The 57,671-nt window shown below is 34.4% G+C and carries 46 protein-coding genes and 1 pseudogene (2 of these 47 running past the window's edge); 28 read left to right on the plus strand and 19 right to left on the minus strand.

Annotation, left to right across the window (positions count from 1 at the left end):
- Positions 1-162, minus strand: partial view of a DUF3408 domain-containing protein gene (locus M2306_RS03630; protein WP_259188015.1) — the 5' portion only. 273 nt of this gene lie to the left of the window's left edge; the window shows 162 of its 435 coding nt (coding positions 1-162); its start codon is at positions 160-162; the stop codon falls past the left edge of the window.
- 777 nt (positions 163-939) lie between these two features.
- Here M2306_RS03630 and M2306_RS03635 point away from each other — a divergent pair.
- From M2306_RS03635 to M2306_RS03665, 7 genes are all read left to right on the plus strand, one after another.
- Positions 940-1,881, plus strand: a complete 942-nt coding sequence (locus M2306_RS03635; protein ID WP_259188016.1) for a DUF4238 domain-containing protein — start codon at positions 940-942, stop codon at positions 1,879-1,881.
- A gap of 91 nt (positions 1,882-1,972) precedes the next feature.
- Entirely contained in the window at positions 1,973-2,791 is an 819-nt protein-coding gene (locus M2306_RS03640) for a hypothetical protein (protein WP_259188017.1), read from the plus strand.
- 26 nt (positions 2,792-2,817) lie between these two features.
- Positions 2,818-3,414 carry a TIR domain-containing protein gene (locus M2306_RS03645; protein WP_498882759.1) on the plus strand — a complete coding sequence of 199 codons (597 nt, stop codon included), beginning with the start codon at positions 2,818-2,820 and terminating at the stop codon, positions 3,412-3,414.
- A 436-nt stretch (positions 3,415-3,850) separates the two neighbouring features.
- Positions 3,851-4,045: a hypothetical protein gene (locus M2306_RS03650; protein ID WP_498882760.1), complete on the plus strand. Its 195-nt coding sequence runs from the start codon at positions 3,851-3,853 to the stop codon at positions 4,043-4,045.
- A 35-nt stretch (positions 4,046-4,080) separates the two neighbouring features.
- Positions 4,081-5,001 carry an AbiTii domain-containing protein gene (locus M2306_RS03655; RefSeq protein ID WP_259188020.1) on the plus strand — a complete coding sequence of 307 codons (921 nt, stop codon included), beginning with the start codon at positions 4,081-4,083 and terminating at the stop codon, positions 4,999-5,001.
- 313 nt (positions 5,002-5,314) lie between these two features.
- On the plus strand, positions 5,315-6,559 hold the full coding sequence (locus M2306_RS03660; protein WP_498882761.1) for a hypothetical protein: 1,245 nt from the start codon (positions 5,315-5,317) through the stop codon (positions 6,557-6,559).
- Positions 6,560-7,000: 441 nt separating this feature from the next.
- Positions 7,001-7,732 (plus strand): DUF4328 domain-containing protein, encoded by a 732-nt coding sequence (locus M2306_RS03665; protein ID WP_259188024.1) that lies wholly within the window; start codon positions 7,001-7,003, stop codon positions 7,730-7,732.
- 44 nt (positions 7,733-7,776) lie between these two features.
- Here M2306_RS03665 and M2306_RS03670 read toward each other — a convergent pair whose 3' ends face one another.
- The 3 genes and pseudogenes from M2306_RS03670 to M2306_RS03680 all read right to left on the minus strand — a co-directional run bounded on the left by M2306_RS03670 (position 7,777) and on the right by M2306_RS03680 (position 9,140).
- Positions 7,777-8,358 carry an FAD-dependent monooxygenase gene (locus tag M2306_RS03670; RefSeq protein ID WP_498882762.1) on the minus strand — a complete coding sequence of 194 codons (582 nt, stop codon included), beginning with the start codon at positions 8,356-8,358 and terminating at the stop codon, positions 7,777-7,779.
- A 286-nt stretch (positions 8,359-8,644) separates the two neighbouring features.
- Positions 8,645-8,875 (minus strand): annotated as a pseudogene (locus M2306_RS03675) (winged helix-turn-helix transcriptional regulator); the annotation flags it as partial.
- Positions 8,790-9,140, minus strand: coding sequence for a hypothetical protein (locus M2306_RS03680; protein WP_259188201.1), 351 nt, complete (start codon positions 9,138-9,140; stop codon positions 8,790-8,792). The gene M2306_RS03680 and the pseudogene M2306_RS03675, both read right to left, overlap by 86 nt.
- Positions 9,141-9,478: 338 nt before the next feature.
- Here M2306_RS03680 and M2306_RS03685 point away from each other — a divergent pair, with 338 nt between their 5' ends.
- Entirely contained in the window at positions 9,479-10,231 is a 753-nt protein-coding gene (locus M2306_RS03685; RefSeq protein ID WP_259188026.1) for an SIMPL domain-containing protein, read from the plus strand.
- Between the two features lie 165 nt (positions 10,232-10,396).
- Here M2306_RS03685 and M2306_RS03690 read toward each other — a convergent pair whose 3' ends face one another.
- Positions 10,397-11,413: a PTS sugar transporter subunit IIC gene (locus M2306_RS03690; protein ID WP_259188028.1), complete on the minus strand. Its 1,017-nt coding sequence runs from the start codon at positions 11,411-11,413 to the stop codon at positions 10,397-10,399.
- A 146-nt stretch (positions 11,414-11,559) separates the two neighbouring features.
- On the opposite strand from M2306_RS03690, the gene M2306_RS03695 reads away from it, so the two are divergent.
- Positions 11,560-12,906: a hypothetical protein gene (locus M2306_RS03695; protein ID WP_259188029.1), complete on the plus strand. Its 1,347-nt coding sequence runs from the start codon at positions 11,560-11,562 to the stop codon at positions 12,904-12,906.
- Positions 12,903-14,702 (plus strand): WG repeat-containing protein, encoded by a 1,800-nt coding sequence (locus M2306_RS03700; protein WP_115090613.1) that lies wholly within the window; start codon positions 12,903-12,905, stop codon positions 14,700-14,702. Before M2306_RS03695 ends, M2306_RS03700 begins: the two co-directional genes overlap by 4 nt.
- A 404-nt stretch (positions 14,703-15,106) precedes the next feature.
- Here M2306_RS03700 and M2306_RS03705 read toward each other — a convergent pair whose 3' ends face one another.
- Entirely contained in the window at positions 15,107-16,270 is a 1,164-nt protein-coding gene (locus M2306_RS03705) for an MFS transporter (protein ID WP_259188032.1), read from the minus strand.
- Positions 16,271-16,413: 143 nt separating this feature from the next.
- Here M2306_RS03705 and M2306_RS03710 point away from each other — a divergent pair, with 143 nt between their 5' ends.
- Positions 16,414-17,283, plus strand: a complete 870-nt coding sequence (locus M2306_RS03710; RefSeq protein ID WP_259188033.1) for a helix-turn-helix domain-containing protein — start codon at positions 16,414-16,416, stop codon at positions 17,281-17,283.
- Positions 17,284-17,565: 282 nt separating this feature from the next.
- Positions 17,566-18,159: an FMN-dependent NADH-azoreductase gene (locus M2306_RS03715; RefSeq protein WP_115090610.1), complete on the plus strand. Its 594-nt coding sequence runs from the start codon at positions 17,566-17,568 to the stop codon at positions 18,157-18,159.
- A 52-nt stretch (positions 18,160-18,211) separates the two neighbouring features.
- Here M2306_RS03715 and M2306_RS03720 read toward each other — a convergent pair whose 3' ends face one another.
- From M2306_RS03720 to srmL, 3 genes are all read right to left on the minus strand, one after another.
- A complete protein-coding gene (locus M2306_RS03720; protein ID WP_259188035.1) occupies positions 18,212-19,462 on the minus strand; it encodes an RNA polymerase sigma factor in 1,251 nt (416 codons plus the stop codon).
- 1 nt (position 19,463) lies between these two features.
- Positions 19,464-19,805, minus strand: a complete 342-nt coding sequence (locus M2306_RS03725) for a YciI family protein (protein WP_002985394.1) — start codon at positions 19,803-19,805, stop codon at positions 19,464-19,466.
- A gap of 195 nt (positions 19,806-20,000) precedes the next feature.
- Positions 20,001-21,035 (minus strand): PheS-related mystery ligase SrmL, encoded by a 1,035-nt coding sequence (gene srmL / locus M2306_RS03730; RefSeq protein ID WP_259188038.1) that lies wholly within the window; start codon positions 21,033-21,035, stop codon positions 20,001-20,003.
- 181 nt (positions 21,036-21,216) lie between these two features.
- Here srmL and M2306_RS03735 point away from each other — a divergent pair, with 181 nt between their 5' ends.
- From M2306_RS03735 to M2306_RS03770, 8 genes are all read left to right on the plus strand, one after another.
- Positions 21,217-22,095, plus strand: a complete 879-nt coding sequence (locus tag M2306_RS03735; protein ID WP_259188039.1) for an AraC family transcriptional regulator — start codon at positions 21,217-21,219, stop codon at positions 22,093-22,095.
- A gap of 236 nt (positions 22,096-22,331) precedes the next feature.
- A complete protein-coding gene (locus M2306_RS03740) occupies positions 22,332-22,772 on the plus strand; it encodes a lipocalin family protein (RefSeq protein WP_259188040.1) in 441 nt (146 codons plus the stop codon).
- A 418-nt stretch (positions 22,773-23,190) separates the two neighbouring features.
- Positions 23,191-24,144, plus strand: a complete 954-nt coding sequence (locus M2306_RS03745) for a hypothetical protein (protein WP_259188041.1) — start codon at positions 23,191-23,193, stop codon at positions 24,142-24,144.
- A gap of 519 nt (positions 24,145-24,663) precedes the next feature.
- On the plus strand, positions 24,664-25,614 hold the full coding sequence (locus M2306_RS03750) for a hypothetical protein (RefSeq protein WP_259188042.1): 951 nt from the start codon (positions 24,664-24,666) through the stop codon (positions 25,612-25,614).
- An 839-nt stretch (positions 25,615-26,453) separates the two neighbouring features.
- Positions 26,454-27,725 (plus strand): phage tail-like protein, encoded by a 1,272-nt coding sequence (locus M2306_RS03755; RefSeq protein ID WP_259188043.1) that lies wholly within the window; start codon positions 26,454-26,456, stop codon positions 27,723-27,725.
- Between the two features lie 126 nt (positions 27,726-27,851).
- Entirely contained in the window at positions 27,852-29,165 is a 1,314-nt protein-coding gene (locus tag M2306_RS03760; RefSeq protein ID WP_259188045.1) for a T9SS type B sorting domain-containing protein, read from the plus strand.
- A gap of 11 nt (positions 29,166-29,176) precedes the next feature.
- Positions 29,177-30,109, plus strand: coding sequence for a PorP/SprF family type IX secretion system membrane protein (locus M2306_RS03765; RefSeq protein ID WP_115090601.1), 933 nt, complete (start codon positions 29,177-29,179; stop codon positions 30,107-30,109).
- Positions 30,110-30,120: 11 nt separating this feature from the next.
- Positions 30,121-32,082 (plus strand): OmpA family protein, encoded by a 1,962-nt coding sequence (locus M2306_RS03770; RefSeq protein ID WP_259188046.1) that lies wholly within the window; start codon positions 30,121-30,123, stop codon positions 32,080-32,082.
- A 70-nt stretch (positions 32,083-32,152) separates the two neighbouring features.
- Here the strand turns inward: M2306_RS03770 and M2306_RS03775 are convergent, their stop codons facing one another.
- From M2306_RS03775 to M2306_RS03805, 7 genes are all read right to left on the minus strand, one after another.
- Complete coding sequence (locus tag M2306_RS03775) at positions 32,153-32,587, minus strand: hypothetical protein (RefSeq protein WP_259188047.1); 435 nt, start codon at positions 32,585-32,587, stop codon at positions 32,153-32,155.
- 680 nt (positions 32,588-33,267) lie between these two features.
- Complete coding sequence (locus tag M2306_RS03780; RefSeq protein WP_498882763.1) at positions 33,268-33,894, minus strand: helix-turn-helix domain-containing protein; 627 nt, start codon at positions 33,892-33,894, stop codon at positions 33,268-33,270.
- Positions 33,884-34,417, minus strand: a complete 534-nt coding sequence (locus M2306_RS03785) for a hypothetical protein (protein ID WP_498882764.1) — start codon at positions 34,415-34,417, stop codon at positions 33,884-33,886. The genes M2306_RS03780 and M2306_RS03785 overlap by 11 nt, the downstream gene beginning before the upstream one ends.
- A gap of 118 nt (positions 34,418-34,535) precedes the next feature.
- Complete coding sequence (locus M2306_RS03790) at positions 34,536-35,165, minus strand: helix-turn-helix domain-containing protein (RefSeq protein WP_115090597.1); 630 nt, start codon at positions 35,163-35,165, stop codon at positions 34,536-34,538.
- Between the two features lie 670 nt (positions 35,166-35,835).
- Entirely contained in the window at positions 35,836-36,945 is a 1,110-nt protein-coding gene (locus M2306_RS03795; RefSeq protein ID WP_259188049.1) for a hypothetical protein, read from the minus strand.
- 5 nt (positions 36,946-36,950) lie between these two features.
- Positions 36,951-37,409: a helix-turn-helix domain-containing protein gene (locus M2306_RS03800; RefSeq protein ID WP_498882765.1), complete on the minus strand. Its 459-nt coding sequence runs from the start codon at positions 37,407-37,409 to the stop codon at positions 36,951-36,953.
- Positions 37,393-37,941 carry a hypothetical protein gene (locus tag M2306_RS03805; RefSeq protein WP_498882766.1) on the minus strand — a complete coding sequence of 183 codons (549 nt, stop codon included), beginning with the start codon at positions 37,939-37,941 and terminating at the stop codon, positions 37,393-37,395. Before M2306_RS03805 ends, M2306_RS03800 begins: the two co-directional genes overlap by 17 nt.
- A gap of 904 nt (positions 37,942-38,845) precedes the next feature.
- Here M2306_RS03805 and M2306_RS03810 point away from each other — a divergent pair.
- The 3 genes from M2306_RS03810 to M2306_RS03820 all read left to right on the plus strand — a co-directional run bounded on the left by M2306_RS03810 (position 38,846) and on the right by M2306_RS03820 (position 49,098).
- Positions 38,846-40,522 carry a phage tail-like protein gene (locus tag M2306_RS03810; protein WP_259188051.1) on the plus strand — a complete coding sequence of 559 codons (1,677 nt, stop codon included), beginning with the start codon at positions 38,846-38,848 and terminating at the stop codon, positions 40,520-40,522.
- 40 nt (positions 40,523-40,562) lie between these two features.
- Positions 40,563-46,532 (plus strand): Ig-like domain-containing protein, encoded by a 5,970-nt coding sequence (locus M2306_RS03815; RefSeq protein WP_259188052.1) that lies wholly within the window; start codon positions 40,563-40,565, stop codon positions 46,530-46,532.
- A gap of 259 nt (positions 46,533-46,791) precedes the next feature.
- Positions 46,792-49,098: a phage tail-like protein gene (locus M2306_RS03820; protein ID WP_259188053.1), complete on the plus strand. Its 2,307-nt coding sequence runs from the start codon at positions 46,792-46,794 to the stop codon at positions 49,096-49,098.
- 165 nt (positions 49,099-49,263) lie between these two features.
- Here the strand turns inward: M2306_RS03820 and M2306_RS03825 are convergent, their stop codons facing one another.
- From M2306_RS03825 to M2306_RS03835, 3 genes are all read right to left on the minus strand, one after another.
- Complete coding sequence (locus M2306_RS03825; protein ID WP_115090592.1) at positions 49,264-49,674, minus strand: VOC family protein; 411 nt, start codon at positions 49,672-49,674, stop codon at positions 49,264-49,266.
- A gap of 58 nt (positions 49,675-49,732) precedes the next feature.
- Entirely contained in the window at positions 49,733-50,356 is a 624-nt protein-coding gene (locus M2306_RS03830; protein ID WP_498882767.1) for a Crp/Fnr family transcriptional regulator, read from the minus strand.
- A 553-nt stretch (positions 50,357-50,909) separates the two neighbouring features.
- On the minus strand, positions 50,910-51,365 hold the full coding sequence (locus tag M2306_RS03835) for an META domain-containing protein (RefSeq protein ID WP_259188055.1): 456 nt from the start codon (positions 51,363-51,365) through the stop codon (positions 50,910-50,912).
- Positions 51,366-51,693: 328 nt separating this feature from the next.
- Between M2306_RS03835 and M2306_RS03840 the strand changes: the two genes are divergently transcribed.
- The 5 genes from M2306_RS03840 to M2306_RS03860 form a co-directional block, all read left to right on the plus strand.
- Positions 51,694-52,566, plus strand: a complete 873-nt coding sequence (locus tag M2306_RS03840; protein WP_259188057.1) for an AraC family transcriptional regulator — start codon at positions 51,694-51,696, stop codon at positions 52,564-52,566.
- Positions 52,567-52,891: 325 nt separating this feature from the next.
- On the plus strand, positions 52,892-53,866 hold the full coding sequence (locus M2306_RS03845) for a FecR family protein (RefSeq protein WP_259188059.1): 975 nt from the start codon (positions 52,892-52,894) through the stop codon (positions 53,864-53,866).
- Entirely contained in the window at positions 53,832-54,419 is a 588-nt protein-coding gene (locus M2306_RS03850; protein ID WP_498882768.1) for a sigma-70 family RNA polymerase sigma factor, read from the plus strand. Before M2306_RS03845 ends, M2306_RS03850 begins: the two co-directional genes overlap by 35 nt.
- Positions 54,420-54,437: 18 nt before the next feature.
- Complete coding sequence (locus M2306_RS03855) at positions 54,438-57,590, plus strand: TonB-dependent receptor domain-containing protein (protein WP_259188065.1); 3,153 nt, start codon at positions 54,438-54,440, stop codon at positions 57,588-57,590.
- Positions 57,591-57,600: 10 nt separating this feature from the next.
- Positions 57,601-57,671 carry the 5' portion of a tetratricopeptide repeat protein gene (locus tag M2306_RS03860; RefSeq protein WP_259188067.1) on the plus strand. Its footprint extends 1,348 nt past the window's final position, so the window shows 71 of its 1,419 coding nt (coding positions 1-71); it begins with the start codon at positions 57,601-57,603; its stop codon lies off the right edge, out of view.

Below are 57,671 nucleotides of genomic sequence, written 5' to 3' on the forward strand. Positions count from 1 at the left end.
TGTTTTTTCTTGGATTAGAGGTTCTTCTCTTTCTTCTACGATAGGCTTAGCTTGTTCTACAGACTTAACTTCTATATCACCACTCATGATATTCATTAAATAATCTTCATCGACTAACTCATTTTGACTGTCTTTTTTTGATGGTTGGTTTACTGTTCCCATATTGTACTTTTTTAAAGGTTTACATTTTACATTATGGATAGTTGTAAGTTTTAGCTTGTTGGAAACATTATACTAATACGTTTTTACACCAAGATTATCTTAAAACAGTTTTAAAGCGCTATTTCAAAGACAATTGCAAAACTTACTTAACTATCTTACAGCAAAGAAAGTATATATACAGTTTGAAAACTTTAAATGGAATTTTAAGGTTGCACTTGGCACTTTAGTGTCAAATAGTGAATGATTTATTAATATAAAATCACTATAGATTTTACTTTGTAAAATTGGTGGATTTAGTAATCGAAAGATCACAGCAAGTTATGTTTTGAGGCACTCGAAATTACATTCGTACCATCAAAACTACTTGCTCTTGCAGAGGGCTGGAAAACTACTCCGAAGTCGTTGTTTTTTTAGATAGACTCAGTATATTAAGGGGTTTACGGATTTCCGTAATAATATTAAAGAGAAAATCACTACGTTTGAATTAATTCAGTGACATATAATCGTGATATAATTTAACTAAAGAAAGATAACTCAATGAAAGGAAGAGTGAGTTTTTTAACTGAAACCTAAAAAAAGCTTACATTACTTATCACTATTGTTTTTCAATAAGACTATTAAGTATACTTTTTAATATCTCTTACATTAATAATTCTAACAAGATTAAAATGAAGATTGTTGTTCAAAACGATTATACTACAATACTATATCTTCCTTAAATCAAAATACATAGAATGATAAAACTTTTAAATGATTAAATCATTAATAAGATAAAAAATGAAAACAAATATTAATCAACACTACTTACCACAATATTATTTGAGAAATTTCGCTATTGATAAGAGTATTGAAATTTATGATTTAAAATTAAAAAAAAAATATACAAATTCGATTAGTAATGTTGCCTATAAAAAAAACTTCTATAATGTAGATGTTAGTTTTTTTAATGAAATAATTGAAAATGAAGTATTTCAGGATAATGATTTTATAGACAAAATAATTAATGAATATAACGAAAGTATATTAGCTTCTTTTTTTGATAGTTTTAATCCTACCAGAGATCGCATTATCAACAAAGATGAAAGCGACACAATAAGTATTATAGATTTTCATAGTCTAGTGGATTTTATTTTAGTTCAAACATATAGAAATCCAAAATTCTCACTATTTTTTAAAGATATAGATGACTATATTAAGTCTGAAATTGAGGTTGATGGAACAAAAGAATATGACAAAATTACCAGAGGAATTGTAATTTTATTACTTTTTAATAATCTGCATTATCCCAAAAAGACTAAATTTAAGTCTGATGTTTTGGTTGGATTTAAATCGATTTTGGAAGAGATTCAATTGCTGAAAACTTTAATTACTAATTCTTATAAAATAATATATTGGAATAAAACGTCAATTGACTTTATAACTAACGACTGTGGAATGTCATTTATAAGGTTAGAGGATAATGATATTTTCTCTACCATTTATGTCCCAATTAATACAAAGATAGCTGTATTATTAGTGAATAAAGAGACTTCTTTTTTTAAAAATAAAAGAATTAAAGATAATGGAACAATTTTACACTTAGAAGAACAAGATAAAATACATGTTGAAACCTATAATTTAACAATTGCAGAAAATGCAAATCGATTTGTTTTCTCACAGGATGGGATTTTTCTCAATGATATAGAAAAAATAGAGTACAAACCTTGGTGGAATATATAATTGTTAGAGTATATTTAAGTGTTCTTTAGAGAATAACCCAATTTAAAAACAACTATCATTAATTATCTATTTTGAAATTTCGATAAATATTATGAACAAGCGCTCTATTAAAGCAGACACTATTAAAATGTTATTATTAAGATCAGGAAATAAATGTTCTTTTCCTCATTGTACTCATCCTATTTTTAATGATGACAATTTGTTAGTAGCTCAGTTATGTCATATTGAAGGAGTATCTCCTAAAGGGCAGAGATATAATGCGCAAAATACAATTGTTGAAAACAATTCTTATGATAATTTATTATTTATGTGCTATAGGCATCATAAAGAAACTGATGATACTCAGAAGTATACTGTTGAAAAATTAAAAAAAATAAAAAAGGATCATGAAAGTAAATATTTTGAAAAAGCATTGGTTTTATTACCGACTATGATTCAACAAGTAGAAGATGAGATGAATAGATACTGGAAAAATTTAGAGGAATTAAAAAACATTGATAGTACTGGTTTAATGATGAATATTAATAAGTCCTTTAGTTTTTTAGAAATAGTAGAAGACATCAATTTACAACTACAGTATTTAGAAGTCGCTCAAAATGATTTGTCTAATAGTAGTAATAACCTTTATACAGATACACTTACCTTATTTAAAAAGCTTAATATTAATTATAATAAACTTGAAACGCTTCCTTATTATGATAATCCTTTGGTTAATAGAGATTGGGAGCTTTTGAATATTGGAATTCCTAATTCAATTAATTCAATTCAATTATGGTTAAAGCAATTAGAATTAAAGTATTTAGAAGAAGTTTTAAAGAATAATATCAATGATAATAGTATAAGATGTTTACTTGATAAAAAGAAATTAGAATTAGAAAAATTATATCAAGAAATAATGTATCATGATTAATAATAAAGCATATTTTAAAAAATTAAATGAATTATACAATATTCTATTCTTGGCAATCTGATTTATCAAACAATCACAATCGATCTTTTATTCTTAGTGCTTTGGAAAAAGCTAGTAAGATATTTTCTCAAGATAAAAAATTTAATGTTGATACAGTTATTGACAGAGATACTTATGGCCTTGTAGGAAGTCCTTCAATCGTTGAATCAATAACAGGAAAAATAGCCAAATCAGATATTTTTGTTTGTGATATCTCAATAATTAATAAAGAACAAGATGGTAGAAAAACTCCTAACCCGAATGTATTATATGAATTAGGTTACGCTTCAGCTATACTAGGTTGGGAAAGAATTATTATGATTCAAAATACTGCGTATGGTAATATCGAAGATTTGCCATTTGATCTTAGAGGTAGAAGAATTTTACAATACTCTTTAGACGAGACTATAGAAAGTAAAAAAGAAGAAAAAGATAAACTGAAAAATAATCTATTTAATACTTTTAAAACAGCATTAAAACATTATAGTTCAGAATATATCGCAAAAGAGAAAAATATTTGGTGGGGAGAATGGGAAAACGAATCAAAGGCAAAAATGAAAAATGGTACTTTAAAAAATTTTTAGAGTTGCTTCTGATTCCTTTTTCTTTAATATAGATATTTATGATGGAGCAAGAACAGGTGATATTTTTAGAAAAGCTAAAATTTTAACACCAAATTCCGCTTATGCAAAAATTAATAGTTTTGATGATCAATGTTGTGAATTAATTTTTAAGCGTAGACTTGAAGGTGAATCATGGTATATAGAGATCGAAGAAAGTAATGCTTGCAAAGAATTTCACGGATTTGGTACTACTTTTTCAGGAAATTATAAACATCAGAGTGAGCTTGTTGTAGATTTAAATTTCATTGACGAAATTGATTTAAATGAAATAACCAGATTAACTGGAAAATATTTAGATACTTTTTTAAATAACTTTCAACAATTTGGAGAATCACAAAATTTTGATGATGATGACTTTTATGTTATTAGTGGTGGTGTTAAGGGATTTTATACAATAATGGAATCAATTTTAATAACTGATCAGAAGGGAAATATTTGGTGTGCTTTTATAGATGTAGATATTGATGCTATAAGATATTTTTCTAATAATAGTAAGGAAACCAAAACTATGGCGAAGTGGATTGAAAATCTAGGCAATAAAAATATAGTGAAAAATAAAGATAATAATCAATATGATGAGTGTAGTTATTAATTAAAAGCAATTTATTATATAAAATATTAATTGGAATGGAGTTAGTTAGCCAGATTATAAATAATTTAATAGATGACACGTCATCATTACAAAATGCACTATTAAAAACTAAGGTATTAGCAAAAAGAATAGGAAACGATAGCTTATTGGAATGGACAAATTCAGAGTTAGCAGGATATAAAAATGAGACTCTTCTTCCTGATTATAGAAGAAATATATGGAATGAGTTAAAAGGAACTATGATCAATGGAAATTATAAATATACTGATATTGCAATTCCAACAGTAGGGCTGAGTAAAAAATTCAATTATAGTTTAACTCATACAAATTTTACAGATAGTATTTCATCACTTGAAAATTTGATAAAAGAAAAAGGGACTCTAGGATCTCCATTAAACGCAGAAACGACTTCATTAATTGAAGCTAATTGGCGAAATATGGGAAACCCTTATTTAAGCCTTATATCATGTCGAAAAATAATATCTAAAGCAAGTATTGTTGAAATAATTACAAATGTTAGAAGTAAGCTCCTTGATTTTATGCTATTAATAGAAAAAGAATTTGATACTTTTACGGAAATAAAAGAGCTTATATCTAAGAATAAAGAAATTACAAGTATAATGAATCAAACAATAATTAATAATTCAGGTAATGGGAACTCTATTAACACTGGAGACAATAATGATATTGTTGTAAATAATAATATCTTGAAATCCAATATAAAGTACTTAACAAAAGTATTAGAAGAAAACAATGTATCAAGTGAAGATATTAGAGAGATTGAAGATGCAATATTAAATGATAATCATGATTATGATAATAAAACATTTGGTGACAAAACAAAAAAATGGCTTACAAAAATGTTAGGAAAATCAGTTGATGGTTCATGGAATATTGCAATTGGAACAGCAGGAAATCTATTAGCAGATCTTCTAAATAAATTTATAGGTTTCTAATATTACTAAATTTTTTTATATCAATAATATGTCTTTATTTCTCGAGCAACTTTATGCTGGCTTAGCTACATTTATTATATCAATATTTCTTCCAAAGCATTTTACTACTTTTATTAGAGAATTACTTAAATTCATATTTAAATCTATAATAAAGTATTGGTATATATTGTTTTTTATAATTGTATTTACTTTATTACTAAATTACAAGTTACTTGATATATCTATCATAACTATTCTCATTAGTATAATTATACTTGATGCTATAATAGTTTCAAGTATAAATTTATATATTCAATTTAATCAAAAATATAATTTGTATAATGTAGCTTTTTATGGTTGTTTTAGTGTTAAGAAAAATGAATACCTAACAATTGACATAGATTCTGAGAATTTAACAGAGCGATTTGAAAGAAAAATTGAAGAAATTCATAAAAACCATTATAGTTACAGGAATAAAGTTTTAGAAAATAATATTATTAAAATACCTAAATTTATTTGTATTATTTTAGGACTGCAAAAGCTTAATGCATTTATTCAAAAAAGAATTATATTACAAAAGCATATAGCATCTATTCATTTTATTAGAAATATTAATAATCAAGAATTAAATGTCATTATCAATTTTGATAGAAACAATATTACTAATACATCTATTATTGATAACGCGGAAAATTTACTTTCAAGCCTATCTTCTGATTCAAATATTAATAATTTCAAAATCATTGATATAAGTGCCTTAATTTACTTTCTCATTTTTGGTCAATTATTTAACGACATGATGATTGAACAGAAAAAATTTAAAGAAGTTCATTATATATTAGATGATTCAGAAAAAATAATTTCTAACTTAATTTCTTTATCTAACGAAATTCCAAAGAAAGATTTAGTTATTGAATTTTGTAATTATTGGATGGGGTACATTGAGAGATATAGAGCAGTTCTTTTAATGGAGCAGGAATCCTATAGTGGTGCAATCCAGCATATAATTAAATCTATTAATTATAATCCATACTTTCCATATTCTGATTATGCCACATTGAAACAAGATTTTACTAAAAAGTATGGAATAGAATTAGTACCAAACTATAATAATTTAAATAACGAGATAAATTATGAAGTTGATCTAGACTTTAATTCTGTGAAAAATGATTTAGAACAACAGATTAATTTCATTGAAGTTTCATTTCATTATTCTGTTATTAAAGAAATTTTACAAAAAAACAACACCCAAGAAATTATAGATGAGTTAGATAGCTCGTTTTATAAATTAGATCAAACCAATCCTTTTGTGTTATTAATAATTTCAGAAATTAAAAAACATATGGAAAAAGGATCACAAAAATATAATGAGATATATATTGATAGAATTGATGAAACAGTTACTCTATTGAAGAAAGTTCTAGAAATAGATAATGATTTTCCTTTAATTCATACAAAAATTGGTACACTAATGTGTATAAAAGGATTTCATTATGATAATAAAAAAATTATAGAGGAAGGATTTAAAGAATACAATAAAGGTATACATATTATGAGTAGATTAGGTTTTACAAAATAATTTAATTATATATCTTTACATAAGAATCAAATGATTCCAATCATAGTCAAAAACTTTCCGAATAAGGTGCTCACCACAATTCAAAAAAGTGAACGCCCCTATTTATAAAGCATACGAAGTAAAAGAGGCTAACCCTCTTTCTCCGCAAAGAAAACCGATAACTCTCGTTATCGGTTTTCTTTGTGTCAATTTACCTTGTTTGGGGATATGCAATCCCTCTATTATTGAAAGCTCGCTTTGAGGGTACTTTTTAGAAAATAAAAAAAACACTAAAAAAGTTGAAACACTACAAAGTAAAAAATACTGTGTTTGAAAACAACTAAATACCAATAACAGAGTTTTACCTCAACATAAACGCAAGACTATCTTCCTTAAATACGCCCTATTCTTTTTCATTGAAATCCCAGTTATCACAACTTTTATGTTAATTTAGCACGCTCAATGAACATACATATAAAAGAAGAAATAATAGGAATGAATACATTAAAACCCAACGGACAAAGAGCTAAAAATGCAGTTACCTTGATTTGGATTATGCTAATCCTTGAGATTGTCGCTCTAATTTCTGGATACTTTCAATACAATTTACTTCAAACTGTAGCTAACGGCGGTGAGATTACAATAGAAATGGCGAATGCGAATGACACAAGAGAACAGATCATTGGCATACTCTATATCGTCGCCTATATTATTTCGATTATAACCTTCATTCTGTGGTTCAGACGTGCGTATTACAATTTACACTTAAGAGTACGCAATTTATCTTTTTCTGAAGGTTGGGCTGTTGGTGGCTGGTTTGTTCCAATTCTTTCTTTATTTAGACCCTATCAGATCATGCGAGAACTATATATTGAAACAAAAGCCCTTTTAATCAAAAAAGGAATCACCTTCAATTTAAATCTCAGTACAAGTCTTTTAGGATCGTGGTGGTCCTTTTGGATTCTAAACAATTTAATTGGACAGTTTGTAATTCGCTATACACAACGTGCAGAATCAATCGACGAATTAACGATTAGTACCCTAGGGAGTATGGCCAGCCACATCATCGGAATTCCACTGGCGTTACTTACGATTAAGGTTATTGCTAACTATGCAAAAGTGGAGCCTTTGCTATTAAAAAATGAGGAAGAGCCCATAAACGATGAATACAACAGTACTCAAGTAAAAAGATAAAAACATCTATCAACAGTAGTTTGCAAAAGCAGCAAGTTTCGCGCTTAATTTAGCGTTGGTCTTACAGTTGCACAATCAACAAACATAAAACCCCAAATTATAATTCGAGGCATTCCAAACTGAATTGCAGTCTCTCCTCTATTTGTTTTTGTTTTGAGTTCTACACTTGTTTTTTTTTTTGATTTTACTGCGGAACCTTTAGGTTGATCGCATTCTTCTAAAACAAAGGCAGAATGAAGCAGTTGAGCGGCTTGAGCAGAGCCTTTTACTTTTTCTGCGCTTCGTGTGAACATAGCCGCTTCAAAGTCGTTTAATACAGTAGTTCTTAAACCATTTTCTCTCCATGATGTTGCTGCACATCCTTTAGTAATCATACGAGCTAAGAGTAAGGCATCTAATAATGCTTGGTTTGCCCCTTGTCCCTTAAATGGACTCATAGGGTGAGCTGCATCACCTAAAAGTGTAATAGCGTCTTTTTCCTTCCAGTTTTCAGGGGTTAATAATGCTCTGTCATATACAGGATAACCCGAAATTTTAGCAGGTAAAGTGGCTTGAATAATCTGGGGAATGGGATCATGCCGCGGGGTTCTTCTAGAAGCTTCTGCCAGGAGTGCTTCACTCCCCAATTGCGATAAGGCAATCGCTTCTTTTTCTTAACGAAAAAAATAGAGGACGTCTTGAACTTAAAAAATTACACAGCTTCATAGACGAAATAACAAAATAATAAAGCCTGAAGATAAGCCATACAGAACGGAATCCTGTGTGTTAGTGATGGGGCGAATTCTTTTAAGTAAAGTTGTTATTTGTAAAGTTGTAAGATTTATCGATTAAAGGGGGGATTTTTTTAATTAATTTCCCATAACCCTTCACCCATAACCATCTCTTATTTAAAAGACATAGTTTCAACTACCTTTATAACGCGTTTTTGTCTAGTTCTTTATGTTCAGCTCCCCAATTTCCTAAAGCCTTAATAATTGGAGCTAGTTTTAATCCAATAGACGTCAACTCATATTCAACGCGAGGCGGCACTTCAGGATAGACTGTTCTGAAGATAATATTATGCTCTTCTAGTTTGCGTAATTGAAGCGTTAAAACTCTTTCTGTAATATTGGGTAATACCTTTTTTATCTCTCCAAAACGCAGTACTATGCCAATCTTCTCCTTCATGCCAATAGCTCCAATGCGCGAGTTCAGAACCGCTAAATAGGCGCACTTGACGCATGTCTGTCTTTCCTTCAACACCAAACAACAACGGAATTTTCACTCCATTTTGTACAATAAAATGGCCTTGCCACACCTCATAACCATACTGCCCCGCATCTCGGGGTTCTAATTCATAGCTTTTCGTACACGATAAAAAAAGTAAAGGTAGGCTAGTCAACACAAACAGAAACACCGATTTTTTCATAAACAAAATGCAGTCAATTTGATTCAGATTGTCCTAATGTATTACAACGAAGGACTTGATTTAATTTTATCTAAAAATACGAAAAACAAACTTGCCGAACAATACGCAATCATTTAGGAACAAATGAAGAAAGAAGCGTTCAATTAATTTGTAAATTTAAGTTAATATGTTTTTTATTTGCTAGATAGGTACTACTTTTAAAATAGTGCAATTGTATTTCGACACGAAGGATTTAGACGATGAAATGCATCAATGAACATCGGGTGTAGCAGGATGAAAAATACAAGAACATCCATACATTTAATTGCACCAACGCCTAACACATAAATTCCAGCACCATGCAAAACAAAACCGTCGCAAAATCACTTATTTTAGGTTTTTTCTTACTCCTAAGTTTTTCTTTATTGGGGATTTTTATTTTTAAAGGACTAAAGACCTTTAGTGATAAGGATCGCATAGTAACCGTAAAAGGATTAGCTGAAATGAACATGATGGCAACTTCTGCAACTCTTGTGATTGATTTTGCTATTTCAGGGGATGATTTACAGCAAATAATCAAGCAAACAGAGGATAAGAAAAGCGCGATTATAGCTTATTTAACTACGCTGGGGTATGTTCAAAATGAAATTAAGATTGCTAATGTTGGAGTAAATGACCAAGAAAAATACCATGAACTCCGTTGGGAAGATGGGCGACAAGTATCTGTAAAAATTGACCGATACACGATTACCCAGCAACTGACCATTGAAGCCAAAGACATCAAAGAGGTAGAAAATAGAGCGGCTCAAATCAAACTAGATTTAATTAGCAAAGGGCTGACTTCAAACATAGAACCGATTTATTCGTTTCCGGAACTCAATTCAGTGAAGCCAGAATTAATAGCGGAAAGTACAAAAAATGCACGCATTGCTGGGGAGCAGTTTGCCAACGATTCTCAAGCAAAATTGGGCAAAATAAAAACAGCTTCTCAGGGGCAAATCACGATTGTAGGGAGGTATTATTATGATGAGGAAAATCCGAATAATGCGCTTGCAGAACCGTATATTCAAAAAGCTAGAGTAGTCAGTACCATTGTTTTCTTTTTAGAATAACAACAGTCCCAAACAAGTACATCAAGTTATTGTTTTTACGCTAAATAAATAAAAGATATAGGCTGATTTACAGTGCTTTATTTTTGGAAACATTAAATAGTTACAGCCGATACTTCCCTGTGAATGATCGGTTTTTTCTTTTTTAGATCGATGGAAAACAGACTATTAAAACAATTTCATATCCCCATCTTGAATCCAGTTTTTCTTTTTCATGACAGCATAAATCAAGTAAGATAAAAGCATCGGCAATATAATTTGTAAGCTTACAATCGCCAAGAGAATATAGGTGGTGGAATACGCGTCTTTCATCGCATTAAAAGTTCCGATTTGGCCTACTAATCCACAGCTTCCCATACCGGATTCTAAGGCTGTATTTTGCATGTCAAAAAACAAAATGGCTATGGGACCTAGTATAGCGGCTGTTACGGTTGGTGGAATCCAGATCTTCCAATTCTTGTAGATGTTAGGCATCTGCAACATACTCGTACCAAGGCCTTGGGCTAATAATCCCTTTATGCCATTGTCTTTGTAGCTAATGGTAGCAAATCCAATCATTTGTGCACAACAACCAATCGTAGCGGCTCCTGCTGCTAAACCATCCAATTGCAACATCAAACACAGGGCTGCGGAGGAGATGGGTAGGGTTAAAACCATTCCCACTACAACAGCTATGACCATTCCCATGATGAGGGGATTCGTGTCCGTAGCAAGGATAATTACTTGCCCAATCCATTGCATCACCTGATTGACACTAGGGCCAATTAATTGAGCTAAAGCCACACCAACTAAAACGGTGACGATGGGCGTAACGACAATATCGATCCTTGTTTCTCCTGCAACAGCTTTTCCAATTTCTACTGCAATAATAGTTGCTAGAAATACACCTAATGGGCCTCCCAATTGATAAGCTGCTATGCCCACGACAGCAGAAGAGAACAACACCAATTGGGGCGCTCTTAAGCTATAGGCGATCGCAAGTGCTATTGCCGGACCTGTCGCCTGATTTGCAAAAGGCCAAACCACTTCTTTTAAAAAGGGAATACTAAATTCTTCTCCAATGGTTTTTAGGATTGTCCCTACAAGCAACGTTGCAAATAATCCATAGGCCATGGCTCCCATAGCATCAATAAAGTATCGCTTACTTGAAATTTGGATGTCTTTTTTTTGAAGAAATGCTTGCATGAATCGGTTGATTTAATAAAAATAATAAGCCTCAATTCGTTGTTGATGAAACCGAGGCACAATAATTAATACGGATAGAAGTACTGAATTATTTTTAAATGCTAATATAGTTCGTAAATTAGTATTTTTATTCACAAATTTAAAAAATGAGGACCTCCCATACCACTATTAAATTAGTATTTTTACTACTCAGCACATTACTTCCTGCTGTTTTATTTGGTCAGTCTGCTGTTGTGTTAGATCAACTTACGACCTTAGAAAGTTACCAAAAAGTATACTATGCAAATTCATTTGATCACAGTAATCCATACTTTAGAAAAAATGATAAAGGACGTTGGAATGGGTTCTCAGTAGAGGAGGTTTATTTTAATGAAAATTACTTTTCTTGTTCGCTTGATGTTTCAACAAAAAATGCAGCGAATCAGTTTATTGCGTATCTCGAACAAACGTATCCTACTAATTTAAGCGTAGAACAGGAGTATTATGAACGCAAGTATACAGTTGCTACGCGTGCTTTTGACCTTGTGTTTACGGTAGAAGTAAGAGAAGATGCTGATATACAGGAAAATACAGAAGCTGAATTGGTAATGAAATTTGCAAGGGTAGTGAATCATCCCTTAGCCAATCTCTCAGAGGAATTAAAGACAAATGAAAACGGAATTACCTGTTTCTTGCAAGTATCATGCTATAATGTGGTTCCGACGATTCTGGTGGATGGTATTCCCATCTTACCTAAAAATAAAGAGGATGAATATTCTACGTATGGGTCCATTGCGTTGAATAAGTATATCCTAAATTCCGATACTCCAATTGATTTAGCTTTTCTCCTTACACCAGGTATTGATGATGAGGGAAAGATAATGCCCAAAATTCCAAAAAGTTCTTATGCATCGTTTTCGATTGAATATATAAACGGAAAAGGGGATGTGATACAAACGATTGATTTGTTTAACAATCGCGCCTATGTAACCGATACGATTGTCGAAAATGGGGATACAAGATACTATTCTTACCCTGGAAGCAATGATTATACCAAGAAAGACATTCGATTCAACTACCAGCTCAAAGCTCCTGTAACCTATAACGTAACGGGATGGACCAAGGGAAAAGATCTGCGTAAAGAAAAGAATTTAGAAGAGCAAATTAAACAGTTCTATCGAGCGTATGCCGCTTTGATTTTAGACAAAAATCTCAATGCAATGACGCAGCTCTTGTATGATTCTTTCCTAGAAAAATATACGTATAACTACAACAATACGGAACTAAAATCATACCATGAATATGACAATTTGGAGTATATGCTCGAAAGAACGTTCAAAGTAGTAACGGCAGAGCAAACGAAACTTCATATAAGTGCTAATGGGAAATTGGCTTACTTAGAAGCAGTAGACAAAACGGCCTATTTAAAAGCAGTTGGTCTAGATTACATCAAGAATATATCTTTTCTATTTTATATAGATAACAATACAAACGAATTAAAAATTATCCGATGAAAACGTATCTGCCTATCCTGTTGTTTCTTTTAATTAGCTCATTTGCACAAGCGCAAGTGGACCTCGATAAATACAGCAGTGCCACGACCAATGAAGAATACATTGATTTGCTTGAGGATGATTTAGAATCTTTAAAGGGTTTTGTACGTCTATTTGGTACGGATAATGATAAACCGAGAACACCGTCAGAAGTAGCGCCTTTAAAACTGGCGTTTAATCAAAAGGAGTATGAGGCTCAGATTGATGAAATTACAAAAACCAATATTCAGTTTACTGATGTGATGGCGGATGGTTTTGTTACCATACAATTGGTTAAGGATCCAGCAGTCTATCGTTCACTAGATGATATCAAAGCGCCTATTTATGTGAAGAAAGTGTATTATCACGATGGTAGCACGCAAACGATAGAGGATCAAACGAATATCAATACTTATTTTGCTGCAGGACTTGCATTGACCAAAGCGGTAGCTAAAATAGACATTGAAATGACTTTTTCAACGGTTAAAAAGTTAGACAGTCTTGTACTTCCTGTCAAATTACATCAAAAAACAAGATACCGTGGGGTAGATATTGAAGTGGTTGAGGTAACGGATAAAAGCGTATTACTCAAAACAGCAGCAGGCGATTTAGAATTTGATGAGATTCAAGCACTATTAAAAAATAAAAAACGAGTAAGTAGCTATCGATCGCAACGATCAGGTATGCACCCCGATCAATTTGATCTTTTCATAAAGGAATATTTGAAAGATATCGAGGAGGTTTTGGATTTTGCGGAGGATAATTTGGAGCTGGAACATACTGAATTCAAAGAGGCTATAGCGGGTAAACTAAGCAAATTAGAAGAGCTATGGTTAACCAAAGTTGATCAATCTGAAGAAGCGCGTTATTTGTATTATGAGTTTGGAGGGCCTATGGACCAACTTGTGCTGTATTTCAATAGTGAAACCTACGAGAAAAAGATTACAAAGACACTGTTGAATTACGAACCAAAATCTCGTTTTATTTCATACGAAGGGGATAAGACCTTGATATACAACGCGGATTTAAAGTTAATTAAAGAGTTTTCAGATCCCTATACGTCCCTCAATGACTACTTCTTTGCTACAGAAAGGCAATACTTTTATTTGAATGATAAACTCGAAATGCAACCACTGACCTATTATAGTGTAAGTAGCGTATTGAATAATTATGCGATAATTAAAGAGGATGACGAATCACCTCAGGTGCTGGTGGATGCAACGAATACCAAAATCATGCAGGTGGATCATGCTGAAGTAAACGAGGAATATCATTATGCGTTAATCGAATCGGGAGATTCTTATTATCTGTTAAACAACAAGAGTCTTACGCCTCAAAAAATGGCTCATGTAGATCAGGTTTCTGTTGCAAACAAAGGCTATTTTATCGTAAAGAAAAAGGATAAATACGGTTTTATGAATGCAGAAGGAAAAATCGTTGTCCCTATTCAGTATGAGCAAGCCAATGCTTTTTCTGATATGGTTGATTTATTACCTGCAGATGTGCTATTTGCTGTAAAACAGAACGGCAAATGGGGGTTTGTAGATGCAAATAATAAAACGGTTATTCCTTTTATGTATAGCGAGGTTAATGGCCCTTTTTCGTATGGACTTGCACCAGTCTATTTAGATGATGCTTTAGGTCTGATTAACTTGAAAAACGAAAAAGTATCGAAATTCGTCAATAGAAATTATGCACAATCCAGCAATTTCGGAAAACGAACGATGAGCTTAAGTGATGGTACGTACGACTATAAGGGAGAAAAAGAGAAGGAATAAGTAGTGGGGAAGGTTGGAGGTTATGGGGTATGGGTTATGGGTTGGAAGTTATGGGTTGGAGGTGATGAGAAGAGGTGGTGAGGTCATGTAAAGTCCCGTAGTGGCAAATGGCAATTTGCCAATGAACTAGATAAAACACACAACTTCGCAAAAAAACAAAAAACAAAAAAGCAACTTGGTGAGATAGATGGTGAGGTGGTGTCATGTAAAGCCCCGTAGTGGCAAATGGCAATTTGCCAAGTAACTAGATAAAACGCACAACTTTGCAAAAAAACAAAAAAGCAACTTGGTGAGACGATATAATGTAAAGTCCCGTAGTAGCAAATGGCAATTTGCCAAGTAACTAGATAAAACGCACAATTTCGCAAAAAAACAAAAAACAAAAAAGCAACTTTGCATATTCCTCATGTTTTAAATAATGTCGCCTTATTTCCTAGAAGCACCATGACAATTCCAAATAAGGAGAATAAGGCAAATGAGTATCGAAGGTCAAAAGACGAGGAGATAAAACCGATCACAGGAGGTCCTAGTAGAAAACCTAAAAAAGCAATAGAGGACACTAAGGTTAGCGCTGTTCCGGGGTGTACTTTCGGATGTTTACCCGCTATTCCATATAACGTAGGAACACTACAAGAACCCCCAAGTCCGACAAGCATAAAAGCAAAAGTAGTCAGCAACAAGTGAGGAAAGAAAACGGCAAGGAGTAAACCCGAACTCATCAAGATACCCGAATACTGAATGACCTTTTTATGTCCCAGTACCGTTACGAGTCGATCACCTAAAAATCGACCGATTGCCATCAGGAGAACAAAAGACGTATAACCGAGAATAATCAAGTGTTCTGGGGCTTGCACAATATCCTGAAAGTAGACACCACTCCAATCAAACATTGCCCCTTCAATCGCCATACTCAAGAAGCCAATAATCCCCAATTGAACGAGCGTTTTGTCTAATTGTTTGAAGATAGAACCCTTTTCTCGTTCTTTATTTGGCGTTGGATCAACCGTTATCAATCGCTTATAACTAAAGACCCACAGTAAAATAACAAGGAAGTAGACGAGTATAAAATGCGTGGCGGTAGAAAGGTGATAATGCAACATTCCTAACGCAAATAAAGCACCGATAAATCCAGAAATACTCCAAGCCCCATGAAAAGAAGACATCAGAGACTTGTTCAGCCTAGTTTCTAATTCTACGCCTTGTGTATTGATGGCGATATTGCATAGATTACCCAAAACACCAAAGAAGAACAAACCCAATGCTAATGTTACATAATGCGTCGCAAATCCGAGGAGAACCAACACCAGGGGATAAAGTAGGAAGCCATAGCGAACACTGCGTTGACTACCATAAGTACGGATTAGTTTTGCCGATAAAGGCATGGTACTTATCTGTCCAATAGGGAGGAGTAAAAGTAGCGTGCCAAGTTCAGCATCTGTCAGAGCAAGCTGTGTTTTTATACTCGGTATTCTACTGGCCCAAGAGGATAGAACAAGACCATGAGCAAAGAAAAAAAGAGAAATAGCAATGCGCGTGCCGTTGCTGTTTTTAGAAAAAATAAACCTCATACGTAATGGAATAAGTTGAATCGATGCGAAAGTAGGATTTACACGAGGGGTTGGGATATTCCATTTTAAAGATTTGATAAACGAAGACTAAGATTTAACAACCACACTCGTTTAGGTTTTATATTTTTACAAAAAAAACGACGATGCATCTTTTAAAAATTTCGGAGCTCAATACTCGATATCAGGTATTTTATCCTTTTTTAATGGAAGAATTTTTCCTTGTAGAAGCACAAGATGAAACAAAGTTGTCTTTCTTTGAATGGAGTTATCAGTTTAGAGGGCTTGTCCTGTTATGTTGTACGCAAGGTTCCTTGTTGATAAAAATTAATAAAATAGAATATCGCGTAGAAGAAGAGGCTATACTTACCATCTTATCAGAGATGACGGTGGAACCCTTGTCTTTTAGTGAAGATTTTAGGGCGACTGTTTTCCTGATGTCTTATGACTTCATAGAGAAATTTACTATTCTGCCAGAGCTAATCAGCAATACGGAGGTTTTGAATTCCCCATTGTTATATGCTGCGGCACAAGATAAAGAAAGACTGGAAGAACTTGCGGCATTAATCGTGAAGTATTATGGGCAACCTAAGACTGTTTTGTTGAATCAGATGATACAATATCTCGCTTTTTCACTTATTACAGGCGTAGCGAAGTCGTACCAATCCTTAACCCAAAAAGAGAATTTACAAAAAAATAGAATCAATCAAATTACCGATTCTTTTTTCGAATTATTGCAGCAACATGGCGAATTGCAACGACAAGTTTCTTTTTATGCAGAGCAATTGCATTTAACTCCCCAGCACCTGAGTTCATTAATTAAAAAAAGAACCGAAAAATCAATCAAGTCTTGGATTGGTTTTGTCGTCATTAATAAAGCAAAGGAGTATTTGAATATGACTTCCTTATCCATTAAGGAGATTAGTGATAAAATGGAGTTTGCAGATGCCTCTCTTTTTTGTCGCTATTTTAAAAGATACATTGGGCAAACACCTAATGCTTATCGAAATCAATAAAGAATAAGAACGAGGAGAAAAAGGGATGATCGTGCCCTATTTCATTGACTCTTGTTTGGGGTTTGTTCGGTGCACCTTCGGTAAAAAGGGGTTTTACCCAAGTAAACCCGAAGATGACCCGAACAAACCCCGAACAACACCAGTTTCTTTTGATACGAGAAGGGTTTCCTAATCTAGAAAAAAAATAGCATCGTCATACTATATGTATAAAATTAGTTAGCGCTGTGTCCCCTTTGATGTTTTTCAATCGTTAAGTAGTAAAATGAAAATACTTTAAAATTGATGAAGACCATTTTACACCTTACCTCAAGTGCAAGAGGAGAACAGTCGCATAGCACGAACTTAGGATTAGCTATTATCAAGCGTTTAGAAGAACAAGAACAAGTAATTGCCATAGAAACGTGGGATTTGGTACAGAATCCACCACCTTTATACAGCAGTGAGATGATTCAGAGCTTCTATGTTGCACCAGACCAACCCAACTATGATTCGATTCCAACGTTAGCCTATGCCAATAGAGTCGTTGACAAAGTGAAGGAAGCAGATATCATCGTAATCAGTACACCAACTTACAATTTTACTGTTTCGGCTCATTTAAAAGCATGGGTAGATCAATTGGTTCGCATGGGCGTAACGTATACGTATGACGAAAAGGGGAGTCGAGTAGGACTGATTACGCAGAAAAAAGTCTATTTGGCTATTGCTTCCGGTGGAATACAACCAGCGGGAATCGTTCAGGATTATTTAGCGGATTACTTGAAAGCAGTTTTGAAGGCCTATGTTGGGATTACAGCCGTAGTGACCTATCGAATAGAAGGAACCGCTTTTCCTAATTTCTCACCTGACTATGCAGGCATCGTGGAAAATTTTCAATAGTATAAGAGATTATAAAACTAAGAGCTATCGCCTTTTCGGCTGTAGCTCTTGTTTATTTTTCGTTTTGCTGTGTGGTTAGTTCAGCTATTTTTTTGTGTAGGATATTTTGCTCTGCAGGCGATTGAGTCAGCGCTAACGCTTGTTGAAAGAAGTGAATTGCTTTTTGTGGATGTACCGGGGTATAGAGATAACCCAAGAGCTCAAAATAAAAGCGGTTATGGAGAAGCTCTAGTTTTTCAGCCTCTTTTATTCCTGCTTCAACCCCGTAGACTTGCGCAAAAGCAAAGGTGCGATTTAAAGCTGTTATCGGCGAGTATTCGACTAAGATTAACTGATTGTACAAATCCAAAATAGACATCCATTTCGCCGAGTTTTGCGTTGTATGCCAATAGGCAATAGCGGCTTCCAAATGATATTTTGATGTTTCCTCCTGATTGGTTGTTTGTACGAGATAATAATTTCCTTTGTCTATCAGGGCAGTATCCCAATCTTCCGTTTTTTGTTGGTCAAATAAAACAAGTTCCCCCTGATGGTCGACTCTTGCATCCAGACGCGAACTTTGATAGCAGAGTAACGCAAGCAAAGCGTTTGTTTCTGCCGTATTAGTCTTGTCGTTGGCCGTTAGCATAACCGTTAATCGGAGGGCTTCATAACACAACTCTTTTCGAATCACTTGATTGTGATTGGTAGAAAAATAACCCTCATTAAAAAAGAGGTATAAGGTTTTATGAACCTGTGGCAATCGCTGGTTAATTTGAGTTGGCAAGAGTGCTTGAATCTCAAAATTACTGGCTCTTAACTGTTCTTTTGCCCTGAACAGTCGCTTCTTAATCGTTTCTTTTTTAGTGAGTAGTGCATTGGAGATTTCATCTATACTAAATCCACATAGAATTTGCAGCGCTAAACAAAGTTGCCCTTCCACCGGGATAATGGGATCACAAATAGCAAAAATCATCGCCAGTTGACTATCCGTACTAACTGTCGAATCTAGTTCAATCGGCAAATCCTCTTGGTCTGTGTGTGGGCTAATTTCGCTTTTCACTTTTTGATCAAACACCGCCTGATGTTTAAAGTAATCTTTGTTTTTGTTTTTAGCAACGGTATACAACCAAGCTTCTGGATATTGAGGTATCCCCTCTATAGTCCATCGTTCCGTTGCTTTTAAGAAAGTATCACTCACAATATCTTCGGCTAGTTCAATATGCGCTAAGCCAAAATGACGGCATAGTACAGCCGTCATCTTTGCATATTGTTCTCGAAACAGATTCGGAATTACTTCCTGAACTTTTGTTGAATGATCCAAATTAGTTGCGTTTTAAAATTTCTCGTACTTCAATACTTCCCCCAATTTTGAAAATAGGGTTTTGTTTGGCAATTTCAACCGCTTCTTCGATGGTTTCCGTTCGGATGACGATATAACCGCTTAAGAACTCTTTAATCTCCGTATAAGGCCCATCAGATACAATTTGGTTTGCACGGATGTGTTTTGCACTTTCTTTCGTAGGTAAAAGCGTATTGCCTTTATCTACCAATTTATTTTGTGCCGCAATACTGGCGAGCCAATTCATGCGTTCTTGCACTTGTTCTGGAGAAGGTTGAGCATCAGCTACATCTTGTAATCTGAAAATAAGCATAAAATCTTTCATGGTCTTTCTATTTTATTATTTACTCTAAGACGATTGAATCTTCCTAAAGGGGACACTTATTTTTTTCTAAACACTAATTTAATGAAAAATCGAAGATATAGCTGTTTTTTCCAAGGATAAAAAGGATGAAAAACAACGTATAGTCCGCAAACTATACGTTGTGACAACTACTAACATATATATGGACTTTGTCAGTTATCTTAGGGTGATGGCAAAGGTTTCAGACAGCGCCATTCGAATGGCTTCTTGGATGGCGTTAATCTCTTCGTTGAGTAAGGTTCTTTCGTTTGATCGATAAGCAATACGGTACGCCAAAGAGGTCTTGCCTGCTTGTGAATACGTATCCACCAAGGTGATGCTTTCAACTAAGTCATGTCCTTTTTCTCGTATAATCTCACATAGATTGTTGTACTCAATCCAATTTTCTTCTCGGTTTGTCGCATAATCATGAACCCAAAACGAGATATCTTTGAATACAGGAGGGAATTTAGAATACGCTTTAAATTCTACCAATCCATTTTTAAATTGAGAGAGAAAGCGATCATCTTCACTCCAAAAATAGCGAATGTCAGGGATACTACAGAAAGACATGACTAAACGGTCCAAGCCTAAACCAAAAGCCCAACCCGTCGCTTGGATGTTACACTGCTTTAAAATATCGGCATGTATGACTCCTGCACCTAGTACTTCCATCCATTCTCCATTTTCCATCACTTCTATTTGCAAAGAAGGGGAGGTAAAAGGGAAGTAATCGTCCAAGAAGCGATAGGCTTTTCCGGGATATAAAAACTGGATTAAACCAATTAGAGTTTGCTTTAAATCGGCTAAAGCATCTGTTCCATGAGGGAGTATTTTCACTACTTCCATCTGGTGAAAAACAGGGTAATGGGTTTTATCAATGGTATCTTTTCGATATACATCCCCCGTCACAATGAACTGATGATACCCTTGGGTTAATAGCTGATTTTGGTGGGCTGAAGTTTGTGTTCGCAGGACAAAATTTTCATTGACGTAATAGGTATCATGTGTAGAACGCGCCGGATGATCCTGTGGAACCAGTAGCTTATCAAAATTGTCTTGTATAGATACAACTTCTTCCAAGTGATCAAACACGGTAAAATCGCTGAAGAAAGATTGAATCTTTTGCTTTAATAAGTAAATGGGATGCGACGGATTGTTGTGAAGCTTCTTACTTCTTTTCTCGTGAATAGGATTTGAAATATTGTTCATATACATTGAATTTGAGTGTCAAATACAGGCAAACTGTATGGACTATTACAAGACACAAAAGTAGAGGCATTGAAACGATTATACTGTTCATTTATTTGGTTGTTATGTTCATTTTTTACGTTTTTAAGGCTAAATGTAAGTCGTAAATGCATTTTATGTGCTTTTATTTAGATATTTGTATATGACATTATTTTTAAATTTAGATCAACTCTATGCGTTACATGAGCTAGATTCCGCTTTGCAAGGGGAGGGAATATTCATGGTAGACCATACGGATGTACCCGTTCAACAATACGCTTACAGCAGACATCAATTTGATGGTTTGTTGCTCTGTTTTGTCCTAAAGGGAAGCATGTACGCACAAGTTCACTTTACGGAATATGAGGTGAACCAAGGAGATGTAATACTCGCTTTGCCTCATTTACTCATTGATGTCAAATCGGAAAGTGAGGATATAGAGGCTATTACGATTGGACTATCCATTGATCTTATTAGTTCCATTCCTCAGTTATGGGAATTTATCAATAGTGATCCAGTGCGTTCCAATCCGTTGCTTCATTTTCATTCGGAGAAACAAGCCTTACAAAGGGAGTTCCTCTTATATCTCCAGCAGTTTTATCACACTGCGTCCAGTGCGCAAAAGAATACAATCATCAGGTATCATCTGCTGGCCTTGATGCACATGATTATGGAAGCACATGAAGGGGTGAGTAGTAGAGTAGACGTAGTAAAGGATCGCAGTACGACTATTATAGAGGAGTTCTACGCCTTGGTTTCTAAACATGCAGTAGCACACAGGGACCTCCATTTTTATGCAGAAAAGTTGAACTTGACGCCTCCTTATTTAACGACCTTATTGCGCAAAAAGACAGGGAAATCTGCCTTGAAATGGATCAATCATATTGTCATGCTACAAGCAAAATCCTTACTAAAAACATCAGATTTATCAGTCAAAGAGGTGAGTAATCAACTCAATTTTCAGGATCCAAGCTTGTTTTGTCGCTATTTTAAACAGCATACGGGCTTGTCGCCTAATGGTTTTAGAAAGCAGGGGGAATGAGGGGATTTGGAAAGTGGGTGGAAATGCAGGAGGAGGTTGTGTATAATTAATTGAAACACACTACTCGAAGTGTAAAAAAAAAGTAAAAACGTATATTTTATATTTTCCAATTGTTTGTACTCTTTATATGCTTTAAAAGTCTATTTAGTGCGCTCTTTGTCTTAGGAAACTTTAGTTGTAGTAAAGCTTCAAAAGAAAAAAAGTAAAGTTTAAATAGGAACAAAAAAGAGTAAGGAATGAAAAAAATTAAAGAATTAATACGTGTTTGTTTGATTATAGGTTCAATGATTAGCTTAGGAAGCTGCAGTATGGATAGCAACAGTAGAAACGAGGAAGGTATGGAGCAAAAAGAGATTAATGCCGCTGCGATTACAAAAAAATGGATTGTGACTCATTTTGCATTTACAACTGCATGCAACAAAGCAGATAAATTGAAGTATCAATTGTCGTCCATTCATTTAGATTTAGATCAAGACAGCTATACGGCTATCGATCAGTATTCGTTGAAAGAAGACAAAGGAAGTTGGAAACTTGATGGAAATACGATAACGTTAAGCTCTGATACTGGTTTTGTTTATTTAAAAATGAAGATTAATAAACTTTCAAAACGTGAAATGGAAGCTGAAGTAATAGAACACCGCGATATCGTTGGGGTTGAATTAATAACAGCACCTTAGTTTCCCGTTTTACTAGATGATTGATTCCACTAATAGTAGTCAAAACAAATAGCGCTCACCAAGGTGAGCGCTATTTGTTTTTTGTATCATGTACTCATATTTCATCTAGTTTATTCGTCTTTGATAGAAAAGAAAAGGAGATCCTTTTTAGAAGCGGAGCACAACTTGTTTAAAGTGAATTTGTTCCATAATGAAACGTTTTTTATACCCTATGGAAATACATTTTTAACATAAAGTACTTATACACAGAAAGTTGTTTGTAATGACAAATGTATCATTGACGGATTGACCAAAGTATTGTACGATTTTGCAATTGTTTCTTTTGAAATCCTTGTTTTTTTGTAGGTGAAAATAGTACAGCTTTTAATTATACAATAATGGCGGTTTTAGGAGTATTTAATTTTAATTGATATAAGTAATGAGAAAACAGGTATTAAGTTTTATTTTTTGTAGTATAGTTTTTTCGGGGCTAGCACAAAATAGAGTAGGAATCGGTAGTAAAACACCTACTTCTACACTTACAGTTGAAGGATCAATAGCAGGGGGATATAGAGAAATTACTACGTTTAGTACTCCTGTAATACTAGAAGAAACAGATCACTATGTTACATTTAATGCCAATGGAGATGGACAAATCATTCTACCTGTTGTAGAAATGGAAAATAGTTCATTAAAGGGGCGAATGTATAAAATAAAAAATATTTCAAAATATACGGTTACTATAACTCCAGCATTGGGCGAAAAGTTCAGAAATTTCGGAAATGACATGAAGCATATTGAACTAAAGTCAGGACAATATGTAGAAGTTGTGTGTAATGGACAGCACTTAGGATCTTCTACCTGGGATATTTCCTCTATTAATTTGGGAATTCCAGAAGAGTCTTCTGTTGCACCCGGAGGGAAATCGACTTGGCAATTTGATTCATTTTATGATTATATAGCGACTTCTCCACAAGAAGTACGCAGCAGTGGAATTGATTTGAATGGTTTTTCAAAAACAATTGTTATTCCTCCAAATAAAGAGGCTAAAATTGTATTAACCTACAGTATTCCAGTAGGAAGTGAATCGATATATGGGTATTATGGCATTACTTTAAAAAAAGATAATCAGGAAGTACAAGCTGGTTCAAGAAAGGTAACTATTGGTCCTCATAATGCTAGAGCACCTTATAGTCTGACGACAATTTCAGCGACTGTTTCTGATACTATAGCTGCTTCTAGTTCAGAGAAAAAGGTAACATATTCCCTACAAACCTTTGCACAAGATCATGATAAAAGCATTGTGTATTTGATGTTGTTTGGCGGCGGGGTTGATGATTATAACTATAACTGGGGAAAAGGGTATTGGTCTATTACCGTTTACTTTAAATAAGGTAGTTGTTTTTACTTGACAAGATGAAATAAATCTTGAAATAGAGCGAGAATTTTCCATATAAATTGTTGTAAGGAAAGGATAATGAATAAAATATAGGGTATGGGAAGTATAGGGAAAACAAAGCCTCATCTTACAAAAGGTGGGGTTTTGTTTTTTTAGCTTTTTAGACCGCCTCTTTTTTTTGTAGCAGGTAGCCTTATTTCACCCAGTTCATTCGTCTTTGATAGGAAAGAAAAGATATCCTTTTTTACAAGATAAGTACGACTTGTTCAGAGCAAATGAGTTTTATAATGCAGTGTTTTTTATACCCTATGGGAATATAGTTTTTATAAAATACTTAGATACAGTTAGTTGTTTGTAATGGTAAAAGTATCATTTACGGATTGACCGAAGTATTGTACAAATTATCAATTGTTTCTTTTGAAATCCTTGTTTGTTTGTAATTGAAAAGAGAATACGCTTTTTATTATACAATAATGGCTGTCTTAGAAGTATTTAATTTAAATGATATAATTAATGAGAAAACATGTATTAAGTTTTGTTTTGTGTAGTATCGCTTTTTCAGGGTTAGCACAAGATAAAGTTGGAATTGGTAGTAAAACTCCAACCTCTACGCTTACAGTCGAAGGATCGATAGCAGGAGGGTATAGAGAAATTACAACGTTTAATACTCCTGTAAAATTAGAAGAAACAGATCACTATGTTACGTTTAATGCCAATGGAAATGGACAAATCGTTCTACCTGCTGTAGGAATGGGAGATAGTTCTTTAAAGGGACGAATCTATAAAATAAAAAATATCTCAAACTATACAGTGACTATAACTCCTGCCTTAGATGAGAAATTCAGAAACTTTGGGCAAGACACGCAAAATATTGATCTGAAACCTGGGCAATATGCAGAAATTGTTTGCAATGGAAAAATGCTTGGAACCTCTACTTGGGATGTTTCTTCTATTAGCTCGGGAATACCCGAAGAACCACCAGTAATACAGTTACCTGAGAATGAACCGATCTGGCAATTTATCAATATCTACGATTATGCTGCAATTGATTCTCAGCTAGTTACTGTATCAGGAACTGAATTAATAGGATTTTCAAAAACAATTGTTGTTCCAGCAAATAAAGAGGCTAAAATTGTAGTATCCTATAGCATTCCTCTAGGAAGTATTTCTATTCAATATGGTTATTATGGTGTTAGCTTAAGAAAGAATAATCGAGAATTAGAAGCTGGTTCAAGAAGAGGAACAACTGGGAATTCAGCTTCTACAGCAGCTATGGTCATGACATCAATATCTGCAGCTATTGCTGATAATATTACTGCTTCTCCTTCTGATCAAAGAATAACCTATTCACTTCATAGCTATCTAGATGGTGTAAGAGAATTAAAATATGGTATGTATTCAGCTACTGGTGAGAATTATAACTGGGGAAGAGGGTATTGGTCTATTATGGTCTATTTAAAATAAGGTCGTTCGTTTTACTTGATAGGAAGAAGTAAATCATAAATAGAGAGTGAGGACTTACATACAAAACGTTGTAAGATATTGAGAAGAAATAAAACAGAGATGGTTCCTAAATGGAGCCATCTCTGTTTTGCTATATACTAGCGTTTACTTTTTTGTGTTAGTTGGCTCGCCTATTTAAAATCCTTTACGCTCTTGTTTACTTGATGTTATACACATCTTCTCTTGTTGAGGAAATAGGATATTGTGAAATATAGGGAGGAATAAAACAATAGCAGGACTGGAGTGATGATTATTTGAATCAAAGAGGTGGAATCCTATTTTTATTTGAACTCCGAAATGAAATCAATAAAAGGATTTTATAATGTGAGGATGTATAATATCAATAAAAATAAAAAAATAATCCAGGGGAAAGTAAACTAATTTACAACGGGTAAAATATTCTTTATTTATCTTTTTTAATGTTTAAAATGTTGATTTTTAGTTGTTTGTATTTTTATTCAAAATGTACATTCTTTGTTTTTTTACTTTTCCAACACATCTATGATATTTTGACTCTTACATTTTTACCAATTATACAGATGGGGTCTAATCTTCTTACTCTCTTTGCATTGTAGAAGAATAGAAAATCCTTTCGGGGAGATTTTTTTAGTTCAAGAGATTAAAATCAACGGGCTAAAAAATATTCAAATATACAACAACGATTTTGTATGCTGTTTTTTATTCCGTTGTAGCGCCACGGCTTCTTATTCTTTATCGTGAAACATAAAGTTGTCATAATCTAAGGTATGCAATACGCTACAAGTACATTGTAAATGAATAATAATTAAATATAAAAAAAAATGAAGAGAATTTTATTTTATGCTTGTTTCTTAACTATTGGTTATACAGCTCATGCTCAGGTGGGAATTGGAACACCAGATCCTAAAAGTTCGGCTATGTTAGATGTTGATGCTATAGATAAAGGTATTTTGATTCCAAGAGTTGTTTTAACAAGCCCAACTGTTTTTGCGCCTATTACAGGAGAGCAAGTGGAAGGTTTATTGGTTTATAACTTGGGTGATACGGGTATGGCTCCTCCTTTGGTTCAACCAGGATTTTACTATTGGAGTAATAATAAATGGAATCAGGTAATAAATGAGGCAAACCTTCAAGACATTGTTACTAATATCGAAGAAAATCTGATAAACAATGTTATTGGTGATATGTCCCATTTACAAAAAGCAATCGATCATTTGTTGCCAACGAATCCTAAAAGTGGAGATAAATCCATCCCTCATTCAACTTTAGTGTATGACCCTGCAACGAGCAAAATGTATATTGCTACGTATGATGCAACAGAAGAAAAATACATCAATACAGAGGTTAATTTAGAAAATCTTATACAAGGGCTTGAGAGTGAAACTTTGTTTAAAAGAGCGAAAGTTGATGTAGATGGACAATTGAATTGGGTGGATACAGCAGCTGTTATCCCTGCAGATACTAAAAAAGGGGAAATCTATTACCAATATACCGGAGAGAATGGACGTATTGATTACCTCAATCTTACCGAAGATATTTTAAATGTGTTTAGTGAAAACGAAAGCATTAAAAATGAAATTGTAAACATTATTAACGAAGGAGGAGGAAATGTTTACTATACGAATGTAGAACTTACTGCTGATGGAATTCCTGCTAATAGTTTATATCAAGTAGATCCGGTATCGAAGGAAAAGAAAATTATTGATATTGAGTCTAATATTAAAAATTTCTTTGAAGAGAAATTTGACTTTATTAAACAAGAGATTGGGGATAAAGTAACAAATAATACAGTGATCAATACAGGAAATAAAATTGATGGTGATGATGTGTATTTATTTAAAAATGCAGCAAGATTTACGAATACTGGAGCCAAAATTGATGAAATCACGGTAACAATGCCTGAAAATACAACAGCAATTGATCGAGTGGTATCAATCAAACTATTTAAAGATAAAAAAATTATCTCTACATCAGTAACGGGTCTTGTGATAACGGGGGCAACGCTTAACTTTTATATGGGAGAAGGGTCAATGTATTACCCTCAAGCAGCTGGCAACAACTATGAAGTTATCATTGAGTTTACAGCAAGATAAATTTTAATCTAGGAGGAGGTTTCCTCCTAGATTATTTTCTTTCGCTTTTGAATGTAAAGTGTTATTAAAAGTAGTTGGAGTGTACCAATTATTTAAGTCATAGTATTGAAAAAGAACTAAAAAAAAATGAAAAAGAACTATTTACATACTAGTTGTATTTTGGGCTACTTACTCCTACTTAGTTTTGGGAGTAAGGCACAAAATACTGTTTTTCTAAATAAAGGAATACTTCAAATTAAGAATCAAACAATACTGAGTTCTTATTCCAACTTTATTAACGATACAAAAGGATACTTGATTAATGATGGGGAACTCTATTATCACGAGACATTTACCAATGAAGGGATATTTAGTTTTACAAAGAGATTGACTTCAGGTAAAGTGTCTTTTTTATTGGAAAATGCTAAAAATCAGGTGATTCAAGGGAATTCGAGTGTTGAGTTTAACCATATTCTATTTAAAAGCCAGCAACCCAAAGACTATTTTTTCGACTTGAAATCCAATATTGAGATTTGGGGAGAACTAGATTTTAACCAGGGGATTATAAAAGTAGATTCAACGGCTAATGATGAGACAAAGCTTACAAAAGGCATGATTAGTTTTATGGAAAATTCAAGTCATACGAACGCTAGTGATTTGGGTTTTATTGAAGGCCAGGTGGAAAAAATAGGAGCAAAGGAATTTGTTTTTCCTATTGGAGACAAGGGAATCTTAAGACCCGTAAAAATAGGAGCCTCTGGTGTAAATGACAATATATTTCAAGCGAAGTATACGTTAGATGACAACGAGTTTTTTACAAAAAATGCAGCAACATCAGGGGTTATCAATCAAGTGAATAATCGAGAATATTGGATTGTATTAAGAGGAAAAGGAAAGGCAGAAAAAGATATAAAACTTACTTTAAGTTGGGATGACAACACAACGCCAGCAGCGTTGCTGAAGGACCCAGAAATGGAGTTGCATATTGTTCGTTGGGATGAAAAGCAACAATTATGGGTAGATGAAGGAGGAGTTGTGGATATGTCTACGAAAGAAGTGACAACAATTTCAACAGTAAAGAACTATGGATATTTTACGTTGGCAACCGTCAAGAAAGATTGGATTCTGGATGGGAACATCGTGATTTATAATCTTGTGACACCGAATGGAGATGGCAAAAATGATTATTTTATCATTGATAATATCAATAGATATCCCAATAATCGGGTAGAAATCTACAACCGTTGGGGTGTGCGAGTATACGAAACTACAAACTATGATTCGCTTGGAGATGGAAGCTCGAATGTTTTTACAGGGTATGCAGAAGGAAAAGTAAAAATGGACAAGGGAAAGAAATTGCCCAGTGGAACCTATTATTATGTTATTACTTATGAATATAAGGATGATAACGGTAGTCGCATGATTAAAAAGGCGGCTAATTTACACTTAGAGACCAATTAAATCAGAAGTACATGCGATTAAATAATAAAATACAAACGATCTTATTGGGTAGTTTTGCTTTGCTTTGTATGCTACAAAGTTATGGACAGCAAGATCCCCAATACACTCAATATATGTATAACCACTCCATGATTAATCCTGCTTATGCTGGGAGTCAGGATGGCTTGAATATTTTTGGTTTATACCGAGCACAATGGGTTGGACTTGAAGGAGCACCAAAAACAGCTACCCTATCAATCAATACCCCTTTAAGTCAATCGGGTTTAGGATTAGGAGTAAATTTTACCAATGATAATTTAGGCGTAATGGATGAGAATACGTTGTCCGTTGATTTGTCCTATGCCATTGATTTAAATTATCAGTATAAATTAGCTTTTGGATTAAAAGGTTCTGCCAATATATTAGATGTAAATTATAGTAAATTAAGTATTTATAATCCTACAGATCCCGTAGTAGTAGAAGATATTAAAAATAAATTTACACCCAATATAGGCGCAGGCCTTTTTTTATACGCTGATCGAGCCTATGCCGGAGTATCTGTTCCCAATTTATTTACAAGATATCGTTATAATGATGATGCAGTAAAAACGATGAACCAAGAGCTCCATGTTTATTTAACTGGAGGGTATGTGTTTGATGTAAACCCAAATTTACAATTTAAGCCTGCTACCTTGATCAAAATAGAGCAAGGTTCTCCAATGCAAGTAGATTTGTCAGCCAATTTCTTGTTTGCTGAAAAATTAACTGTTGGTGCAGCTTATCGCTGGGATGCTTCTATAAGTGGACTTATTGGTTTTCAGCTATCAAAGCAAATATTTATCGGGTATAGCTATGATGCAGAGACGACCAAATTAGCAAATTACCAAAATGGATCTCATGAAATCTTCATGCAATTTAAATTGTTTAATGTATTCAAACGCGTTACTCCGCCGAGGTTCTTCTAAATTCAATACGCATGATGAAAAAAATTATATCATTAGGGTTCCTGTGTTTATCTATGAGCTTTTCGACCTTGGGATATAGCCAGATAGCCAGAGAAAAAAAAGCGACCAAGAGCTTTAATCGATGGGCTTATTTCGATGCCATTAAGATTTATGAGCGCATGGCTGAAAAAGGGTATATCAATACCTTGATTCTGAAAAATTTGGCAGATTCTTATTATTTCAATAGCCGATTTGTGGAAGCCAATCAATGGTATACCTTGTTGTTTGAGGCAGAGTACGAAAAAAAGAATTTGACAGAATTGCCTTCTGAATACTATTATCGGTATGCACAAACGCTGAAATCAGTTGGTGATTATAAGAAATCTCAACAGCTGATGGAGGGCTTTATTGAGAAAGAGCAAGAAGATTCTCGCGCAGCTTTGTACTTAGCGAATCCTTACTTCTTGGCCTATATTGAAAATCACTCGAATCGATATGATATTCAGGCTTTTGATTTCAATAGCATGCATTCAGATTATGGGGGAACAATCGTAGATCAACAATTCGTTTTTACTTCTACACGAACAACAAAAAGAAAAAGTAGGAGAAAACGCAATGCCTGGACGAATGAGGGGTATTCTAAGCTATATGCAGCGCGGATAAATCAATTGGGAATGGAGGAGCCTGTTCTTTTTGCTCCAAAATTAAGTTCAAAGGTGAATGATGCGACTGCTGTTTTTACTCAAGATGGACAAACCATGTATTTTACGCGAAATAACTCCAATGCTAGAGGAAAGAGCAAACAAAATAGAAAAGAAGTATCGGTTTTAAAAATATATAGGGTTGTTAAGGAAAAGGATGGGCGTTGGGGGCATGTAGAAGAATTACCAATAAATTCGGATAATTTTAATACTGCTCATCCTGCTTTAACACCCGATGATAAGTGGCTTTACTTTTCTTCAGATCGAAATGGAACCGTAGGTCAATCGGATTTATTTCGCGTTCCTTTATATGAAAGCGGAACTTTAGGAAAGGTAGAGAACCTAGGTAAAACAATTAATACAGCTGGGAAAGAGACGTTTCCATTTATTTCTTCTGATTATCACTTGTATTTTTCTTCTGATGGTCATCCTGGATTAGGAGGCTTAGATGTATATGCAACCAAGATTTATGCGGATGGAAGTCTAGGACCTGTACTGAATATGGGAGAACCCATCAATAGTAATAGGGATGATTTTGGTTTTTATTTAAATCCTGTATTAGGTAAAGGTTTTGTGAGTTCGAATCGAATAGGTGGGAAAGGATCCGATGATATCTATTTTATAGCTCATAAACCGTGTAGACAGCGAGTAAGAGGAAAGATATATGATAAAGAGACTCAAGAGGCTTTAGTTGATGCTTTAATTATAGTATCAGATTTAAATTTTCAGAAAATGGATACCCTGCATACTAATTCAGAGGGATATTATCTGTCAAAGCTCTTAAATTGTACGCATAAATATCGTTTTAAAGTAGAGAAATCGGGATATAATACAGTTGAAATAGCCAGTACGATAAAGAATGAAGCAGGACTTCAAACCCTTGATATTGGACTGGGAAAAGCATTAAAAGAGCTGCAAGTAGATGATAATTTAGCAGATCGATTAAAATTAGAACCCATCTATTTTGATTTTGATGAAGCTAGTATTCGTAAAGATGCTGCAATTGAACTGATGAAAATAGTGGAGTTGATGAAGGAGTATCCAACGATTAAAATCGATATACGTTCCCATACGGATAGTAGAGGAGAGGAGGAGTATAATTTTAGGCTTTCGGACCAACGAGTAAAAGAAACAATGAAATGGATGGTTGTGCAAGGTATTGATCCTGTACGTTTAACAGGGAGAGGGTATGGTGAAACCAACCTACTTAATCACTGTAGTAAAGGGGTTTCTTGTACAGAAACGGAACATCAAGTAAATAGGCGCTGTGATTTCATCATACAAGAAATATAATGTGTTTTTGAGTAAAGAGGATGACAAATATTTGATTTGTTATCCTCTTTTTTTGCCAAAAAACAAGAGCTTAGCTAGCAGAACGTTGATCTTGATTTTTATAATATTGAGACTCTGTTCGTTTAAAACTCTCAAAACTTGTAAAACCACTAGCTAAAATAAGATCTACCTCTGATTCTTTGGATAAATCAGTAGACTTTTTTAATTCCAAGTATTCGTTGTAGCGATACTTATTGATAAACTGAGAAAAATTCATTTTATACGTTGTATTAATAAAAGAAGATAAATACGTTCGATTCGTCATGAGATCAGTTAAAAGATCCGTAATTTTTAGCTGTGGATTCAAGTAAGGTTTGTGCTTTTTGAGATAATGCTCAAACTCAGCTTTGTTAATAGGGGCTTCTTTTTTATGATCAAATGTTTTTTTATCTTCTATGATATCCTCATAAACAAGGGTGAAATTTTGGCTAAAAATGTTGTAGCATAAACTAATGCTGAAAAACATAAATAAAAAATTAGGGATAAGTTGACCAAAGATTAAACTGTGTTTGATATCGGGTAGAGCATAAAAAAATATGGGCCCTGGATACAGAAGAAAAACCAGAATAAAAATGGCATATAACCATCGTAAAGACTTGCGGCTTTCATCTGATGAATAGTGGCTAATATTCCTTCTATATCGAACTAATCGATAAAGTGCAAATCCCAAATAAAAAGTATTGAACATCATTTTAGCAAGAATTCTTCCGTTATCAAAAAAGAACATATTCTTCAGGTCATTTTCTGAGCTTGCAGGGGAGTCTAAAGGGAATATAATTTCAGCATATATAAAATAAAAGAGCCCAACTAAAAAACAAACAAGATAATGTTGATACTTGAATAGCTCATCCTTTTTCAATCTTGAAAGTTTAAAAATAATATGATAGAATAACACAGGAAGCAACAAGGCTAATTGAAAATTCACGCCTCTAAACCCTTTGTATAGTTTGAAATCAAAAACATAAAATAACAAGGTTGTATTGTATGAAATGCTAATGAAATAAAAGATAATCAATAACGTAGATAGTCTTTTAGAAAAAAAATCTAGACGGCTATAGATTAATTTTAATGCGATTAAAACTAAACAAAATAGGGCTGAAAATATAGATGCTGAAAATGATAATACTAAAAAAAGATAGTCAAAATTCATGGTTTTTGATTTTTTTGTTCGAAACTCTGTTTGGCTCTTAGGTAATGACGTAAATTCGAAAATCCCGCCATTAGGACTAAGTCTTCTAAAGGCAGTTCTCCTTTAGTTTTGTGTAATTCTTCAACTTCTTTGATTCTCCATTGATTGATATATTGACTTACATTTGAATGAAAGGTAACATTCACAAATTTTGAGATATAAGAGCGATTAACCCCAAACAGTTTGACCAAATCATCTAGTTTAAAATCTTTATTTAAATAGGGCTTTTTAGTTGAAAAATAGACAAGAAAATCGTGTTGAGAGAGTAAACCACTTGCTCCAATTTCTTGCGCATAGTAAGAAGCATTGACCGATACATTTTCAACTAACCCCTTGTTGTCTACCGATATAATTTGTCCGGATGACACTAGAATATTAGTCTTATATTCTGCTTTTATTTTCTCCAAAATGTCTTTTTGCAAAATATTAAATACCATGACAAGTTGTTGAATGGCGATGAGAAGCACAATGAACGTATCAAGAAGAACGATTCGATGATGATTAAAGATAAAGAGCACAGAAAATAGTGTCTTCAAGATCAATAAGGCTGATACCCAACTAAATCTGATTTTCTTAAATTGCATTTTGTACTTTTTCTCGCTTGTATGTATAAAGTCTAATCCAACAAAGTGTAGTATAATACATCATATTTAGCGAAGTGTAGATATATAAATATTGATAGAAGAAGGCACTAATACTAAAACCTGCAGTTGTATCAAGCGTATATAGAACATAAACTAAAATAGAAGCCATGATAAAGATGGCAACTGTAATCTTATAGTAAAAAGAATTAAAAAGTGCTTTCGTTGGAACGATATAACAGATAAAATGATAAAATACGACCTGGGTTAAGTGAATCAATAAAAAGAAAAACGGAACCAGTACTAACATTCCTTTGTTGTTTTCTATTGAAATGTTGGTAATGAACCACAGTAAAGTCATTAAAATATAATAACTACCTAGTGTTTGTCTAATTTTATTCTTTGTTATAGATAGGCTTTTAGGAAATACTACAATAAATATAATTCCACAGGTCATGGATGAAATTAAGGGAATGGAAATCAATATATATTTATAGAGATCTAGGGCTGTTAATTGATTGATCATGAGCGTTGATTTAGTTAGGTAATAGCATATGAAATGCTTTCAAAAGATAATTTACATCTAGTGAATTGGTTTTGGCAGAAAGTGAAAATCCTAGTGATTGAATAGGTTTGAGCTTGTATTATCTATCTTTAAAAAAGCCTTTGCATAAAAATGTTTCTAAAATATTCTTGGTATTTACAAGTATAACTTTAGAACCATCCACTTCTAGTTTAACAACATCAGTTGCAAGATTCAGGGCCACTACTTTGGTGTAAACAAACCCTCTATCTTTTATAATTAAGATGTAGTTTTCCCCAATAGTAAGGTTGATAGGGTCGACTCTTTTACAGAAAGTGAAAAGGAGTTTACTTTTTAGTTCTATTTTACTTTCTGTTGTAATCTGGATGATGATATCAAAATCTACATTTGCTGGAAAAGAAGCACTAGGTAACAGGGCCGTATTTTTAAAAGTGGGATCAAAATAATAATCCCAATAATTATTAATATATAAGATAGGAACCTGTACCTGATGCTCATCAGGCTTATTTTTTGGATAGTTATCTAAAAACAAATCATTCAAATCAATATCATGTTTGATGCAGATACCTAATATATGATGATAGGGGATTGAATCTCTCATTATCCAAGAAGATAAAGTATTGGGTTTTACACCAATAAAGTTGGCAAGTTCATAGCTTCTTTTTATTCCTAAATGAAGTTTAAGTTTATTTAATAGATCAGCTGGGGTTGTTAATTCAACTTTTTTCATTTTTTACAAATTTTATTTTTCTAGTTCGTACTGAATAAAACACGTTTCAATACTCTTTTTTGAGTTTAAGCGTAAAAGAAGGAGCAGATGATTGCAGTTCATCTCATATTCTAGAAGGGATATTGATACTTCTTATTTGATTATCCTTGGTTAACTAAGAGCGTTTTAATTTGCCCTCATTTAGTTTATAATCCCTCTTATTATTTACGCATATTGAGATTATTACGGTTTTACAAGGCAAAGAAATTGATGATTTGTCAAAATGAATTTGTAATAGGTAAAAAAGTATGGACGATTCTTGTATTTATCTTTTTAATTTGTAAAAAAATGGAAAAAAGATAAAATGTATGTTTTATCTTTTTTGTAAGTTATTTATTATCAGCTTGTTATTTGTTTTATCATTTTTTATATCAAAAATAAAGCATACGGTGTTCTTTGTGAGGAGGGATGAAATAGACGCGTTTTTATTTTTAGGTCGTTACTATTTTTAGATGTATTTTCTTTTGAATATTCACGTTTGGAAAGAAAAATGGACATACAATCAGGGAAAGTATGTCCATTTTTTTTCGGTAAACTAAGTAGCATTGAGTGTAAGGGGTTTTATCTAAATAATGAAATCCTATGCCTCTTCAAGTTTATTGTTTCCTTTCTCAAGAAGAAAGGGAAAGAACTATTCATTCTTTTTGTTGTGATTCTGTTGTGTCCTTTTGAAACTATCATAGCTTCGGAATCCACTGGCAAGTATCAAATCTTCTTCAGTTAAGTCATTATCAGTATTAGATTTTCTTAATTCTATATATTCATTATACCTGCATTGATTGATAAATTGAGAAAAATTCATGCTATAGGTCGTATTGATAAAGGAAGATAAATAGGTTCTATTGGTTAGTAAATCTCGCATTAGATCCGTAATTTTTAATTGAGGATCTAAGTACGGTTTTTTTGTTTGGATAAATGCCTCAAAAGTCGTTTTGTCAATTGGCGTTTCTTTATTCTTTTTATTGTCTATTTCCTGGTCATCTTCTGTAATATCCTCATAGACTAACGTAAAGTTTTGACTAAAAATATTATAGCAAAGACTGATATTAAAAAACATGAAAAGGAAATTGGGAATGAGCTGCCCATACAAGAGACTATTTTTCATATCAGGAAGCGAATAAAATAGTATAGGTCCTGGAAATAAGAGTAAAGCAATAATAAAAATATGGTATAGCCACTTCAAGGAGTCTTGACTTTCATCGGATGAATAATGGATAATATGTTTTCTGTATTGTAAAAGTCGTTGAAAAGCAAGTAGTAAGTAGACGCTATTGAAAACAATGCGTGCTAGAATTCGCCCATCATTGAAAAACAGGGAGTTCTTGAGTTCTTCTTTTGGAAAGGATAAGGCCGTTTGATCCATTAAAAATTCAGCATAAACGAAATAAAATCCTCCTACCAAAAGACAAACAATATAATGCGTATACTTGAATCGCTCTTCTTTTTTTAATCGGGTAAGTTTAAAAACGATGTGGTAGAATAGGACTGGAATCAATAAAACAGATTGAAAATTCAAGGCTTTAAACCACCAAAAGAGCGGAAGATTAAAAACATATAAAAAGATGGTAATATAGAAAGTAATACTGACAAGATAAAAACAAAGCAGAACAAGAGATAATCTTTTGATAAAGAAATCTAATGGATTCAATGCTAGTTTTAACGCAATTAAAACGAAGCAAAATAAGGCCGAGAATAGTGAGGCAGAGAATGAAACTGTCGCAAATAAATATTCGAAATCCATAGATTTTAAGGTTTAATTCGTTTTTTTTCTTGTTCAAAACGTTCTTTAGCTCTTAGGTAATGGCGGTAGTTTGAAAACCCAGCCTGAAGAATAATTTCTTCAATTTCATGCGTAGGGTGAGCCTTCTTTAATTCTTCTACCTCTTTTAATCGATATGAATTAATAAATTGACTTAGATTAGAATTGAAGGTAATATTGATAAATTTAGAAACATAGGTTCGATTTAAACCGAAATGAGTCACCAAATCATCTAACTTATATTGCTTATTTAGATAAGGTTTTTCCTTCGTAAAGTACGCTAAAAAGTCTTGTTCCGTTAATAAGCTGGAAGTTTCTAGGTTTGTTTTAGCCGTTGATTCAACTAAGGTAACATTTTCAATAATCCCTTGATGATCAACTGAAACAATCTGTCCAGAAGGAAGCATAACATTGGTCTTGTTTTCTAATTTAGGTTTTTTCTCCAATATTGCGTTGTAAAATATTATAGGTAAGGATGATATGTTGTATGGCAATGATGAATACTAAGATGAGGTAAACGGAAAATACCCTATGATTGTTGAAAATAAATAAAATTAAAAAAAGCACTTTCAAAAGGAGGAGATAATGGATCCAATTCAAGCTTAATGGGCTTTGTTTTGAATGAGATTGTTCGAGATGAGCTTTGTATACTCGAAACAAGCAAAGTCCTGTATAACACAGCATATTTAATGTAGCATATACATAGAGGTATTCAAAGAAAAAGTAATTTAAGTCAAGTGTATTAAAACCAGTTGTTCGATGTAAGATATAAACTAAGGCACCTGTCATGATAAAAATAATACCAGCTATCTTATAATGAAGCGTATTAAATTTGTCTTTAGTAGGGACAAGGTGACAGAAGAAATGATAAAAGACAACGTGTGTAAGTTGTATAAGTAAGAATAAAAAGGGAATAAAATAGAGTTTATGATGACCATAATCAAGAGCAATATTTACAGTTAACCATAAGACAATCATAAGTAAATAATAACCCCCAAGGGTTTGTCTAATCTTATTTTCCCTAATAGACAGACTTTTGTGAAAAATCACAAGAAATATAATGCCACAAGTCATGGCAGATATCATGGGGATTGATATTAGTATATTTTTAAAAAGACCCATTGTTTAAATAGGATTAATCAATTAATTTACTTCGAATTTAATGATTAACTATCTTTTTATAAAATAAAATAGAAGAATTTTAACGCGTTGTTTTATATTTTTTTTCTTGTTTCATTTTGGGGTATACAAGGTGTCTGGTATCAAGGAAGTTAAAGATATAAAAGAACAGGCTAATTTCGTTCTAGATCCGACTCCTACTTGAATGAAACTTGGAGAGATAGTAGGTAACTCTCCAAGTTTTGGAAAAAAAATTGCTGTAAACTAAACAATGTAAAAGTAGCGATGTTAAAACATCCTTTTACATGTCTAAAATGTAACTCATACTATTCACTTCTTCAATAGCATTCGTTGAGTACAAATAAACAGCTGATTATTTTTAAATGGGTTTTAAAGTGTACAAAAAATGGATTGATAGTTTATACTTCGTTTTAAAAGGTAAAAATAGAATTGTAAATACTTGGTATAGTTTTGATTGTTAATAAGATATGCTTTAAAAAAGAAGTATTGATGATTTAACTGTAGTGCCTTTATTTGAGCTGTTGGAATTATAATGTAGGGGATTCTTCTAATTTTTTAAAAAAGAATGGGAGTTAAAGTTTAAAATGGGTACTGATATATCGGAAGTATTGTACCCTTGCCAATTTTAAGAAACTAGAACAATAAAATTTATTACGAATTTACCTTGGAATTGTATCATTTATTCTGAATTGCGTCTAAACCTAATCAATTTTGTACCATCTAAAATTAGAAAAGAAAGAGTATGAAAAGAATAGTAGGATTGACTCAGTTTTTTATTTACACCTTTATAGGTATTGGGTATGCTCAGATTGGGATTAATACTCCTAAGCCAGATTTATCTGCAGCTTTAGATATTGTTTCAGATAATCAAGGGTTTTTACCTCCCAGAATAGCATTGAAAAGTACCAATGATACGGAAACCATTTTGAAACCAGCTCCTGGATTATTGATTTATAATACGGCGTTAGTTGCAAAGGATAAAGAATCTGTAAGTCCTGGATATTATTACTACACTGGAGGACAATGGGCCAAATTGGCTGATGCATCAAATGGATGGGATACACAAGGAAACTATGGAATCGGTGGGCAAAATAGTTTTATCGGTACGTTAGATGATAGTGATCTTGTATTTAAAAGAAACAATATAGCAGTTGGACTCATTGGTGCGACGAATTATGCGCTTGGACATGAATCATTACTTAAATTAACAACAGGTCACAATAATATTGGAATTGGTTTGATTGCACTAGCCAAAAATAAAACAGGCTCATTCAATACCGCTGTTGGTAGTGGTGCGTTATCACAAAATTTAGCCTCCTTTAATACTGCAGTTGGAAGCTATGCTCTAGCGCGTACAGAGAGTGGAGAGGGGAATACAGCAGTTGGGAGAGGGTCTTCAGAAAATGTGGATAGAGGGAAGTATAATACGACGATGGGGTATAACGCACAACAATATGGTTTTACAGCAAGTTATAATACTTTAATTGGTAGTTATGCTGGGTATCAAAATCGCGCTGGAGTCCATAATACTGCTTTGGGATTTGAAGCACTTTACAATAGTAGTGATAGTTATAATACGGCTATTGGTAAAGGGGCGCTGTATAACCTAAAACCAACTTATCCTAATACGGGAAATCTTAATGTTGCTTTAGGGTTCCAAGCAGGAGATAATTTAATTTCGGGGGGATCTAATATTTTCATTGGTGCTAATGCGAAGGCGATGGACCCAACTGGGGCCAATCAATTAAATATCGGAAATAGTATATATGGTATCAATATTAATGCAGGAAATAACGCTAGAATTGGAATTAATACTTCAGAACCGAATGAATCCGCTATTCTCGATTTAAGTAGTACAAATCGCGGGTTTTTACCTCCTCGAATTGAACTAAAAGGAGTAGACGATCAAACAACAATAGAAAATCCAGCGCAAGGATTATTGGTGTACAATCCTGCCAACGTTGAAACTCAAACGCTAAAGGCTGGTTACTATTATTTTACTGGTCAACAATGGGAGGTATTTAATACAGGAACTTTAATAAAAGAGCAGTTTTATGCACCCGCACTTGTTTTGCCTACAATGAAAGACAACCTTTCTACATCTTCAGTAGATGATATCTTCTATGATGTCAATAGTCAGTTTTTTACGGTGAAATTATATGCTATTTATCAAAAGCAATTTGGTATGGTAGGTGATGTAGATGGTCCTACTAGATCTGCTGTGAAAAGCAATCCTACAGGTGTGTTGACAACATATAGCATGTCAGAATTGGATTATTTCGTCACTTATTTTGATCATACCGTATTTGATCCTAATTCCGTAAAAATTGATGCAAATGGAGTATTGACTTATAAGATTATTCCAGAAGGTGAGATCTCCGAGAAAACATATATGAATATTGTGTTTAAAGTAAAATAAATAGCAAATAGGCTTTTTTTTTAAAATTAAAAGGAAGAAAATGAATAGGTATAAAATAGTAGTCTTTTGTTTAATTTGTATCCTAAGTTCAGTATCTACTTTTGGAGCAAGTTACTATTGGGTGGGAGGATCGGGAGATTGGTCTGATATCAATCACTGGCGAACAAGTTCTGGTGGAACAGCAATACCAGGTGTAATTCCCGGACCTAGCGATGATGTATTCTTTGATGATAATGCTGGTTTTTCCAGTTCAAATTATACCATAACGTTGAATGTAGCTGCTAATTGTCGCAATATTACTGTTGCAGGTACAAGGAAGGCACCAAGAATTAGTGGTAGCGCTAGTTTAAATATATATGGATCGTCTGTTTGGCAGTCGGGAATGAGTATAACTACGTCCATTTATTATCAAGATGCTGGACAGGCGAAAACGATAACGAGTAATGGGGTTGTATTGACAACGGATGTGTATCTGAATGAAACAACTGCTGTTGCACTAAGCGATGATTTTAGTACTACTACGCTTTATGTTAATGCAGGAGTTTTTGATACCAAGAATCACCGAATGGATATCGGTTCTTTATTGATGAATGAAGGAACAGCACCAAGAGAGCTGATTCTAGGAAATTCGGAAGTCTATATTGGAAAAGATTTTTATGATGGTGTTTTTGTTATCCTTCATTCAGGTACTTCTACTATTTATATGGAAAAAATTGGGGCTAATTTTATAGGAAGTCCTGGTCATCAGTATAATCATGTCTTTTTTCAAAAGAGTGGAGCAACGATTTCTGGAGGTACCGCAACGGATAATTTGACTTTTAATCGCGTTGATTTTTTAGAGGGTTCTAGTTCAATAAAAGGAGAAAACACTTTTAAAGAATTATTTTTTGCACCAGGAGTAGGGGGTAGTATCGAATCAGGAGCAACACAAACGATTACGCATGCTTTGATTGCCAAATCAGATTGTAGTGCTATACCTACATTTGCAACAACTAATAATACAACAGGTTTCATATCGATGCCATCATCAGCTCTTGTAGATGTATCTGCTGTGAAACTTCAAAATATCACCGCAATAGGTGGAGCTATTTTTAATGCCGTTAATGCAATCGACTTTATTGGAAATACAGGCTGGACCTTTACGTATGAAAGTACCTCAACGATCTATTGGGTAGGAGGAAGTGGTAATTGGGGAGATAAAAATCATTGGTCTTTCACTTCAGGTGGACCTGGTGGTGCTTGTATACCAACTATTGGTACGAATGTGATTTTTGATGAAAATTCTAGATTTACGACTACATCAAACAAAGTATATATAAGTACGGTTGCTTATTGCAACAATATCACTTTTTCGGGTGCTGAGGTTGCTCCCAATTTAGAAGCTAATGCAGATTTAAATATTTACGGCTCCTCTGTCTGGCAAACTGGTATGACAATTAGTATGAGCGTGATGAATACGTTAACTTATAGAAGTACAGGACAACCCAAGACGTTGACAAGCCATGGAGTTAAACTTCAAATAGGGAAGGTTAACTTTGACGGAACCGATTCTTTTTCTTTACTAGACGATTTTAATATGGATGGTGTAGTATCCATTCTGTCAGGTACTTGGAATACCAATGGACATCGTGTTGATATTAACAATTTAGTTTTAAATCGCAGTACAGCACCGAAAACCCTTCAATTAGGAAATTCGGAGTTGTATATTAAAAGTGGCTTTTATGATAGTCCTTACGCAACCATAGATGCAGGGACCTCTCATATTTATTTAATAGAAAAAAATGCTTATTTCACAGGGTACCAAGGACATCGTTATTACAATCTAACGTTTTTAAATCCAGATTCCACTAGTGTAAAATTACAGGGCACAGCAGAGGAACATGCTTATTTTAATACAGTAACGTTTAAAGGAGGAGGATATATTAGTTCTAGTTCCACTATAAGAGATTTAATGCTAACTCCAGGTAAAACGTATTATTTCTATGCTCAAGCTTTAGTCGTTACGAATACGTTGGAGGCCACTGCTGAATGCGATCAATCCATTGAACTACAAGGAGGGAGTTTGAACACACTATATTTACCTCCAGCTGCTAATGTAAAGGTCTCAAATGCAATTCTTACTAATGTTAATGCAAGTGGAGGAGAATATTTAGCAGTGAATTCTGTTGATAATGGAGGAAATACAGGATGGATATTCTCAGATGCACCTTTTGATTTATATTGGGTTGGGGGAGCTGGTGATTGGAATGATACCAATCATTGGGCTTTTACCTCTGGTGGAATAGGCGGAGCTTGCGCCCCTGGGTTGAGCTCAAATGTATTTTTTGATGCTAATTCTGGTTTTACACCTGAGTCTAAAACCATAACAATCAAAGAACATGCAGTTTGTCGTGATATCACCTTTGCAGGTAGTGAAGTTGCCCCATCCTTACTAGCTTTACCAGGTTATATTCTGCTAGATGTTTATGGTTCATCGGTATGGCAGAGAGGAATGAGTATAGATTTGAATTACTTGTATTATAAAAATTTGAATCAACCTAAAACAATTACGAGTAATGGTGTTCACATCAATACCACCAATAACGTGACAATCGAAGAGCGCTCTTCTGTTTCGCTACTAGATGATTTAGATATTACTACTGATTTAAAGATTAATGCTGGTGTTTTTAATACGAATGATTTTCCTGTTGTCGTTGGACGAGATTTTTATGCAGGTGATAATTTCGGAATTAGTAAAGTAACAGTGAATCTCGGTAGTTCCAAATTGTATATGAAAGGAAAGTTTTATCATAGTAAGACATGTATAATAAATGCGGGCACTTCACATATTTATATGGAAGGCGGGGGATGGTTTTATGGTTACTCGAATGGGAACTATTATGATGTAACTTTTCTGGATGAAGGAGGTAGGCTTGACATTAAGGGATCTAGTCCGAATGGGAATGATTATAAAGCTACATTTAATCGGGTAACATTTAAAAAAGATGGTATGATTGGAGCTGGATATTGTACTTTTAATGAATTAGCTTTTACAGCGGGCTATAAGTACAATCTAGGTAATCGATTACAACATACAGTAAAAAGTAAATTCACAGCTTTGGCTGATTGTAAGGAAGCAATTCAATTCACAGCGTCTAATAGTGCAATTTTAGCTATGCCTGCTACGGCGACAGTAGAGGTTTCTAATGTTGTTATATCCAATATTCAAGCAACGGGAGGTGCTGCGTTTACTGCTGTAAATTCCAGTGATAATGGAGGCAATAGTGGATGGAATTTTACGAGTGATACGATAGATTTGTTTTGGGTCGGTGGTTCAGGGGATTGGAATGATCGCAATCATTGGTCTTTTACCTCTGGGGGTGAAGGAGGCGACTGCGTGCCTTCATTTAATTCAAATGTATTTTTTGATGAGCAGTCAGGCTTTACAAGTGATGCGGATACCATCTCGTTGAGTAGTGATGCCTTTTGTAATAATATCCAATTTGAAGGTACTGTAGTTGCTCCAAAATTAACACCCAACACCTCAATGATTCATTTAAACATTTATGGTTCATCTACCTGGCAAGCAGGTATGACAGTACATACTTCTGTTTTTTTTCAGAACTCAAATAAGCCAAAAACAATTAAAAGTAATGGAGTTTCTATACAAGGAAATGTGAGATTGTATGAGCATACTTCAGTTACTTTTTTAGATGATTTTGCAGCTGAATATTTAGCTCTACATGCAGGACAGCTCAATACCGCAAATAATAAAGTAAAACTTGTTACGGCGTTGTATGCTTATGGCTATGGTAATGGGAGACCCATTCTTAATTTGGGACATTCAGAAATTTATGTTGGAAATAGTTTTGATGTTTCTAATAACAGTGTGACCCTATTAGAACATACCTCAACTATTTATCTTAGTGATGGGAATGCACAATTTAAAGGAGGCGAAAAGCAATATAATAAGGTGGTTTTTACCAATACTACTGATGCGCTATCAATGGCAATTATAGGCTCAACTCAAGCTAATCCAACACGTTTTAATCAGGTAGAATTTTATGGAGGTGGTAGTTTAGCTGGATATAATGTAATGAAAGATTTATTCCTCGCTCCTGGTAAAAGGTACACCATTGAGGCAAATGCTACTCAGACCGTCACAGGTTCGTTACAAGCCCAAGCCCAATGTCAAAAACAAATCTATATCCTATCATCTGATATTTTTCAAATGGCTTATTTATCCATGCCAGCGGAGGCTGAAGTGCATGTTTCCAATGTTTATCTATCTAGTATTTCAGCTATAGGGGGAGCGGAATTTAAAGCGATTAATTCAGAAGACGGAAGAGGAAATGAAGGATGGAGTTTTGTTACCCGTCCATTTGACTTGTTTTGGGTAGGGGGAGATGGCAATTGGGGAGATCGAAATCACTGGTCCTTTACTTCAGGTGGGGCAGGTGGTGCATGTGTACCTTCATCTAATAGTAATGTTTTTTTTGATGAAAATTCAGGCGCATCTCTAATAATTATTGATAACCTTGTTGCTAACTGTCGAGATATTTCTTTTTCTGGTCCCTTGGCACCTGTGGTACGAAGCTATACTACAACTGCAACAAATAATTATGGTTTAAGAATTTATGGATCTTCGGTATGGCAAAGAGGTATGGTGCTGAATGTGAATTATATAAACTACAGCAATACAGGAAGACCCAAAACGATTACGAGTAATGGTGTGAAGACAGGAAGAAATGCGGCAAGTGTCACTTTTTATGAAACTACATCAATCTCATTGGTTGACGATTTTATTTTCCCTGCTTATCTGTACATCAACGCTGGTACTTTTAACTCTAATAATTTTCAAATCAAAGGGGGCTATTTTTATGTAATTAATACTCCGGATGTAGCTAGAACAATCAATTTAGGCCGTTCAGATCTATATTTATCTAATGCTTTTTATGCAGGAATAGAAACGGTAACTGTCCATGCAGGTGAATCACACATCCATTTGACAGGTTCGTCAAATTCACTTACTGCTTATGTAGGACAAGAGTACGGAGATGTAACTTTTGAAGCATCGATTGCTACAAATGCAGCAATAACTACTTCTGGAACATCCGATGAATACGCAGGTTTCTTTAATCGAGTGGAATTTAAAGGTGGTATAGGAAGTTTAAAAGGAAACCATATTTTTAAGGAATTGATTTTTCCTACACAAGGTACCTTTACACTTCAAGCAGGAGACATGCAAATGGTTGAAAGCAAGTTGATCATGTCTGGAAATGTTTGTGATTTATTATCGATCAAAAGTAGTGAAACAGGAAAACGAGCAAAATTAATGTTAAAAGAGGGCCGTAATGCGTTCAATTTTGTTTTCATGAGAGATATAGATGCGCGCGGTGGACTTGAATTAGTTTTTGGTGATAAAAGTACAGTCGCAAGTCAAAACAACCTGAATATCTCCTATGAAACATATAACCCCGGAGCATTTGATGGTTTTAAAAATGTACATTCTTGCTTTTTTGTGCATTCAGATCAGCCGGAGCATTATATACTGAGTGGAGATGGGTTTTATGGAAATCAGTCAACCCAGTATAGTTGGACAAAAGTAGAGGATCCGAATTTTAATACCGTAATTGGAACGGAATCCTCCATTGATATTCGAGGTTTTGGTTATGGAACGTATCAACTAGAAGTAAAGTATAGAGAAGGATGTTCCCTTATAGGGAGATATACGGTAGAAAAAGGAACGGATGAGGTTCGTGTTGGTACAGAATCTCAAACCGTAACAATATGTGAAAAGAAAGTCAATACATTAGATGACCTGAATGTAATAGGAGAAGATATAAAATGGTATGCAACAGCAGATGGAACAGTGTCTTTTACTAATACAACCATTCAAAATGGAGAAACTTACTATGTAACCCAAACTAGAGATGGATGTGAAAGTTTACGCGTTCCTGTAACCATTAGAATTAAGGATTGTTCAGCTATTTATATCAATCCCAATATAAGAATGCGTACTAAAAAATAAGGGTATAAGGTCTTGATCATCGTATTCTAGTTTGTTTTTTTATACTTTTTTGAGCCCTAACAGCCGTGTGAATTCTCTTTTTTTTTTAATCCTTTTTCAAGAAGTACCCGATCGTTTTTGGTTGGGTGCTTCTATTTATGGTGTTCCTAACCAAAAGGTAAAATATATTTTTTACGAATTTACACGTGATTTTTATCTTTTTTCCTGCTAAAAACACAGACTTAGTCAACTTTGCATACTAAATAGTAGAAAAGAAGTTATGAGAAAAATACAATACATAGTTCAATTTTTAGCGTATCTATTTCTCGTTAGTAGCTATGCTCAAATCGGGATTAACACCCCTATGCCAGATTTATCTGCTGCGTTGGACATTACGGCTACTGATAAAGGTTTTTTACCACCGAGAATCGCCTTAAAAGGAATAAAAGATACTACAACCATTGCAAAACCTGCATCGGGCTTGTTCATTTACAATATAGCAACAACAACGAATGGGCAAGAGGCTGTAACTCCAGGATATTACTATTTTTCAGGTGCGACGACATGGGTTAGAATTGGAGATACGGGAAATACGTGGAGTACACAAGGTAATTTGGGTATTAATGCTAGTAATCAATTTATCGGTACACTAGATGATGCGGATCTTGTTTTTAAGCGAAATAAAGTAAACATGGGGTTTCTGGCATCTGAAAATATAGCCTTGGGGCGTGAGGCACTTATGGTTTTAACAACAGGGAGATATAATGTTGGCCTTGGATTTTCTACCTTGACTAAAAATACAACCGGTTCATTCAATACCGCGGTAGGAAATGGAACTTTAAGCCAAAACCTAACGTCTTATAATACGGCTATTGGTAATAATGCATTATCGAATCTTTCTTCAGGTGATGCGAATACAGCTGTAGGAAATGGTGCGGCTCAAAATTCGAGAAATGGCCGAATGAATACTACCATGGGGCATAATGCCTATTATAATGGATTTGCAGGCGGACATAATACCATGTTGGGCAGTTATGCCGGATTTAATAATTATTATGGCAACTACAATACTGTAGTAGGAGCAGAAGCGATGTACAACAATCAACACGGAAACTACAATGCTGTTTTAGGAAAAGGGGCTTTGTATCAACTAAAGCCATCAGCAGCCAATCAAGGAGATGCTAATGTGGCGGTAGGAAACGATGCTGGACTTAATTTAACTAAGGGAAATCAAAATATTTTTCTCGGTGCTCAAACGGTAGCTAGTGACCCAACAGGAGACAATCAATTGAATATCGGAAATAGCATCTATGGGGTAGATATCAATAGAGGCAATACGGCAAGGATTGGAGTTAATACGGCTCAACCGGATGTGTCTGCTGTTTTAGATTTGAAAAGCACAAATCGCGGGTTTTTACCTCCTCGAATTGCGCTAAAAGGAACGGATGATCAAGTGACAATAAAAACACCTGCGCAAGGATTATTGATTTACAATACTGCACAAGTAGAGAAAGGGGGACTTTCTGTTTCGGCAGGATACTATTATTTCGACGGACTTCTTTGGGTTCCTTTTCGTTCAGAACAACAAGGGTGGGGAACGAGAGGAAATTCGGATACTGATGCAGAACAGGATTTCATGGGTACAGTTGACAATCAGGATGTCGTATTTAAAAGAGGCAATATAAGAGCGGGATTATTGAGTTCGGCTAATACCTATAACACCTCTTTTGGAGTTAATACGTATAAGGGAACACCTAAGGGAAGTTATATAGGGCGATGGAATACCGCTATTGGGTATGGTGCTTTATCCGGAAACAATGATGCCGGACTAGTGACGGGGCATGATAATACTGCAGTAGGAGCAAATAGTTTAAGTATAAACAACAAGGGGCAAAACAATACCGCTGTTGGTTCAGAAGTGTTGAAATCCAATATGACGGGTAATGATAATACCGCCCTTGGTTTTCAGGCGATGATTTCCAACCGCATTGGAGAGGAAAATGTGGCTGTTGGCCGAAGTGCTTTAAGTGGAAATAGCGAGGGAAGCCAAAATACTGCCGTGGGGTTTCACGCATTGAATCAAAATATTTCAGGGAAGTTTAATACCGCAGTTGGGTATTTGTCAGGAGTAGAAAATGGCTTTGGAATTTTACACAATACAACAGCAATCGGAAGTCAGGCTAAAGTATACCGTTCCAATGTTATTCGCTTGGGAAATAAAGAAATTACCACTATTTACGGCCAAGTGCCTTTTGCGAGTGTTGCTGATGCGCGATCCATGCGCGAAAGTAAGCCCTTGGATTTAGGGTTGAATTTCATCAAACAATTAAAACCTGTAGAATATACCCGATCCACCCCTACAACGGGGAAAAAAGAATGGGGAGTCATCGCGCAAGAGGTACAAGGAACTTTAGACACAATGGGGTATACCCATGCTGCACTCATCGAATCTGAAGGAAGCTCTGAGCAACTCTTGCTCCTGCGATACAGTGAGTTAATAGCACCCATGATTAAAGCTATTCAAGAGCTCTCGGAAGAAAATAAACAATTAACGAGACGATTGAAAGCTTTAGAAACACAACCTTGATTCTTTAGTCGTACATGGGGTGATTTTTGTTGCAAGGAGTTAGACTATTCTTAAAAAAAAGAGGGGGAGAATGTAAATTTACATTGTTTGCTGTAGGCATAAAAATAGCGCTAAAGTATTTTAACTTTAGCGCTATTTATACTTCTAAAAGATAGGGATTATCTTTTATTCTTCCGCATGTAAACCTATTTTATTTCCTTCACTATCTAAAATCATCGCGATATAGCCTACAGGGCCAAATAGCTGTTTGGGCTCTATAATTTGACCTCCAGCAGCTTCTACCTTATCGAGTACAAGTTGAATACTTGGGCTCGCATTGAGGTAGACAATTGTTCCGTGTTGAGAAGGTAGTGTAGTGGATTTTGCTAATACTCCCGTTACTCTTCCAGATGTAGCTTGAACAACGGTTGGATTAAAAGGAAAGAAAACACCTTCATTAGCTCCATCCCCTTGTTTGACCATGTCTATAGCCAAAATGGTTTCATAGAATTGTTGTGCTCGATCAAGATCTGTAACTGGAATTTCAAACCAAGTCAGTACATTGGTTTGTGAGTCAATTTTTTTTAGTTTCTGCATGTTGAATCATTTTTCAACAAAATAACACCATAGCAAGTAGATATACCTGTGACTAATGTCACATAATTCTGCGTTTTCTTATACGACTTAATGTTTCTCTTTTTACACCTAAAAAAGAAGCAAGCTGAGAAAGAGGGACTCGTTTTAAAAGCTCGGGTTTGGTCCTTTCTAAGTAAGCTAATCGCTCTTCAGTGGAATACAATTGGAAAACAGTAGATAATTCTTCTTGCTTGATGGCATACAAACGAATACAACATCTTCCTAGGGCTTCAATGGCTAAGGAATGTTTGGCAATGTTAAACAATTTTTCTTTATCAAAAATGATTACGGTTAAGGGCTCAGTAGCAATAATATTAAAATTTGATTTTTGACCTGAGCCGAAACTACTGAGGTTGGTTGCTATTTCATCTTCAAAGTAAAAGAAGGTGTTTTTAATTTCCCCATCGATTTCATAATAGCTTTTGCATGAACCACTTTCAATATAAAATAAAGAATTACATACTTCTTCTTCTTTTAATAAGAATTCATTTTTCTTAAATACCTTTTTACTTAATGCAGGTTGAAGTAATTCCCAGTTTTCAGCAGTAAAGGGAGTTAGTGAACGAATGAAAGTTAAAACCTTAAGCATGGGGGTGTTTTTATTAGATAGAAACAAATGTCTTTTATTTATTTTACTAATCAAGCGTTTGCTTTCTCTTTTTTAAAATAAGTTCCATTTCCTGATGTATAGAGGAGATTCAAATCGTGATTCAACAATTCAGTATAGTATTGTTTTATACCTTTTATTCGTGGATATATAGGAAAAATAATAAAAGACCTAATTATCTTTGTTAGTAAGAACAAGTAAATAAATAATTGATTTACTTGTTAGAATCCTTTTTTGAAAGAATAAAGTCATATTCGGTATTAGATAAATAGTGGGGACTACTAATAATGAAATTTCGTTTTCAGTATTAGCAAAAAATCTTAAAAACACGCTGGCTCTATAGCATCAAAAAAGGAAACAACAAACAATTATTTTTTATTCCTGCTGTTAGATATACAATCAAACAGCAAACAAGTAGCTCAAAAGGCGCTCTTTTTTTAAAGAGTGCTTTTTGCATTCCTAAGGGATGTTAAGGATAGGTATAGGAAGGAAAACGCTGTGTGTGGATTGTGGAAAAAAGAAGGGTGATTTTTTGTATTCACAGAAAAATCACCCAGTCTGTTTAGTATTCTAGTAAAAGCGAGAAAAATTATTCTGCCTTTAGTGTTGCAAGTACTTCACCCTTTTCATTTTTAAGTAGTAAAGTAGTTGCTTTAATTTCAAAAGAGGTACTATTAGTTAGTACTTCAATAAACTTTTGTTCGATTTCAAGGTTTGGACATGCCATTTGTGTAGAAGCTATTTGTTTAATAGTAAGTGTATTATTCTTACTTTCATAGCTTGCTCCAAAACCATTACATCCCAAATTTCCATTTACACTGTGATCTGGATTAAACGTTAATTGAGGCTCCTTAGGAAAATCTTTATCTAATGTGATAGCCTGGTTGTTTACTTCCGTTAATTTCCACACCGTTCCTACAAGTGCAGCGTTGGTAGCAGCAACTTGTTCTGTTGTCGTTTGATCTTGTGGTGTAGCTGTTTCTTTTTTACTGTTACAAGACACAGTAGCGATTGCTAAAGCAACGATTAAAGTGATTTTTTTCATATTTTTTTTACTAATGTACATATAATCGAGATTATTTAAGAATTATATGTGTTATTTTGACTGCAAAATTCATAAAAAAACACCTAGCCAAACAATATATATATGCGAATTTTTATTACATATTATAAATGAGGGTAGGAAGGCTTTTTCTGTCTGTATTTAAAATTTTGTTATAATATTCTTTTTATTATGCTAATTGTTTTGTATTATTACTATTGTTTTTGTGTTATTGTTGTAGTTTTGTAATTTATAATCCGAATGGATGAATAGCGCTTCATCAGCTGCTTGTTTTAATAGGTTAGGTAAGAGACAATTAGAGGTTTTGAATATGGATAAATTAATAGTAGAAGAATTTCACCATAGTGCGAATACTAGTTTATATATTAATTGTAGGAATCTTCATGAGTTAATAGAAGAGCGAACAGATACTATTTTTAGCCCGCATAAATTAAACTTCTTTTGTATTCAGTTGTATGTACATGGAGCGGGAACCTATACGGTCGATTTTAATCCCATAGAGATTCGTGCAAAACATGTGTTAGTAATCGCCAAAAATCAAATGGGGCAATTTATCAAACCCGTAGACTATGAGGCTAAAGTGCTCATATTTACGGAAGATTTTTTCTGTATTGATGAACTTCATTTTCAATTTTTTTATAGCACAAACCTCTTTACGTTAGCGGAGCGCTTGGCACTTTTAGATGTGAGTGAACATTTCGATGAATTAGTGATACTGTTTGATTTGATTCGAAGTGAGTTAGATAAAAAGAATTATTTAAAGAAGCGACAAGTTCTCAATAATTACCTCTTTAATATTCTGTTGCTCCTGGAAGAATGCATCGACCAGATGGAGTTAGAAAAGCTGACAATCTGCAATGAAAGATACATTGTATCTACATTTAAAGCCTTAGTGAATAAAAAATTGGACAAGAGCATGAGCGTAAAAGACTATGCTGCTGAGCTCAACTTAAATGTTAGAACCATCCAATATGCTTTTAAACATGTAGAAAACAGAACGCCTTATGATTGGATTTGTGAGCGAATTGTAATGGAAATCAAGCGATGCCTACTCTATAAGAACATAACAGTTAATGAGATCTCCATTTTCTTAGGATTTAAAGAACCCAATCACTTAACGGTATTTTTTAAAAAACAAACGGGAATAACGCCCATTAAGTTTAAGCATAATTTCAAAAATTAGTTTTGATATCTTGTAGAGCTAAGGGATATTTTCACGGGAATATGTACAGGCAATTCTTCCAAATTTTGTTTTTAAAAATTTAAAAAAATGACGCCTTATTTTTAAAAGTACACTTCTTCTTTCCGTACTTAAAGAGATGAAAAAGGCACCATTCACCTTGTATATTCTTTTTTTAATACTGGGTTCATCCTGTGTTCATTCTGCGTTCATCTACCTTTTCATTATCCAAATAATCGTAATGATTCCCTAACAATTCAATAACCTTAAATTCTAGGTGTAAAATCAATTATTTCACTCCTTTACTAAACCAAACTTCTGATTAGTTTTGAGTGAACAAGAATTAAATAAGCGCCGATGTATTCAGTATCTCACTAGAGAACATACTGAAGAAGAACGAATTACCTTCGAAATAGATTTGCTTTTTGATGAAGAGCTAAAAAGCACCTATGAAACGTACTGTTTGTTGTGGAAAGCTTATCCGACCAATGGTGAAATTTGGCAAGAAGCCAAACAGCAATCAAAAAGAAAAAAACAGGTGAACACTTGGTATATCCGAGTAGCTTGTACGATTTTGGTGCTGATTGGCAGTTTTATGATGACGTATTTGCTGGTTCAACCTACTGTGAATCCAGCGCATTCCGAATACCGTATCTACACTAATTTACCAGGGGTGCGTAAACAAGTAACCTTAGAAGACGGGAGCGTTGTTGTGCTTAATGGACAAGCGCGTTTGCAATACACGCAAAATGATTCTATGCGCTTAGCTTGGCTAGAAGGGGAAGCCTTTTTTGATGTAGTCAAAAATGTAAACAAGAAATTCCTAGTCAAACACGAAGATTTAGAAATTGAAGTAGTGGGGACTCAATTCAGCGTCAATACCCTCGGGCAAGAAAAACGAGTAGCCTTGCTTTCAGGAAAAGTATTGGCCAAATTAGGCAACGGCGAACAACTATACCTCAAACCCAATGAGCAATTAGTGTGGAATACAAGCTTAGGGGAAGTCAAGCGATTCAAAACTAACGCAGAACAGCAAATGAGTTGGCGCAATGAAAAGCTCATCTTTGACAACACCCCTTTAGCACAAGCTTTAACTCAAATCAATCAATTTTACGGGGTCACTTTTGTGATTCAAGATCCTGTTTTTGCACAAAAGCGAATCACAGGAGTATTTGATCAAGTAACCCTAGATGAATTTATACAAGCACTCGCTTTTGTGGCCAACTGCACCATCACCTTAAACAATACCAACTATTTAATCGAACCTTATGCCCAATATCCTCTATCAAAAAAGCAGCCCTAGGCCAGAAGATGATCTGGTGTTGTTTCAAGAAATAGCTCAGGGAAATAGACTCGCTTTTGAACGGTTTTATGTCAAGTATTACCAGTATTTATGCCGTTTTGCCTTGAGTTATGAAAAAGACCTATACCTCGTTGAAGAAAAAGTATCGGATGTTTTTTACTATATCTGGCAGAAGAAAGAAGAGTTAAGTAAGATTGAAAATCCCAAGGTTTATGTTTTTACGATGACCAAGAATATGCTGTTTCAACAGAAGAAAATCACCAGAAAAACAATGCTAGACTTGGAATTTGAAAGCGTAGAACACAAGCATTATGTCTCCACCATTGAAGACGATATCATACAGTCTGAACAAGAGGCCGACTTGCGACAAGCACTCTTGCGTATTATAGATAAGATTCCGCCTAAATCAAGACGCATCTTTGAGATGAGTCGAATTGACGGATTGAAATACCAACAGATTGCAGACATTTTAGATCTATCCGTTAAGACAATTGAAAGTCACATGCACATTGCTCTGAAGACGATCGCCCTAGCACTAACCCCAAACAAATAAAACTAAATAACCTACACCATGATGAAAAAAAGCGTCTTGCTAGCCACCTTAACTTTAGCTAGTATAGCAACACAAGCCTCCTCCTTATCTGCCGTCCCAAACGAGCAATTACAGGGGCAAGTAAAGAAAACGTCTAAATTAAAATTAACCCAAAATCAAGCAACACTCAAACAGGTATTTGAGCAAGTAGAAGCGCAAACCCAGCAACACTTTGTCTATATTGCTGCCGATATTCCGGTTAGTAAAAGCTATGAATTTACAACAGAATACGATTCGTTAGAAACGTTACTTCACCATATTGCTGCTAAGGCCAATGTATCCTTTCAGGCTCAAGGCAATCAGATTCTTGTGAAACCCAATACACAAGTACAAGAGCGCATCCTTGAATTCAAAGGAAAAGTAGTCGATCAAGATGGCCTGCCTATTATTGGCGCCAATGTACGCGATAAAGACAATGAATTCATTGCAGTAACCGATCTAGATGGACAGTTTACGCTGACGGTAACCAAAGCGCCCATTACGCTTTCTTTCTCCTTTATGGGATATAAAACCAAAGATTTGAGTTTTTCGAAAAACAACCTGAATATTTTAGTGAAGTTGGAAGAAGACAATCAAATGTTAAGTGAAATTGTTGTGACGGGACAAGGAGCCGATGTACAGAAAAAGCGTTTAGCCAATAATGTAACCGTGATCAAAGCGAGTGAGTTAGAAAAAATTCCAGCACAGCGAGTAGATCAATTATTGGCAACGAAACTTCCCAATGCACAAATCAACCTAACAGGAGGACAAGCGGGATCTACTTCATTGATTCGCTCTCGTGGTGTGAATTCGGCTTTTTTAAGTAGTACGCCCATTATTTATGTGGATGGAGTACGCTTGGATAACAACAATACCCGTGCTTCTCTTGGTGGAAGTGCACAAGGAGCTTCGATGAGTTCGATTGCAGATATTCCCATGGATAACATCGAAAAGATTGAGTTTATCAATGGAGGAGCAGCCACAACGTTATACGGATCTGATGCAGCCAATGGGGTAATCCAAATCTTTACCAAAAAGAGAGGAATGCCTGGAACCTATGTCAATGTATTTACAGAAATGGGAGTAGAAACACCAACGACAGATTTCTTGTATTTTGACCGCACAAAAGACTTGTTGTTTGAAAATGGATTTTATCAAAAATATCGCTTAAACCTCAATGGAGAATCAGATAGTGGTTTCGGTTATAATTTCTCAACAAGCTACCAAAACTCATCAGGGGTACAAATACACAAGCAAAATGAAAATCAAAAATTTGATTTAAGCTCAGGATTTCATGCTAAGCTTTCAGAAGATGTAACCTATGAAAGTTCATTCATGTATGTTCACAATGCCTATAAACGAAACCGAAATGGAAACCAAGGCGGGTATACGGGATTGTGGTTTGCAGAAGATGGGGCTTCTAAAATAACAGGACCAGGTTTTAAAAATCGCCTAAATGAACTGACGGATGAGGAATTTGCCGTGATGAAAGAGTTTGTGAATAATGCAGAGCGATTACAAGACAACAACATTACAGTGAATCGATTTACAACTTCACAACAATTCAAGTACAATCCTTTGGAGAACCTATCCTTTAAATTAGTAGGAGGATTAGATTATCGTATTCAAGATCAAGAGAATATAGAGACCAATGAGTACTTGACAGCCACGAAAGGGCAATTGATTAAAGATCAGGGGAGTATTCAGAAAATACAGCGTAAATATTTAGGATTGACCGTAGAGTTCAACGGGCAACACAATATTAATGTTGGAGATTTCTCTTTCATTACAACCGTAGGAGGACAATTGTTTAGAAATTCAGATAATCAAACGTTGATTGAAGGGCGCAATATCCGAGATGGAGCCTATTCAATCTCAGAAGCTGCTATTCGCACCAGTGATGAATACATCAGTGAAGTATTGAACTATGGATTTTATCTTTCGGAAAACGTAGGATATAAAGATAAGTTGTTTTTGGATGTGGGGGTACGTGGGGACCGTAACCCTTCATTCGGAAAGAATATTGGGGTACAGTACTATCCTAAAGTAGGGGTATCGTATATGATGTCGCAAGAAAGTTGGTTTGCCAATCCACTGGTGAATACCTTGCGATTGAGGGGAAGTTATGGGGTAGCGGGTAATTTACCTCCTGCTTATGCCAATGAAAAAACAGTCGCTTTTGATGGATACCTTGGTGAACAAGCTACGCGTTTTAGCCAACCAGGTAATGATGACTTACGCCCAGAGAAAACACATACATGGGAAACGGGAATTGACGCTTCATTTTGGAATAACCGCTTGACTTTATCTGTGGGGTATTATTACTCTAAAACCAAAGACGCCTTGTTCTATGTACCACCAGCACCTTCTAGTGGATATACGAAAAGCCAATTGTACAACATAGGAGAAATTGAGAACAAAGGATTTGAGATGAACTTTGCGTTGGAAGTTGTACAGACACAAGACTGGAATGTTTCGCTTACAGGATCTGTCAATACGTTAAAAAACAAAGTGTTAAGTACAGGTGGTGCGCCTGCTTTTAATATCAATGGATTCAGTTCTAGAACATTACAAACAGTAGTGGAAGAAGGAAGACCCGTTGGATTTATCCGTGGAAACTATGGAGTAATAGGAGAGGATGGAACGTTAAAAGAAACTATTCCACAAGCGTATTTAGGAAGTACAATTCCAGAAGTATTTGGTAATATTGGTTTGAATTTACGCTATAAAAACTGGAGTTTATTTGCAAATGCCAATTACCAAACGGGAGGATATGCTGCCAATTGGGATGCCCAGTTTAGATACAATTACGGAGCATCGGATGATTTTGTACCAAAAGAAGAAATCGATAAAAACGGAAGAACCAATTGGTTGAACTTAACCAATCGCTTTGTAGAAAAAACAGATTACCTCAAAATTAGAACCATCGGATTATCCTACTATTTAAGACCAGCGAATCCGAGTTTATATCAATCCATCACCTTTGGATTTACTGTTGCAAATCCATTCAATTTTACTGCTTCATCTTTTGATCCTGAAGCAACCATCAGTGGTGCTGCTCAAGGACAAGGCGGGGCATCAACAGGAGGAATTGCCTATGCAACGTACTCCGCACCAAGACAGTTTTTAGGATCTATTAAAATTAATTTCTAAGTCGACCATCATGAAAAAAATAAGTATCGCTTTAAGTGTTGTTTTTACTCTAGCTCTAACAACGGTAAGTTGTGTGGATAA

Source organism: Myroides gitamensis (assembly GCF_029894455.1).
Classification (GTDB): Bacteria; Bacteroidota; Bacteroidia; order Flavobacteriales; family Flavobacteriaceae; genus Flavobacterium; species Flavobacterium odoratum.

What these genes read in the sequence shown, in the direction of transcription:
- M2306_RS03735 (WP_259188039.1), top strand. Translation starts at nt 21,217, where the DNA reads ATGACATTATTTTTAAATTTAGATCAACTCTATGCGTTACATGAGCTA.
- M2306_RS03710 (WP_259188033.1), top strand. Translation starts at nt 16,414, where the DNA reads ATGCATCTTTTAAAAATTTCGGAGCTCAATACTCGATATCAGGTATTT.
- M2306_RS03705 (WP_259188032.1), bottom strand. Translation starts at nt 16,270, where the DNA reads ATGAGGTTTATTTTTTCTAAAAACAGCAACGGCACGCGCATTGCTATT.
- M2306_RS03650 (WP_498882760.1), top strand. Translation starts at nt 3,851, where the DNA reads ATGGAATCAATTTTAATAACTGATCAGAAGGGAAATATTTGGTGTGCT.
- M2306_RS03840 (WP_259188057.1), top strand. Translation starts at nt 51,694, where the DNA reads ATGGATAAATTAATAGTAGAAGAATTTCACCATAGTGCGAATACTAGT.
- M2306_RS03655 (WP_259188020.1), top strand. Translation starts at nt 4,081, where the DNA reads ATGGAGTTAGTTAGCCAGATTATAAATAATTTAATAGATGACACGTCA.
- M2306_RS03760 (WP_259188045.1), top strand. Translation starts at nt 27,852, where the DNA reads ATGAAAAAGAACTATTTACATACTAGTTGTATTTTGGGCTACTTACTC.
- M2306_RS03820 (WP_259188053.1), top strand. Translation starts at nt 46,792, where the DNA reads ATGAGAAAAATACAATACATAGTTCAATTTTTAGCGTATCTATTTCTC.
- M2306_RS03745 (WP_259188041.1), top strand. Translation starts at nt 23,191, where the DNA reads ATGAGAAAACAGGTATTAAGTTTTATTTTTTGTAGTATAGTTTTTTCG.
- M2306_RS03690 (WP_259188028.1), bottom strand. Translation starts at nt 11,413, where the DNA reads ATGCAAGCATTTCTTCAAAAAAAAGACATCCAAATTTCAAGTAAGCGA.
- srmL (WP_259188038.1), bottom strand. Translation starts at nt 21,035, where the DNA reads ATGAACAATATTTCAAATCCTATTCACGAGAAAAGAAGTAAGAAGCTT.
- M2306_RS03685 (WP_259188026.1), top strand. Translation starts at nt 9,479, where the DNA reads ATGCAAAACAAAACCGTCGCAAAATCACTTATTTTAGGTTTTTTCTTA.
- M2306_RS03815 (WP_259188052.1), top strand. Translation starts at nt 40,563, where the DNA reads ATGAATAGGTATAAAATAGTAGTCTTTTGTTTAATTTGTATCCTAAGT.
- M2306_RS03805 (WP_498882766.1), bottom strand. Translation starts at nt 37,941, where the DNA reads ATGATTGTCTTATGGTTAACTGTAAATATTGCTCTTGATTATGGTCAT.
- M2306_RS03680 (WP_259188201.1), bottom strand. Translation starts at nt 9,140, where the DNA reads ATGAAAAAATCGGTGTTTCTGTTTGTGTTGACTAGCCTACCTTTACTT.
- M2306_RS03750 (WP_259188042.1), top strand. Translation starts at nt 24,664, where the DNA reads ATGAGAAAACATGTATTAAGTTTTGTTTTGTGTAGTATCGCTTTTTCA.
- M2306_RS03790 (WP_115090597.1), bottom strand. Translation starts at nt 35,165, where the DNA reads ATGAAAAAAGTTGAATTAACAACCCCAGCTGATCTATTAAATAAACTT.
- M2306_RS03640 (WP_259188017.1), top strand. Translation starts at nt 1,973, where the DNA reads ATGAACAAGCGCTCTATTAAAGCAGACACTATTAAAATGTTATTATTA.
- M2306_RS03780 (WP_498882763.1), bottom strand. Translation starts at nt 33,894, where the DNA reads ATGCAATTTAAGAAAATCAGATTTAGTTGGGTATCAGCCTTATTGATC.
- M2306_RS03775 (WP_259188047.1), bottom strand. Translation starts at nt 32,587, where the DNA reads ATGTTTTTCAGCATTAGTTTATGCTACAACATTTTTAGCCAAAATTTC.
- M2306_RS03755 (WP_259188043.1), top strand. Translation starts at nt 26,454, where the DNA reads ATGAAGAGAATTTTATTTTATGCTTGTTTCTTAACTATTGGTTATACA.
- M2306_RS03850 (WP_498882768.1), top strand. Translation starts at nt 53,832, where the DNA reads ATGCCCAATATCCTCTATCAAAAAAGCAGCCCTAGGCCAGAAGATGAT.
- M2306_RS03770 (WP_259188046.1), top strand. Translation starts at nt 30,121, where the DNA reads ATGATGAAAAAAATTATATCATTAGGGTTCCTGTGTTTATCTATGAGC.
- M2306_RS03715 (WP_115090610.1), top strand. Translation starts at nt 17,566, where the DNA reads ATGAAGACCATTTTACACCTTACCTCAAGTGCAAGAGGAGAACAGTCG.
- M2306_RS03835 (WP_259188055.1), bottom strand. Translation starts at nt 51,365, where the DNA reads ATGAAAAAAATCACTTTAATCGTTGCTTTAGCAATCGCTACTGTGTCT.
- M2306_RS03695 (WP_259188029.1), top strand. Translation starts at nt 11,560, where the DNA reads ATGAGGACCTCCCATACCACTATTAAATTAGTATTTTTACTACTCAGC.
- M2306_RS03810 (WP_259188051.1), top strand. Translation starts at nt 38,846, where the DNA reads ATGAAAAGAATAGTAGGATTGACTCAGTTTTTTATTTACACCTTTATA.
- M2306_RS03855 (WP_259188065.1), top strand. Translation starts at nt 54,438, where the DNA reads ATGATGAAAAAAAGCGTCTTGCTAGCCACCTTAACTTTAGCTAGTATA.
- M2306_RS03635 (WP_259188016.1), top strand. Translation starts at nt 940, where the DNA reads ATGAAAACAAATATTAATCAACACTACTTACCACAATATTATTTGAGA.
- M2306_RS03725 (WP_002985394.1), bottom strand. Translation starts at nt 19,805, where the DNA reads ATGAAAGATTTTATGCTTATTTTCAGATTACAAGATGTAGCTGATGCT.
- M2306_RS03795 (WP_259188049.1), bottom strand. Translation starts at nt 36,945, where the DNA reads ATGGATTTCGAATATTTATTTGCGACAGTTTCATTCTCTGCCTCACTA.
- M2306_RS03785 (WP_498882764.1), bottom strand. Translation starts at nt 34,417, where the DNA reads ATGATCAATCAATTAACAGCCCTAGATCTCTATAAATATATATTGATT.
- M2306_RS03825 (WP_115090592.1), bottom strand. Translation starts at nt 49,674, where the DNA reads ATGCAGAAACTAAAAAAAATTGACTCACAAACCAATGTACTGACTTGG.
- M2306_RS03665 (WP_259188024.1), top strand. Translation starts at nt 7,001, where the DNA reads ATGAACATACATATAAAAGAAGAAATAATAGGAATGAATACATTAAAA.
- M2306_RS03765 (WP_115090601.1), top strand. Translation starts at nt 29,177, where the DNA reads ATGCGATTAAATAATAAAATACAAACGATCTTATTGGGTAGTTTTGCT.
- M2306_RS03740 (WP_259188040.1), top strand. Translation starts at nt 22,332, where the DNA reads ATGAAAAAAATTAAAGAATTAATACGTGTTTGTTTGATTATAGGTTCA.
- M2306_RS03645 (WP_498882759.1), top strand. Translation starts at nt 2,818, where the DNA reads ATGAATTATACAATATTCTATTCTTGGCAATCTGATTTATCAAACAAT.
- M2306_RS03700 (WP_115090613.1), top strand. Translation starts at nt 12,903, where the DNA reads ATGAAAACGTATCTGCCTATCCTGTTGTTTCTTTTAATTAGCTCATTT.